This window comes from Pseudomonas maumuensis, assembly GCF_019139675.1.
Classification (GTDB): Bacteria; Pseudomonadota; Gammaproteobacteria; order Pseudomonadales; family Pseudomonadaceae; genus Aquipseudomonas; species Aquipseudomonas maumuensis.
In genome coordinates, this window is record NZ_CP077077.1 from 1241705 (window position 1) to 1297096 (window position 55392).

The 55392-nt window shown below is 64.8% G+C and carries 52 protein-coding genes and 1 pseudogene (1 of these 53 running past the window's edge); 31 read left to right on the plus strand and 22 right to left on the minus strand.

Translation table 11 applies throughout. From position 1 onward, the window contains the following. The 8 genes in view from gspF to KSS90_RS05780 are tightly spaced (at most 29 nt apart) and all read left to right on the plus strand, a layout consistent with a single transcriptional unit that may run on beyond the window. Positions 1 to 882, plus strand: partial view of a type II secretion system inner membrane protein GspF gene (gene gspF, locus KSS90_RS05745; protein WP_217868548.1) — the 3' portion only. 315 nt of this gene lie to the left of the window's left edge; 882 of the gene's 1197 nt are visible here — the last part of the coding sequence; its start codon lies beyond the left edge, outside the window; its stop codon occupies positions 880 to 882. 14 nt (positions 883 to 896) lie between these two features. Then, positions 897 to 1331, plus strand: a complete 435-nt coding sequence (gene gspG, locus KSS90_RS05750; RefSeq protein WP_217868549.1) for a type II secretion system major pseudopilin GspG — start codon at positions 897 to 899, stop codon at positions 1329 to 1331. Positions 1332 to 1344: 13 nt separating this feature from the next. Continuing rightward, complete coding sequence (gene gspH / locus KSS90_RS05755) at positions 1345 to 1788, plus strand: type II secretion system minor pseudopilin GspH (protein WP_217868550.1); 444 nt, start codon at positions 1345 to 1347, stop codon at positions 1786 to 1788. Continuing rightward, positions 1785 to 2153, plus strand: a complete 369-nt coding sequence (locus tag KSS90_RS05760; protein ID WP_217868551.1) for a type II secretion system protein — start codon at positions 1785 to 1787, stop codon at positions 2151 to 2153. Before gspH ends, KSS90_RS05760 begins: the two co-directional genes overlap by 4 nt. Then, a complete protein-coding gene (locus KSS90_RS05765) occupies positions 2150 to 2740 on the plus strand; it encodes a prepilin-type N-terminal cleavage/methylation domain-containing protein (RefSeq protein WP_217868552.1) in 591 nt (196 codons plus the stop codon). Before KSS90_RS05760 ends, KSS90_RS05765 begins: the two co-directional genes overlap by 4 nt. Continuing rightward, the gene (locus KSS90_RS05770) at positions 2737 to 3798 is read left to right on the plus strand and encodes a GspL/Epsl periplasmic domain-containing protein (protein WP_217868553.1); all 1062 of its coding nucleotides are present in this window, start codon (positions 2737 to 2739) and stop codon (positions 3796 to 3798) included. Before KSS90_RS05765 ends, KSS90_RS05770 begins: the two co-directional genes overlap by 4 nt. Continuing rightward, positions 3795 to 4181 (plus strand): type II secretion system protein GspM, encoded by a 387-nt coding sequence (gene gspM / locus KSS90_RS05775; protein WP_217868554.1) that lies wholly within the window; start codon positions 3795 to 3797, stop codon positions 4179 to 4181. The genes KSS90_RS05770 and gspM overlap by 4 nt, the downstream gene beginning before the upstream one ends. A 29-nt stretch (positions 4182 to 4210) precedes the next feature. Beyond that, a complete protein-coding gene (locus tag KSS90_RS05780; protein WP_225933138.1) occupies positions 4211 to 4837 on the plus strand; it encodes a type II secretion system protein N in 627 nt (208 codons plus the stop codon). Positions 4838 to 4849: 12 nt separating this feature from the next. Here the strand turns inward: KSS90_RS05780 and KSS90_RS05785 are convergent, their stop codons facing one another. The 4 genes from KSS90_RS05785 to KSS90_RS05800 all read right to left on the minus strand — a co-directional run bounded on the left by KSS90_RS05785 (position 4850) and on the right by KSS90_RS05800 (position 12002). Beyond that, the gene (locus tag KSS90_RS05785) at positions 4850 to 6559 is read right to left on the minus strand and encodes a ShlB/FhaC/HecB family hemolysin secretion/activation protein (RefSeq protein ID WP_217868556.1); all 1710 of its coding nucleotides are present in this window, start codon (positions 6557 to 6559) and stop codon (positions 4850 to 4852) included. A 57-nt stretch (positions 6560 to 6616) separates the two neighbouring features. Beyond that, entirely contained in the window at positions 6617 to 10639 is a 4023-nt protein-coding gene (locus tag KSS90_RS05790) for a hemagglutinin repeat-containing protein (RefSeq protein WP_217868557.1), read from the minus strand. A 224-nt stretch (positions 10640 to 10863) separates the two neighbouring features. Continuing rightward, positions 10864 to 11427, minus strand: coding sequence for a L,D-transpeptidase family protein (locus tag KSS90_RS05795; protein ID WP_217868558.1), 564 nt, complete (start codon positions 11425 to 11427; stop codon positions 10864 to 10866). A gap of 20 nt (positions 11428 to 11447) precedes the next feature. Further along, positions 11448 to 12002 (minus strand): NUDIX hydrolase, encoded by a 555-nt coding sequence (locus KSS90_RS05800; RefSeq protein ID WP_217868559.1) that lies wholly within the window; start codon positions 12000 to 12002, stop codon positions 11448 to 11450. A gap of 138 nt (positions 12003 to 12140) precedes the next feature. Between KSS90_RS05800 and KSS90_RS05805 the strand changes: the two genes are divergently transcribed. The 5 genes from KSS90_RS05805 to purT all read left to right on the plus strand — a co-directional run bounded on the left by KSS90_RS05805 (position 12141) and on the right by purT (position 15293). After that, a complete protein-coding gene (locus KSS90_RS05805; protein ID WP_217868560.1) occupies positions 12141 to 12740 on the plus strand; it encodes a CoA pyrophosphatase in 600 nt (199 codons plus the stop codon). Positions 12741 to 12785: 45 nt separating this feature from the next. Continuing rightward, entirely contained in the window at positions 12786 to 13310 is a 525-nt protein-coding gene (locus KSS90_RS05810) for a gamma carbonic anhydrase family protein (RefSeq protein ID WP_217868561.1), read from the plus strand. Further along, positions 13303 to 13497 (plus strand): DUF1289 domain-containing protein, encoded by a 195-nt coding sequence (locus tag KSS90_RS05815; protein WP_217868562.1) that lies wholly within the window; start codon positions 13303 to 13305, stop codon positions 13495 to 13497. The genes KSS90_RS05810 and KSS90_RS05815 overlap by 8 nt, the downstream gene beginning before the upstream one ends. Before the next feature lie 72 nt (positions 13498 to 13569). Beyond that, positions 13570 to 14037: a 7-cyano-7-deazaguanine/7-aminomethyl-7-deazaguanine transporter gene (locus tag KSS90_RS05820; protein WP_023629807.1), complete on the plus strand. Its 468-nt coding sequence runs from the start codon at positions 13570 to 13572 to the stop codon at positions 14035 to 14037. Positions 14038 to 14111: 74 nt separating this feature from the next. Then, complete coding sequence (gene purT, locus KSS90_RS05825) at positions 14112 to 15293, plus strand: formate-dependent phosphoribosylglycinamide formyltransferase (RefSeq protein WP_023629808.1); 1182 nt, start codon at positions 14112 to 14114, stop codon at positions 15291 to 15293. Positions 15294 to 15426: 133 nt separating this feature from the next. On the opposite strand, the gene KSS90_RS05830 is transcribed toward purT, so the two are convergent. The 3 genes from KSS90_RS05830 to KSS90_RS05840 form a co-directional block, all read right to left on the minus strand. Continuing rightward, positions 15427 to 16731 (minus strand): MFS transporter, encoded by a 1305-nt coding sequence (locus tag KSS90_RS05830; RefSeq protein ID WP_217868563.1) that lies wholly within the window; start codon positions 16729 to 16731, stop codon positions 15427 to 15429. Positions 16732 to 16971: 240 nt separating this feature from the next. After that, on the minus strand, positions 16972 to 18159 hold the full coding sequence (locus tag KSS90_RS05835) for a transporter associated domain-containing protein (RefSeq protein ID WP_217868564.1): 1188 nt from the start codon (positions 18157 to 18159) through the stop codon (positions 16972 to 16974). A 9-nt stretch (positions 18160 to 18168) separates the two neighbouring features. Further along, positions 18169 to 18978, minus strand: coding sequence for a cytochrome C assembly family protein (locus KSS90_RS05840; RefSeq protein WP_217868565.1), 810 nt, complete (start codon positions 18976 to 18978; stop codon positions 18169 to 18171). A gap of 256 nt (positions 18979 to 19234) precedes the next feature. On the opposite strand from KSS90_RS05840, the gene ffh reads away from it, so the two are divergent. The 6 genes and pseudogenes from ffh to KSS90_RS05870 all read left to right on the plus strand — a co-directional run. Further along, positions 19235 to 20611: a signal recognition particle protein gene (gene ffh, locus KSS90_RS05845; protein WP_023629809.1), complete on the plus strand. Its 1377-nt coding sequence runs from the start codon at positions 19235 to 19237 to the stop codon at positions 20609 to 20611. 232 nt (positions 20612 to 20843) lie between these two features. Then, a complete protein-coding gene (gene rpsP / locus KSS90_RS05850) occupies positions 20844 to 21095 on the plus strand; it encodes a 30S ribosomal protein S16 (protein WP_011535318.1) in 252 nt (83 codons plus the stop codon). Positions 21096 to 21100: 5 nt separating this feature from the next. After that, a complete protein-coding gene (rimM, locus tag KSS90_RS05855) occupies positions 21101 to 21637 on the plus strand; it encodes a ribosome maturation factor RimM (RefSeq protein WP_217868566.1) in 537 nt (178 codons plus the stop codon). 3 nt (positions 21638 to 21640) lie between these two features. Continuing rightward, complete coding sequence (trmD, locus tag KSS90_RS05860) at positions 21641 to 22393, plus strand: tRNA (guanosine(37)-N1)-methyltransferase TrmD (protein WP_023629811.1); 753 nt, start codon at positions 21641 to 21643, stop codon at positions 22391 to 22393. Between the two features lie 42 nt (positions 22394 to 22435). Then, the gene (rplS, locus tag KSS90_RS05865) at positions 22436 to 22786 is read left to right on the plus strand and encodes a 50S ribosomal protein L19 (protein ID WP_023629812.1); all 351 of its coding nucleotides are present in this window, start codon (positions 22436 to 22438) and stop codon (positions 22784 to 22786) included. A gap of 100 nt (positions 22787 to 22886) precedes the next feature. Continuing rightward, a pseudogene (locus tag KSS90_RS05870) lies at positions 22887 to 23307 on the plus strand (acyl-CoA thioesterase); the annotation flags it as partial. 110 nt (positions 23308 to 23417) lie between these two features. On the opposite strand, the gene KSS90_RS05875 reads toward KSS90_RS05870, so the two are convergent. Then, complete coding sequence (locus KSS90_RS05875) at positions 23418 to 25229, minus strand: cation:proton antiporter (protein ID WP_217868567.1); 1812 nt, start codon at positions 25227 to 25229, stop codon at positions 23418 to 23420. Positions 25230 to 25297: 68 nt separating this feature from the next. Between KSS90_RS05875 and xerD the strand changes: the two genes are divergently transcribed. The 6 genes from xerD to KSS90_RS05905 all read left to right on the plus strand — a co-directional run bounded on the left by xerD (position 25298) and on the right by KSS90_RS05905 (position 30884). Next, positions 25298 to 26194, plus strand: coding sequence for a site-specific tyrosine recombinase XerD (gene xerD, locus KSS90_RS05880; RefSeq protein ID WP_217868568.1), 897 nt, complete (start codon positions 25298 to 25300; stop codon positions 26192 to 26194). Between the two features lie 154 nt (positions 26195 to 26348). Further along, on the plus strand, positions 26349 to 27098 hold the full coding sequence (locus tag KSS90_RS05885) for a DsbC family protein (RefSeq protein WP_217868570.1): 750 nt from the start codon (positions 26349 to 26351) through the stop codon (positions 27096 to 27098). A gap of 82 nt (positions 27099 to 27180) precedes the next feature. Continuing rightward, positions 27181 to 28485 (plus strand): homoserine dehydrogenase, encoded by a 1305-nt coding sequence (locus KSS90_RS05890; protein ID WP_023630110.1) that lies wholly within the window; start codon positions 27181 to 27183, stop codon positions 28483 to 28485. A gap of 54 nt (positions 28486 to 28539) precedes the next feature. Next, the gene (thrC, locus tag KSS90_RS05895) at positions 28540 to 29949 is read left to right on the plus strand and encodes a threonine synthase (protein ID WP_217868571.1); all 1410 of its coding nucleotides are present in this window, start codon (positions 28540 to 28542) and stop codon (positions 29947 to 29949) included. 157 nt (positions 29950 to 30106) lie between these two features. Beyond that, positions 30107 to 30490, plus strand: a complete 384-nt coding sequence (locus KSS90_RS05900; RefSeq protein WP_217868572.1) for a response regulator — start codon at positions 30107 to 30109, stop codon at positions 30488 to 30490. A 112-nt stretch (positions 30491 to 30602) separates the two neighbouring features. Further along, on the plus strand, positions 30603 to 30884 hold the full coding sequence (locus KSS90_RS05905) for a DUF3509 domain-containing protein (RefSeq protein WP_217869744.1): 282 nt from the start codon (positions 30603 to 30605) through the stop codon (positions 30882 to 30884). Positions 30885 to 31068: 184 nt separating this feature from the next. On the opposite strand, the gene KSS90_RS05910 is transcribed toward KSS90_RS05905, so the two are convergent. Next, the gene (locus KSS90_RS05910) at positions 31069 to 31947 is read right to left on the minus strand and encodes a TIGR02285 family protein (protein ID WP_217868576.1); all 879 of its coding nucleotides are present in this window, start codon (positions 31945 to 31947) and stop codon (positions 31069 to 31071) included. Between the two features lie 10 nt (positions 31948 to 31957). Next, positions 31958 to 33157 carry a CaiB/BaiF CoA transferase family protein gene (locus KSS90_RS05915; RefSeq protein WP_217868577.1) on the minus strand — a complete coding sequence of 400 codons (1200 nt, stop codon included), beginning with the start codon at positions 33155 to 33157 and terminating at the stop codon, positions 31958 to 31960. A 141-nt stretch (positions 33158 to 33298) separates the two neighbouring features. Here KSS90_RS05915 and KSS90_RS05920 point away from each other — a divergent pair, with 141 nt between their 5' ends. Then, positions 33299 to 33841 (plus strand): YaeQ family protein, encoded by a 543-nt coding sequence (locus KSS90_RS05920; protein ID WP_046854377.1) that lies wholly within the window; start codon positions 33299 to 33301, stop codon positions 33839 to 33841. 30 nt (positions 33842 to 33871) lie between these two features. Then, entirely contained in the window at positions 33872 to 35581 is a 1710-nt protein-coding gene (gene recJ / locus KSS90_RS05925) for a single-stranded-DNA-specific exonuclease RecJ (protein ID WP_217868578.1), read from the plus strand. An 823-nt stretch (positions 35582 to 36404) separates the two neighbouring features. Here the strand turns inward: recJ and KSS90_RS05930 are convergent. Beyond that, entirely contained in the window at positions 36405 to 37046 is a 642-nt protein-coding gene (locus tag KSS90_RS05930; protein WP_217868579.1) for a TetR/AcrR family transcriptional regulator, read from the minus strand. Between the two features lie 172 nt (positions 37047 to 37218). On the opposite strand from KSS90_RS05930, the gene KSS90_RS05935 reads away from it, so the two are divergent. Together KSS90_RS05935 and KSS90_RS05940 are read left to right on the plus strand one after the other, a co-directional pair. Further along, entirely contained in the window at positions 37219 to 38319 is a 1101-nt protein-coding gene (locus tag KSS90_RS05935) for an efflux RND transporter periplasmic adaptor subunit (protein ID WP_217868582.1), read from the plus strand. A 6-nt stretch (positions 38320 to 38325) separates the two neighbouring features. Then, on the plus strand, positions 38326 to 41391 hold the full coding sequence (locus KSS90_RS05940; RefSeq protein ID WP_217868583.1) for an efflux RND transporter permease subunit: 3066 nt from the start codon (positions 38326 to 38328) through the stop codon (positions 41389 to 41391). 129 nt (positions 41392 to 41520) lie between these two features. Here KSS90_RS05940 and KSS90_RS05945 read toward each other — a convergent pair whose 3' ends face one another. The 3 genes from KSS90_RS05945 to plsB form a co-directional block, all read right to left on the minus strand. After that, positions 41521 to 42207 carry a DUF4197 domain-containing protein gene (locus KSS90_RS05945; RefSeq protein ID WP_217868584.1) on the minus strand — a complete coding sequence of 229 codons (687 nt, stop codon included), beginning with the start codon at positions 42205 to 42207 and terminating at the stop codon, positions 41521 to 41523. A gap of 32 nt (positions 42208 to 42239) precedes the next feature. Then, on the minus strand, positions 42240 to 42638 hold the full coding sequence (locus KSS90_RS05950; protein ID WP_217868585.1) for a YbaY family lipoprotein: 399 nt from the start codon (positions 42636 to 42638) through the stop codon (positions 42240 to 42242). Positions 42639 to 42770: 132 nt separating this feature from the next. Continuing rightward, positions 42771 to 45260, minus strand: a complete 2490-nt coding sequence (gene plsB / locus KSS90_RS05955) for a glycerol-3-phosphate 1-O-acyltransferase PlsB (protein ID WP_217868586.1) — start codon at positions 45258 to 45260, stop codon at positions 42771 to 42773. A gap of 228 nt (positions 45261 to 45488) precedes the next feature. Here plsB and KSS90_RS05960 point away from each other — a divergent pair, with 228 nt between their 5' ends. Next, positions 45489 to 45698, plus strand: a complete 210-nt coding sequence (locus tag KSS90_RS05960; protein ID WP_110992443.1) for a cold-shock protein — start codon at positions 45489 to 45491, stop codon at positions 45696 to 45698. A 64-nt stretch (positions 45699 to 45762) separates the two neighbouring features. Here KSS90_RS05960 and KSS90_RS05965 read toward each other — a convergent pair whose 3' ends face one another. The 4 genes from KSS90_RS05965 to KSS90_RS05980 all read right to left on the minus strand — a co-directional run bounded on the left by KSS90_RS05965 (position 45763) and on the right by KSS90_RS05980 (position 50890). Further along, positions 45763 to 46140 (minus strand): hypothetical protein, encoded by a 378-nt coding sequence (locus KSS90_RS05965; protein ID WP_217868588.1) that lies wholly within the window; start codon positions 46138 to 46140, stop codon positions 45763 to 45765. 17 nt (positions 46141 to 46157) lie between these two features. After that, entirely contained in the window at positions 46158 to 46970 is an 813-nt protein-coding gene (locus tag KSS90_RS05970) for a putative RNA methyltransferase (RefSeq protein WP_217868590.1), read from the minus strand. After that, the gene (dapE, locus tag KSS90_RS05975) at positions 46970 to 48121 is read right to left on the minus strand and encodes a succinyl-diaminopimelate desuccinylase (RefSeq protein WP_217868592.1); all 1152 of its coding nucleotides are present in this window, start codon (positions 48119 to 48121) and stop codon (positions 46970 to 46972) included. Before dapE ends, KSS90_RS05970 begins: the two co-directional genes overlap by 1 nt. Before the next feature lie 177 nt (positions 48122 to 48298). Further along, positions 48299 to 50890: a glycosyltransferase gene (locus tag KSS90_RS05980; RefSeq protein ID WP_217868594.1), complete on the minus strand. Its 2592-nt coding sequence runs from the start codon at positions 50888 to 50890 to the stop codon at positions 48299 to 48301. A 289-nt stretch (positions 50891 to 51179) separates the two neighbouring features. On the opposite strand from KSS90_RS05980, the gene tcdA reads away from it, so the two are divergent. Continuing rightward, positions 51180 to 51989 (plus strand): tRNA cyclic N6-threonylcarbamoyladenosine(37) synthase TcdA, encoded by an 810-nt coding sequence (tcdA, locus tag KSS90_RS05985; RefSeq protein WP_038706694.1) that lies wholly within the window; start codon positions 51180 to 51182, stop codon positions 51987 to 51989. 19 nt (positions 51990 to 52008) lie between these two features. Here the strand turns inward: tcdA and KSS90_RS05990 are convergent, their stop codons facing one another. From KSS90_RS05990 to KSS90_RS06005, 4 genes are all read right to left on the minus strand, one after another. After that, entirely contained in the window at positions 52009 to 52419 is a 411-nt protein-coding gene (locus KSS90_RS05990; protein WP_217868596.1) for a SufE family protein, read from the minus strand. Further along, positions 52416 to 53621 (minus strand): cysteine desulfurase, encoded by a 1206-nt coding sequence (locus tag KSS90_RS05995; protein ID WP_217868597.1) that lies wholly within the window; start codon positions 53619 to 53621, stop codon positions 52416 to 52418. Before KSS90_RS05995 ends, KSS90_RS05990 begins: the two co-directional genes overlap by 4 nt. An 80-nt stretch (positions 53622 to 53701) precedes the next feature. Then, positions 53702 to 54736 (minus strand): 2,3,4,5-tetrahydropyridine-2,6-dicarboxylate N-succinyltransferase, encoded by a 1035-nt coding sequence (dapD, locus tag KSS90_RS06000; RefSeq protein ID WP_110701871.1) that lies wholly within the window; start codon positions 54734 to 54736, stop codon positions 53702 to 53704. A 42-nt stretch (positions 54737 to 54778) separates the two neighbouring features. Beyond that, entirely contained in the window at positions 54779 to 55126 is a 348-nt protein-coding gene (locus KSS90_RS06005; RefSeq protein ID WP_046854389.1) for an ArsC family reductase, read from the minus strand. Positions 55127 to 55392 lie beyond the last annotated feature (266 nt).

The window sequence follows — 55392 nt, forward strand, 5'->3', positions numbered from 1 at the left end:
GAGGGCCTGGGGCTGGCGCGTAGCCTGGCGCGACAGGGCGCGCCGTTCACCGGTTTGTATTGCGCGCTGGTCGAGGCCGGCGAGCGCTCCGGGCGCCTGGGCCAGGTGCTGAGCCGTCTGGCCGACCACCTCGAACAGGTCCAGCGCCAGCGCCACAAGGCGCGCACCGCGTTGATCTACCCGGCGGTGCTGATGGGCGTGTCGCTGGCCGTGGTGGTCGGCCTGATGACCTTTGTGGTGCCCAAGCTCACCGAGCAGTTCGCCCATTCCGGGCAGAACCTGCCTTTGATCACGTCGCTACTGATCGGCTTGAGCCAGGGGCTGGTGCAGGCCGGCCCCTATCTGCTGGCACTGGCGATTCTGGCCGCGCTGTTGGGCGGCTGGCTGCTGCGCAAGCCGCACTGGTGCCTACGCCGCGACGACCTGCTGCTACGCCTGCCGCGTATCGGTGTACTGCTGCAAGTGCTGGAGAGCGCGCGCCTGGCGCGCAGCCTGGCGATCCTCTGCGGCAGCGGCGTGGCTCTGCTCGAAGCCTTGCAGGTGGCCACCGAGACGGTCGGCAACCGGCGCATCCGCAGCGCCATGGAGCAGGTACGCCAGCAAGTGCAGGGCGGCACCAGCCTGCACCGGGCGCTGGACAACGCCGGGGAATTTCCGCCGCTGCTGTTGAACATGGTCGGCAGCGGCGAGGCCAGCGGCACCCTGGCCGACATGCTCGAACGGGTGGCCGATGACCAGGAGCGCGGCTTCGCCCGCCAGGTGGACACCGCCATGGCGCTGTTCGAACCACTGATGATCCTGGTGATGGGCGCCGTGGTGCTGTTCATCGTGCTGGCGGTGCTGCTGCCGATCATGCAGCTCAACCAGGGATTGCAACTGTGACAAGGAGAACTTCGATGCAGCAACGACGTAACCGCCAGCGGGGCTTCACGCTGATGGAAATCATGGTGGTGATCTTCATCATCGGGCTGTTGATCGCCGTGGTCGCGCCCAGCGTGCTGGGCAACCAGGACAAGGCCATGAAGCAGAAAGTCATGGCCGACCTCGCGACCCTGGAACAGGCGCTGGACATGTACCGCCTGGACAACCTGCGCTTCCCCAGCACCGAACAGGGCCTGGCGGCGCTGGCGAAGAAGCCGACCCAGGAACCGCTGCCGCGCAGCTGGCGCAGTGACGGCTATATCCGCCGCCTGCCGGAAGACCCATGGGGCACCCCGTACCAGTACCGCATGCCCGGCGAGCATGGCCGGGTCGATGTGTATTCGCTGGGCGCCGATGGCGTGCCGGGCGGCGAAGGGCTCGATGCCGACCTGGGCAACTGGGCGCTTTAAGTTGATCAAGCCTATGGCCCACTCCCTCCAGCGCGGTTTCAGCCTGCTCGAACTGCTGGTGGTGCTGGCCATCGCCGCCTTGATGACCAGCCTGGCCGTGGCCTGGCTCGACAGCGGTAGAAGCAGCATCGACCAGGCGCTCGATCGCCTGGCCGCCGTCACCGTGGCCCAGGCCGACCTGGCGCGTCATGCCGGGCAGTTGCGCGGGCTGCGCTGGAACGGTCAACGCCCCGAGTTCGTCCGTCGGCAAGGCGAGCACTGGCAGGTGGAAACCGTGGCACTGGGTGATTGGCCCAAGGGCTTGCGGCCGGACTGGCCCGTCAGCCAGGCGCCAGCACTGTTGTTCACCCCCGATGGCTGGTCACGTCCGGGCACTGTGCGCTGGCGCTGGGCCGAGGGCGGTCAGCGCTGGGACTGGGACCGCGGCGGGCAGTTTCGCGTGAGCGCGATGCCATGAAGCGCCAGCAACGTGGCTTCACCCTGTTGGAGGTAAGTGTGGCCCTGGGCATCGCCGCCGTCCTCGCGGTGATCACCAGCCAGGTCCTGCGCCAGCGCCTGGCGGTGCAGGACACCGTGCAGCAGCATCGCCTGGGCCTGCTGTGCGCCCGTGAGCTGCAGGCACGTTTCGTGGTCGAGCAGTATTGGCCGGCGACCAACCAGGACAACGGCGTGCTGGTGGAGGGCGGGCAGGCCTGTCATTGGCAGTTGCAGTTGCGCCGCACCGGTGTGCGCGACCTGCGCCGTGGCGAACTGCTGTTGCATGCCGATCGCGACCAGCGCCTGCCGCTGGGGCAGTTCACCGTGTTCCTGGAGCGGCCATGAAACGGCGCCAGGCGGGCATGACCCTGATCGAACTGCTGGTGGCCCTGGCCCTCACGGCCTTGCTTGGGGTGATGCTGTCGGCGCTGGTCAACGGCTGGCTGAAGGTGCGCGAGCGGCTCGATGAACAGGTGAGCGAAACCGGCGTAGTGGATTTTTGCCTGGCCTTGGAGCGGCGCTTCGACAGCCCGGTGCTGCGCCGCCTGTACGAACAGCGTTTGCCGTTGGCGGCGCGCTGGCTCGACTGGCAGCCCGACCGCCAGCAACTGCTGTGGGTGGCCGCCGCCGCCTGGCCGCAGGCCGAAGGAGGATCGCGCTTGCAGCGCCAACGCCTGCGCTTCGAACCGCGTACACAACGCCTGCTGCTGGAAACTTCGGCCGACCTGTATGCCGCCGCGGCCCCGGTTTGGGTGCTACGCGAACGGCTGGAGCGGGTCAGCGCGATGAATGTTCTCTACCACCAGGCCGGCCGTTGGCTGACCTGGCCTTCCGATCAACCGGCGCACCCCGGCAGGGGCGTGCGCGTGGAGCTAGTGCGTGATGGAGCACCTTATACCTGTACCTTCGTTCTACCCTGGGGGCGCGCATGAAGCTTGAATGGCGCCGGCGGGCGCCGCCGCAACCCTGGCTGCTGCTGCGCCCCGGTGAGGTCTGGGAGTGGCTGTTGGTCAGCCAAGGCCGTCCATTGCGCCAGGGGCAGGGCGAACCTCCGGCGGGGCTCGGGGCGCGGGTTGCCCTGATCGTCCCCGGTGAGCATTGCAGTCATTTCCAGCTGCCCGCGCCGCCTGGGCTGAAACGAGAGGAATGGCCCTTGCTGCTCGAGGACCGCTTGCTGCAAGGCGGTGATGAGGCGCTGTGTGCCTGCATCGGCCGTCACGCTGGGCAGTTGCGCCTATTGGTGGTGGCGCGGGGCAGGCTCAACGAATGGCGCGGGCAGTGCGCCAGTTGGGGGCTGAGCGTGGAACGTTGCTGGGCCGAGTTCCAGTTGCTGCCCGACTGTGCAGCAGAAGCGACCTGGCATTGGCGCCGAGGAACGATGAGCCTGTACAAGGGCCAAGCCCACTGGCTGGCCTGGCCGCAGGGCCTTGGCACGCCTCCCGCGCTTGCCTGGTTGGCTGGCGAGGTCGAGGGCATCGACGGCGACTGGCCCGATGTGCTGGCCCCGCTCGATGGCTTGCCTGGCTTGTTCGAGGCCCGCCGGCCACGCCAAGGCCTGCCCCTGGCAAAAGGGCAGGCGCGCCTGGCAATGGCCTGCCTGGCGCTGGTGTTGGCGTGGGGCGGGCTGTGGAGCGCGCAACAGTGGCGCCAGGCCCAGCTCTATCGCGCCCAGGTGCAGGCCGTTACCGGTGTTCAGGCGACGCCTCGGCAGGCTGCGCGGGTGTTGACGCATCTGCAGGACGAGGCGCGTGAAGGCCAGGTGCGCCTGCGTCAGCTCGAGGCGTTGCAGGCGCAGGTCCATGGATGGTTGAACGATCATCCCGGTTGGCGCCTGCAAGTGGTGCGCTTCGATGGCCAGCGTTGGCACCTTGAACTGGCCGGTGAGGGTGCAGCCGCGCCCTGGCAGGAGATGGCCACGGCAGCCGGCGTGCAGGTCCAGGTGGAAGACGAAGCGCGCCGCGTGGTGTTCGACCTGGGGAGCGCCGCATGAGCCGTGAGTGGATGCGACAGCATCGGCTAGCGCTGGCCTGGGGTGTCGTCGCGCTGTTGCTGGTGTTGCTGGCGCTACGTGAGGGCGTGGCCTTCTGGCAGGAACAGCGGCAATGGCAGGCACTGGCCGAATCGCTCGCGGCACAGCCAGGCCAGCCTGCGCTGACTCTTGAAGCGTTGCACCAATCGGCCCAGGCCCGGCATATCGAATTGGCCGAGGTGCAGTCCGAGGATCAAGGCTGGCTGCTGCGCGGCAAGGTGGTCGATGCCCAAGCCCTGCAGGGCTGGTTGCAGAGCTTGCGCGATGACGGCGCGCAGCCGTTGCAATGGGGGCTGGAGCGAGATGCCGAGGGGCTGCGTTTTACCGTGCGGCTGCGGCCATGAGGCGGCGGGCGTACCTTTGGCTGGGCCTGGTGTTCTGTCTGACCCTGGTGGTCGAACTGCCGGCGCGCTGGCTGGTGGCAGGGTTGCGGTTGCCGGCGGAGGGGGTGAACGGCAGTGTGTGGCAAGGGCAGTTCGCCCGGCTGGGGCCGGTGGGGCCGGTGCAATGGACGTGGCGTCCCTGGCAGCGCGACCTGCAGGTGCGCCTCGGCTTTCAGGGGCAGGGCTGGCAAGGCCGCCTGAGTGGTTGGCCGTGGCGTTGGCAGGTCGACCTTCAGGCGCTAGGCGTGCAGCCCAGCGTCGTCGGAGGCTATCGCCTGGCCGGTCAATGGCAGGGAGATATCAAGCTGCAAGGCTCGGGGCAACGTTGTCTGGCCGCCGAGGGCAGGATCACGGTGGCCGACCTGGCCTTGAGCGCGCCCTGGTCCCTTGCTTTGGGGCAGGGGACGCTGCGGATGGACTGCGCTCAGGGATGGCGCTTGAACGCGGAGTTGGTGCGCCAAGGCCAGCACCGGATGGACCTGGAGGCCGACCTGGCGGCCCGGCGGGCGCAGGTCGATTTCGCGCTGCAGGCCGACGCCGCTTTGACGCCGGTGCTGCGCGGCCTGCAATGGCTGGGGCCCGAAGACACGGCCGGGCAGCGCCGGCTCGGTTGGTAGTGTAGTTGCCGGTCAGATGGAGAGGGACCACTGCGCGACCCAGAAGCCTTGCTCCAGTGACTTGCGCGGGCGGTCGCTGGCATGCAGTGCGCGTTGGTAGTCCAGGCGCAACGTGCTGTGCGGCAGATTCAGTTCGATGCCCGCCGAAGCGCCCACCAGGCGTTGAGGCTCGCTGGTACGTGCGTAGCGAGCCCAGCCCAGATCCACGCCCAGGGACGGGCGTAACGACACCGGCAGGGGCAGCGGCTGGCTGAAGGTATTGCGCCATGCCGCGGCGCTGGCGCCCGCGACATTGTGCTGGCGGAATCCGCGCACGGCCGAATGGTCGCTCAGTTGCATCTGTTCGACGGCGGGCAGCACATGGGCGCTGTATTGCAGGGCCAGCTCGCTTTGCCAGCGCCAAGGCCACTGGACGGGGCCCTGGCGCAGGTGCAGCAGGTTGGCGCGGTACTTGGTGAAATCCGGGCGAGGTGCCTGCTTGTGGGTGAATGGCCGATCGGCGCCGAACCAGTGAACCCCTTGGCTGACGCCTAGGGAGGCATGCCACAGACCACCTTCGAGCCAGAGCAGGTTCAGACCGGTTTCGAGCGTGGCCAGGGTCGGGCTCTGCAGGGCGAGCACGGCAGGGCCGAAGCGGTTGAGCAACTGCTTGCGGTCCACCCGGACGCTGGCGCTGAGCATTCCCTGCTGACCGCGCCAGAGCACACGCTCGGCGCCGAGGCTATAGAACTCGCTGCGGCCACTGCTGGCGTAGCGGGTGTTGGGGATCGGCGCTTGATAGCGCATCTGGCTGGCATTGAGGGTGAAGGTCCAGCGGCCATAGGGAATGCTGTAGTACAGGCTGGCGCCTTCGCTCTGTCCGGGGGCGTCGAACACCACCGAATTCAGCGACAGGCGCAAGTCGCCGTTCAGGCCCAGTGGGCTGTCCAGGCCAATGCCCAGGTTGAGGCGGTGGCGACCGGTCAGTTCACCGCCGCGGTTGTCGAGCAAGGCGTCGAGGTGGGCGCGGGAAGCGACCCGCCGCGGTTCGAGCACGACGCGGGTGCCGCCCTGCATCTCGCCCGGCAGCAAGGCCATTTGCAGGTCATAGGCGCGCAGTCGGTTGAGTTGATCCAGGCCTTGCTCGAGGTCCGGCAGGTGCAATGGGTGGCCGAGCATGCCCGGAAATGCGCCTTGCAGTGACAGGGGCAGGTCGGCGCCGGCCAGTTCGATCGATTCGATGAAGCCTTCGACGATGACGATATCCAGTGGCTCGCCATGCTGCGGAGCGCGGGCCACATAGGGACGGCTGGTAGGATATCCGGCCTCCACATAGCGCTGGGTCAGATGCTTGAGCAGGCGGTCGATTGCGACGACACCCATGCAAGAGGACGTCAGCGTACGCACGGTTGGCTCCAGGCGCTGGGTATCGAGGATGCGGTTGCCGGCCAGGCGCACACCGCTGATCGTCCAGCAGTGTTGCTCGGGTTCGACCCGCGCGGCGCCATGGTTACCGGCGCTTTCGGTGGGCCGCTCGCGTTGCCAGCGCTCAAGTCGCTGCTGCTGCTCCAGTTGTCGCATGGCCTGCTGCTGGTCGCGCAACTGCTGGCTGGCCGGGTCGACCCTGGCCAGGACCGAGGCCGATATCGCGAGGGTGACGCAGGCGAGTAGGATGCTGCAGATACGCCGCGCGGCCACGCGTGATGGGCGAGGGAAACGGGTAGTGAAAATCGGTGCGTTCATGAGGTCGGTCCGATGGGCGGGAAGCGCAGCGGCACGAAGGCCGCTGCCGGGTATACGTCAGCGCTGGCGGCTCTCCTTTATCTGCGAGACATACTCGTTGCTGCGGTCGTGGCCGGTGTTGCTGTACACCTTGTGATCGCTGCTCTGCTCAGCACTGCCGGTGAACAGGTTGGTGAGGTAGGCGTAGGCGGTGGTGGCCAGGCCGACTGCCGACAGATCGACATCGACCTTCACATCCTTGGCGTAATCGCGGCCGCTCAGGTTCTCGCGGGTAATTGCGCCGCTGCCCAGTTCGACCTGGCCATCGAGCGACTGCAGCGTGGCGCCGACCAGACGGGTATCCCCCCCGACCGCCAGGTCGATGCCTTGCGTACCCGAGAGCAGGGTCTGCTGGCCGACGGTGTCGTTGGTACGCCGGGAGTAATCCACCTTGACGGCTGGGGTGAAGTTCGCGGTGACCTTGTCCCAGAGCGCTCCGGCGATCTCCTTGATGTTGCCGCCGCCGATGACGGTTGCCAGCGAGGGCTGCTCTTGCGTAGCGGCCTCGGTCGGTTGCTTCTGGGCCAGGCTGGCGTCGATGCCGAGCGTCAGGCTGTCGACCTGGTCCTTACGGCTGGACACTCGCAAGTTGCCACCGACCTCGCCTTCGATCATGCCGGCTTCGAGCTGGGCGCCTTCGATACGGGTATCACCCTGGCTGCGCAGGTCGATCACGTCGGCGCGCAGCTGGCTGTCGCGCCAGGTGGTGTTGTCGCGTTTGTCCAGGTTCACTTTCACCTGTGCATTGATGCCGCCGATTTCCGTGGCCTTGACCTTCACGCCGCCGCCGAGGGTGACATCGAGGTTGTCGTGGCGTTCGGTGTTGCTCGCCGCCTCGACCAGCAGGCCACCGTTTTGGGCATCCAGGCCGATCCGTTGCGCATTGGCTTGTAGCCCCTGCACCTGTAGCGCGCCATCGTCGTGGGCGAGGCTGGTGAGTTGCAGCGTGCCCTTGCTGTCGAACTGCGCGCCAACGGCCGTGCTGGCCTGCTCATTGACCCAGCCGTAGGTGCCCTGGCCGCCCAGGCCGCCGCCGATGCCGCTGCCCTCGACGTCCAGCTTGCCACCCCAAGTCTTGCCCAGGCTCTGGCGGGTATCGCTGGCGGCGGTCACCTTCAGCATGCCGTCGCTGTGCAGGTTGATATCGCCGGTCGCCGCGCCACGGCTGCCGATGCGCGTGCCCTCCAGGTGCATGTCGCCGCCGCTGGCGAGCGTTACGCTGCCTTTGCCGTCGATCTGTGCCACCCGTGCCTGGCTGGTCTGCTTCTCCAGGCTGTGGTGCTTGATGTTGCCGTCCAGGCCGCCTCCGGGGCCGGTCAGGCCGGTGCCGCCGTTGACCGCCAGCCCTGCCTCCAGGGTGGTGGTCTGTTCTACGGTGCGATCATGGGCTGCCGCGAGTGTCAGGTCGGCATCGCTGCGCAGGCTGACCGCGCCGTCGCCGCCGTCGATGCGCACGCCCTCATAGTGGCCGTTGCGTTCGAGCTCCACCTGCACCCCCTGCTTGCCCTGCAGACTGCCGACTCGGGCGGTCGTCGTCTGCTTCAGCTGGGTCAGGGAATTGCCATGGCCGGCGAGTCTGGCGTTGATATCCGTGCCGCTGGTGGTACCCACACGCAGGCTGCCGCCACCGGTGATGTCGTGTTTCTCGCTGCTGCTCTGATCCTGCGCTGCCAGCATCTGGTGCTCGCCGGCCTCGATCCGCAGGTTACCCACGTTCGCCTTGTAGTCGCTCCCTTCATCCCTCAACTGATCGGCCCGAACGAAGATCTCACCGCCGCTGAAGCGACTGACCTGGGCGGTGCTGTCGCTGTCCTTGTGTACGCGCGACTTATGCTGCAGCGACAGTTCGACGCCCGCGTTGGGCTTTGGCGAGTCGGGGAGCGTGGCAGGCTCGTCATCGCTTTTCTTGCCACTGAACAGGCGCTGGATGCGATCGGTGACGTACTTGTAGTCGATACCGGCGCTGAGGCCGCCATCCCAGTTGCTGAGCGTGGTCTCGCGAACCTTGGTGTCGGCGGCTGCCCGGTTGTCGATGTGCTCGGCGTCCACCTTCAATGTGCGTCCAGCCTGCAGTTGCGCGGCGGTGGTGGTCAGGCGCGTGGTGTCGATATGCAGATCCCCGTTGGAGGTCAGCGTGCTGCGACGCACCTTGCTGTCACGTTCGAGCTGGGCGGCAGGGCCATGGTAGGCATCGATGCCCAAGGCGATGCGGTCGGCGCCGCCGGTGATGCTGAGCGCGGCGCCGGTGCGGGTATCGAGGGTGTGGCGAGTGGTGGTGTCGTAGGCGGCGGCAAGGTCGATTTCACTGGCGGCCAGCTTGATGTCCGATGTGCTTGCCTGCACGTCCGAGCCACTGACTGTCAGCTTGCGGCCACTGCGCAAGGTGACGCCGCCGGCGCTGACGCTGCTGGCGACTTGGCGTGTCGCCGCCGTCTGCTCGTCGCTGTGCAATTGCTCGTAGCCGATCTTGGCCGTGTACTGCTGCGAGTCCGGATCGTTCTTGCCGGCGCTGGCCACGAATTCACGGGTGCCGGTGCTACGTCGGGCGTGGTCGTTTTCCTCGGCGCTTTCGATTCTCAGGTCGCCCTTGGCATCGAGTTCCAGCTGCTTGCGGGCCTCGAGGCGGGCACCGGAGATCCGCATGTCGGCCCCGGCGCTGGCGACGAGGGTGGCGCCCTTTAGGGTACTGGCCTTGACCTGCTCGGTGTGTGACTGGCTATCGATGGTCGTGCGGTCGAGGTAGGCCTTGTGGGTGGACTGTTCGGCGATATCGAGGGTATCCACGCCCGCGCTGATCGTCAGGTCGCCGCCGCTGCGTAGTTGCAAGGCATTGTCCGCCTCCAGTTGCGCGGCCGTCAGCTGCAGATCGGTACCTGCCTCCAGGCTCAGGCTGTCTTCGGCCACGAGGCGGCTGCCCAACTGCTGGCGACGGGTTTGTGTGGTGACGCCGTCTTGGCTTTCGGTGGGGATGAACAACCATTGCTTCGCCCAATTGACCGGATCGTCCGTGACCTTTTCACGGGTGACGGTATCCAGGGTCAGCTTTTTGCCGGCATGCACCTCGATCTGCCTGGCCTTGCCAAGGGTATGGGTAAGCTGCAGGTCGCCGGCAGCGTTCAGGTCCAGCTTGCCGGTGTTGCTGACGAGGCTGGCTTGGCGCTTGTCACTGCCCTGTACCTTCAGGTCGCCCGCGGAATGGATGATCAAATCGCGATCCGCGCGCAGTTCCTTGTCGCCGACCTGCACGCCGGCACCTTCGGCGGTGCTGACGATGCGGATGCGCCCGGCCTGCATCGCGCCAAGCAGGTTGGCATCGATGGTGGCGGCGGCGGCGGGTAGATGTTCGAGCACCTCACGGCTGCCTGCGTCGACAAGGTTGCGGCCGACGGTCAGGTTCAACTGGCCCTTGGCCAACAGGTGCCCTGTGCTGTCGATACGCGGCGCGATGAGGTCCAGGGCGCCCCCGGCATTGCTCTGGCCGCGGCTCAGTACCTGCAGGGTGCCGCTGGCGTCGCGGCTGTCGAGGTGCTTGATCTGCCCGTCATGAACCTCCGCCTTGCCGACCAGGAAGCCGGCGCGGGTGGTATTGATGAAGCTGCCGCCATTGAGTGTGATGCCGTTGGGGTTGGCGAGCAGGTAATCGGCCTTCTGACCGAAAATTTCCTGGGCTCCTTCGATCCGTGAGGCGTTCTGGCCGACTACCTCGTTGAGGATGGTCGAGGCGGCGTGGCCCTGGAACTGCGAGTTGGCGCCCAACTGGCCGGCCAGCTGCGATTGTCCGGCCTGCAGGGCATTGTTCAGCACCAGGCCCGGCTTGCCGACGTTGTAGTCGAGGAACTGGTTGTGCGACAGACCACTGGCATCGGGCGCGACGATGTCGATGACCGGTACGCCATGGCCGTTGTCGACGATCGGGGTGCCGCCGGGGCCTGGTGTCGGAGTCAGGGCGCCTTGCGCCTGAGCCTGGGTGCTGCCCAGCAGCGCAAGGAAGACGGCCCAGCGCAGGATGTCTGGTCTGGTCTTGGAGACAGGGTTTTGCATGAGAACCTCGCAAGTGATGTACGAAATCGTGAAATCAGCTGCGGGAATTCTAAGAATGTCGGTGATGGCATTTATGTGGCTCAATGCCATTATGGTGCGGGGAATGAGGCGATGTTGCGCGTAGGAAAAGTGAGCGGCTATGTAGCGAAAGTCGTTGCTGGCGCTGAAAGAGAAAGGCCTGTTCTGCGTGAGCAGAACAGGCCTTTGCTGTCATCGAGGTGCGATCAGGGGCGGATTTCGATCAGCGTGCCATCCTTCACCATGCTCCACACCTCGCGCATGTCGTCGTTGCGCATGGCGATACAGCCCTCGGTCCAGTCCAAGGTATGGAAGTACCACTCGGGGTACTCCTCGTTGATCGGCGTGCCGTGGATCATGATCATGCTGCCAGCGGCAACGCCTTCGCTGCGAGCCTTGGCGGCATCGGTGATGTTGGGGTAGGAGATGTGCATGGCCAGGTTGTAACGGTCGCTGACCTTGCGCCAGTCCAGCCAGTACAGGCCTTCGGGGGTCTTCTTGTCGCCTTCGCGCTCCTTGGCCCCCTTGGGCTGCTTGCCCAGGGAGATGCGGTAGGTCTTGAGCGGCTCGCCACGGCTGATCAGTTGCAGACGGCGTTCGGACTTGATCACCAGCACCTTGTCGATCAGCCGTTCCTGCTGGGCGGCGCCAGGCGCGGGCTGGACCGGCGACGGCACGGCCGACGGCGTCTTGCGGATGATGGTCTCGGTGAAGGCGGCTTGCGACACCGAGGCGACACTGAGGCAGAGGAGGGCAAGCAGCCAGCGCATGAAACCGTATCCCTGAAAACTTAGGTGGTGGACGACGTGACGTTCATCGGCGGCAGGTATTCATGGCCTATCGGGTAGTGCTGCCTGATGCGGTCGCGATAATAGCATTCTAGTGTGCGTGCGACGGTGCGGAAAGCCAGCTCGCTCCAGGGGATTTCGTGTTCCTCGAACAAACGCACCTCCAGGCTCTCGACGCCCACGGCGAAGTCCAGATCGGTCAGTTCGGCGCGGAAGAACACGTGTACCTGATTGATGTGCGGCAGGTCGAACAACTGGTACAGGCTGGTTTCGCCGACCCGCGCGCATGCTTCCTCGACGGTTTCGCGACGGGCGGCGGCATCGAGGGTCTCGCCGTTTTCCATGAAGCCGGCGGGCAGCGTCCAGAACCCCCGGCGCGGCTCTATCGCTCGGCGGCACAGCAGCACCTGGGAGCCCCAGGTAGGTAGCACCCCGGCGACGATATTGGGGTTCTGGTAATGGATGGTCTGGCAATGGTCGCAGACATACCGTAGGCGGCTGTCGCCTTCGGGTATCCGCTGGGTGACCGGTAGGCCGCACGCGCTGCAGAATTTCATGCTTTCATTCATTCCAGTGAGGTCGGGCTATCTTGGCGCGCCCGGCCCGCTTACCGCAAGCGGCCTGCGGGCGGGGGCTTGGGTGCCTCGCGGCTTTGGTGCATCATGCAGGGCAGGCCTTGGACACGAGCGTGCGTAATGCTGGACGAGCTTCTTCGCCGAATGAGCAACCATACCCCCGCGTCACCGGAGACGGATCGCCGTTTCCCCGAAGCGGCGGTGCTGCTGCCCATTACCCGCAGCGAGGAGCCGGAGCTGGTGCTGACCCTGCGCGCCAAGGGCTTGTCCACCCACGGTGGTGAAGTCGCATTTCCCGGCGGCCGGCGCGACCCGGAGGACCCTGACCTGGTGTTCACGGCCCTGCGCGAAGCCGAGGAGGAAATCGGCCTGCCACCCGGCCTGGTTGAGGTGATCGGTCCGCTCAGCCCGCTGATCTCGCTGCATGGCCTGAAGGTGACGCCGTTCGTCGGTTTGATCCCGGACTATGTCGAGTATCGCGCCAACGATGCGGAGATCGCTGCGGTGTTCAGCGTGCCACTGGAATTTTTCCGCCAGGACCCGCGCGAGCACACCCACCGCATCGACTACCAGGGTCGCAGCTGGTACGTGCCCAGCTACCGTTATGGCGACTACAAAATCTGGGGGCTCTCGGCGATCATGATCGTCGAGCTGGTCAACCTGCTGTTCGACGCAGGCATCAGCCTGCACCAGCCACCCGAGCGTTTCATCGAGAACTGAGTGGGGCACACCCCGCCACCGGCGTTCAACCGTGAGGAGCGACACATGAAATACCGCCTGGGCGACCTGCGGGTCGAAGCCCATCCCGAGAGCTGGGCCGCACCCACTGCCACGCTGATCGGCAAGGTGCGCCTGCAGGCCCGGGCCAGCGTATGGTTCGGCGCGGTACTGCGCGGCGATAACGAGCTGATCGACATCGGCGAGGACAGCAATGTCCAGGACGGCACGGTGATGCATACCGACATGGGCTCGCCGCTGACCCTTGGTCGCGGGGTGACCGTCGGTCACAACGCCATGCTGCATGGCTGCACGGTCGGCGACTACAGCCTGGTCGGCATCAACGCGGTGATCCTCAACGGGGCGCGTATCGGCAAGCACTGCATCATCGGCGCCAACGCCCTGATCCCCGAGGGCAAGGAAATCCCCGATGGCTCGCTGGTGATGGGCTCGCCGGGCAAGGTGGTGCGCGAGTTGACCGAGCAGCAGAAACGCATGCTCGAGGCCAGCGCCGCTCATTATGTGCACAATGCCCAGCGCTATGCCCGTGACCTGGTGAGCGACGATGAGTGACGAGCGGCCCGTGGCCTCGCCCTGCGTCAATGTATGCGCGCTGGACGAGCAGGATATCTGTATTGGGTGCCAGCGCACGGTGGACGAGATCACCCGCTGGGGGCGGATGGACAACGCGCAGCGCCGGGAGGTGCTAAAGCGGTGTCATGAGCGAGCGCTGGCGGCGGGCCTGGTAATCGGCCTGTAGATCTCATCGCGGGCTTGTCCCGCGATAGGCCCACCGCTACTCTGTGCGGCTGGCTCCCCGAACTCACAGACCATGTTCTATCTCATCGCCTACATCAGCAGCGTGGTGCTGATCAACTTCGCCTTTTCCAGTGCGCCTCACCTGGACGTGATCTGGTCCGCCTGGGGCGGGTTGGTGTTCATCCTGCGCGACATGGTGCAGACCCGCTACGGCCATGGCGCATTACTGGCCATGCTGGTGGCGCTGGTGCTGTCCTATATCACCTCCGAGCCTGCCATCGCCCTGGCCAGCGCTACCGCGTTCTTCGTCTCCGAGCTGATCGACTGGCTGGTGTTCAGCGTTACCCGGCGCCCCCTGCGCGACCGCCTGTGGTTGAGTTCGGCGCTGAGCATCCCGGTGGACACCTTCATCTTCTTCGGCATGATCGGGGCGTTGACGCCCGCGGTGATCGGTACGGCGATGGCCTCCAAGTTCGCCGGGGTCACGGCGGTGTGGTTGATCATGGCTTGGCGGGCACGGCGCGCGGTGGCCACATCCTGATGTAGAATACCGGTCCATTTTTCAGCGGGCGGCAGCCAGCGTGGCGCGGCCCCGGACGCCTTCGAGGACCTGAAATGACCCGTATCGGAACCCCACTGTCGCCCACCGCGACCCGTGTACTGCTGTGCGGCTGCGGCGAGCTGGGTAAGGAAGTGGTGATCGAGCTGCAGCGCCTGGGCGTCGAGGTGATCGCCGTGGACCGCTACGCCAATGCGCCGGCGATGCAGGTCGCGCACCGCAGCCATGTGATCAACATGCTCGACGGCGTGGCCCTGCGCGCAGTGATCGAGGCGGAAAAGCCGCACTACATCGTTCCCGAGATCGAAGCCATCGCCACCGCCACGCTGGTCGAGCTGGAAAGCGAAGGTTTCAACGTCGTGCCCACCGCCCGCGCCACCCAGCTGACCATGAACCGCGAAGGCATTCGCCGCCTGGCTGCCGAAGAGCTGGACCTGCCGACCTCGCCGTACCATTTCGCCGACACCTTCGAGGATTACAGCAAGGCGGTGGCCGACCTGGGCTACCCGTGCGTGGTCAAGCCGGTGATGAGCTCGTCCGGCAAGGGCCAGAGCCTGCTGCGCGGTGCCGATGACCTGCAGAAAGCCTGGGACTACGCCCAGGAAGGCGGCCGTGCTGGCAAGGGGCGGGTGATCATCGAAGGTTTCATCGACTTCGAATACGAAATCACTCTGCTGACCGTACGCCATGTCGGTGGCACGACCTTCCTCGCGCCGGTCGGCCATCGCCAGGAGAAAGGCGACTACCAGGAGTCGTGGCAGCCCCAGGCCATGAGCCCGAAGGCATTGGCCGAGTCGCAGCGTGTAGCCCAGGCGGTCACTGACGCGTTGGGCGGCCGTGGGCTGTTCGGTGTGGAACTGTTCGTCAAGGGGGACCAGGTGTGGTTCAGCGAAGTGTCACCACGCCCGCACGACACCGGCCTGGTGACCCTGATTTCCCAGGACCTGTCGCAGTTCGCCCTGCACGCGCGGGCCATCCTCGGCCTGCCGATCCCGGTGGTGCGCCAGTTCGGCCCGTCGGCGTCGGCGGTGATCCTGCCTGAAGGCCAGTCGCAGCAGACCAGCTTCGCCAACCTGGGCGCGGCCCTGAGCGAACCGGATACCGCCATCCGCCTGTTCGGCAAGCCGGAGATCAATGGTACACGGCGCATGGGCGTGTGCCTGGCGCGTGACGAATCGGTCGAGGCGGCACGGGCCAAGGCGACCCGGGCTTCGCAGGCGGTCAAGGTCGAGTTCTGATTCCAGTGGGGCCGCTGCGCGGCCCTTTCGCCGGCAAGCCGGCTCCCACTCCGACCGCGCGGGCCTCAAGACTTGCGCCGTACTTGTGGGAGCCGGCTTGCCGGCGAAAGGGCTGCGAAGCAGCCCCACTCACTCAAAGCTCGGTATTACGGGTTTCCTTGAGACACAACACGGCAATCAGGCTGATCAGCGCCGCCGCCGACACATAGCCTCCCACCCAGCTCAATCCCCCCATGCTCACCAGCTTCTGGGCAAAGAACGGTGCCGCCGAGGCGCCGACGATGCCGCCCAGGTTGTAGGCCGCCGAAGCGCCGGTGTAGCGCACATGGGTCGGGAACAGCTCCGGCAGCAGCGCGCCCATCGGGGCGAAGGTCACCCCCATCAGGAACAGCTCGATGCTCAGGAACAATGCCACCCCGGTGGTCGAGCCCGAGGTCAGCAGCGGTTCCATGGCAAAGCCCGAGGCGATGGCCAGCAGCGCGCCGGCGATCAACACTGGCTTGCGCCCGTAACGGTCGCTCAACCAGGCCGACAGGGGCGTGGCCAGGGCCATGAACACCACGGCGAAGCACAGCAGGCCGAGGAAGGTTTCGCGGCTGTAGCCCAGTGTGGACACGCCATAGCTCAACGAGAACACCGTGGAGATGTAGAACAGCGCGTAGCACACCACCATCGCCGCAGCCCCCAGCAGGGTCGGCAGCCAGTACTGGGAAAACAGCTCGATCACCGGCATCTTGACCCGCTCCTGGCGGGCCACGGCCTTGGCGAACACCGGGCTTTCCTCGAGTTTCAGGCGTACATAGAGCCCGACCAGCACCAATGCGGCGCTGAGCAGGAACGGAATGCGCCAGCCCCATTCGCGGAACTGCTCGTCGCTGAGCACCAGGGCCAGGGTGAGGAACAGGCCGTTGGCGGCGAGGAAGCCGATCGACGGGCCCAACTGCGGGAACATGCCGAACCAGGCACGCTTGCCCTCAGGGGCGTTTTCGGTGGCCAGCAGTGCCGCACCGCCCCATTCGCCGCCCAGCCCCAGGCCCTGGCCGAAGCGCAGCACGCAGAGAATGATCGGTGCCCACACGCCGATGCTGTCATACCCGGGCAACACGCCGATCAGGGTGGTCGAGACGCCCATCAGCAGTAGCGAGGCGACCAGCGTCGACTTGCGCCCGATGCGGTCGCCGAAGTGGCCGAACAGCGCCGACCCCAGTGGCCGGGCGAGGAAGGCGATACCGAAGGTAAGGAAGGCCGCCAGCATTTGCGCGGTGCCGGAGCCGGACGGGAAGAACACCGGCCCGATCACCAATGCGGCGGCGGTGGCGTAGACGTAGAAATCGTAGAACTCGATGGCGGTGCCGATGAAGCTGGCGGTGGCCACCCGGGCAGGCGAGTTGACCGGGGCAGCCGAGGCAGGTTCGGCGTAGGTGCTGCTGGTAGTCATGCGAAGGTCCCTGACAGTCATGCTCCATGGGGCACGGCCCATGTGGCGGGCACACGGGAGCCGGAGCGTATTGTTGTTGGTCGCCGACTGACGATAGCCCAGGGGGTAGGCGGTGAGCGGTGGCTGTTCGGGGTGCTGAGCAGAACCGCGGGGCGTGTCAGTGGGGCGGACTGGTCGTCGGACGCCGGGTGCGGGTAGCGGGCGGGACGGCAGGGCTGGGTAAGCGTGACGCGAGTATAGCTATCGAGCCAGTGTCCAGACCAGTACCTTGCTCGCGCAATTATCCTCGGTTTCGAGGATTTCCAGCCGATATCTGCCAACTTTCAGGCAAACCGCGCTTTCCGGAATGCTCTCCAGTGCCTCGGTCACCAGGCCGTTCAGGGTTTTCGGCCCACCGTCGCAGGGCAGGTGCCAGCCCAGCGTGCGGTTGATCTCGCGCAGCGAGGCGGTCCCTTCGATGACGAAGCGGCCATCGGGCTGAGGGTGGACATGTGGGTTGTCCAGGCTCTGCTCGTCCTCGAACTCGCCAACGATCTCTTCGAGAATGTCTTCCAGGGTGACGATGCCAAGCACTTCGCCATATTCATCCACCACCACGCCCATGCGCCGTTGCTGCTTGTGGAAGTTCAGCAGTTGCATCTGCAGTGGTGTGCTTTCGGGCACGAAGTAGGGCTCGTAGCAGGCCGCCTGGAGCTTCTCCAGGGTAAGCTCTGCCCGCGGCAGCAGGTGGCTGATCAGCTTGGTGTTGAGGACGGCTTCGACCTGGTTGATGTCGTTGTGATAGACCGGCAGGCGCGTATGACGGCTGATGATCAGTTGCTCGATGATCTGCTCGATGGGGTCGTCGAGGTTGATGCCGTCTACTTCGTTGCGCGGTACCAGGATGTCGTTGACGGTGATCTTGTCCAGCGCCTGCAGGCCCTCCAGCAGGCCGTACTGGTTGCTCTCGGCTGGTTCGTCTTCGTCGAATGCGTCGCCCTGCTGCGGGTGCAGTGCCACCGCGGTGGGTTGCACGCGGAACGGGCGCAGGATCACTTTGGCGCAGCCGTCGAGCAGGCAGCCCAGCGGCTGCAGCAGCGCCAGCGGCAATTTCAGCAGGTTGCCGCCCAGGTCCAGGAAGGCTTGCGGGTTGCGGCGCGCCAGACGGCGCGGCAGGTAGTCGGCGAGTACCAGCAAGGTGAAGCTGGCGCCAAGGCCGGCTAGCCAGAAACCGTGTTCACCGCTGTAGCGCTGGCCAATCAGGCAGGCCAGGCCCAGTACCAGCAACTTGCCGAGGCTGGCGCCGAGCACCAGGCCCTGGGCGGGCAGGGTCGGAGCGCCGTGGCCATTGAGCTGCTGGCGGGCGCAGTCTACCGCGGTGAACAGCGCCGACCACAGCAGGGCCAGTGCGATGATGCCGAGCAGCGGGGCGTACGGCAGAGTGTCCATGGGCGGCCGTCAGATGTGCAGGATGAATTCGCGGACCAGCTTGCTGCCGAAGTAGGCCAGCATCAGCAGGCAGAAGCCAGCCAGGGTCCAGCGGATCGCCTTGTGACCGCGCCAGCCGAGGCGGGTGCGGCCCCACAGCAGCACGCTGAAGACGATCCAGGCGACACAGGCCAGCAGCGTCTTGTGTACCAGGTGCTGGGCGAACAGGTTGTCGAGGAACAGCCAGCCGGAGATCAGCGACAGCGACAGCAGCCCCCACCCGGCCCAGAGGAAGCCGAACAGCAGGCTTTCCATGGTCTGCAGCGGCGGGAAGTTGCGAATCAGCCCGGACGGATGCTTGTGTTTGAGCTGGTGGTCCTGCAGCAACAGCAGCAGGGCCTGGAACACGGCGATGGTGAACAGGCCGTAGGCCAGGATCGACAAGAGGATATGGGCGAGGATGCCTGGCTCCTCGTTGATCAGCGGCACCGTGCCGGGTGGCGCGAACTGGGCCAGCAGCGCGGTCACCGCGCCGAGCGGGAACAGCAGCACCAGCAGGTTTTCCACGGGAATGCTCAGACAGGCGAGCAGGGTCAGGCCGATTACCGCCACGGCGATCAGGCTGGCGGCGCTGAAGAAGTCGAGGCTCAGGCCCAGGGGTGTGATCAGCTGGAAGAACAGGGCGCCGCCCTGGGCGACGACCGCCAGGGTGCCAAGCAGGCCAAGCAGCCGTTTGTCGGCACGGGCGCCACGGGCCAGGCCGGTGGCCTGGTAGAAGGTCGCGGCCAGATAAAGGAAGGCGGCGATCAGGTTGGGGATGAGGCTGGGTGAAGAGAACATAAGTCCTGGCGTGCAAGCCCTAAAGGGACGGAGTTTGGCATAGAACGCGGTAGGCAAGGAAGACTGCTTATCAATCGCGGGGCGTGTCTCACTCGCCATCTTGTGGGGGCTGGCCCGCGATTGGCCGGTGGTCCTGAGCAAGGTGTGCGCGCAAGACAGTCTCGGCTATAATCGCCGCCTTGTTGTGCCCAGCGCGTGTGCATTTCCACCTGGGCGCCTGAAAAACCTCGGCTTCACTGGGCCTGAAAGGATCACCATGTTCGAAAACCTGACCGACCGCCTGTCACAGACGCTGCGCCATGTCACCGGCAAGGCCAAGCTGACCGAAGACAACATCAAGGACACGCTGCGCGAAGTGCGCATGGCCCTGCTCGAGGCCGACGTCGCCCTGCCGGTGGTCAAGGATTTCGTCAACAGCATCAAGGAGCGTGCGGTCGGCACCGAAGTGTCGCGTAGCCTGACTCCGGGCCAGGCGTTCGTGAAGATCGTCCAGGCCGAGCTGGAAAGCCTGATGGGGGCGGCCAACGAAGAGCTGACCCTCAACGCCGCCCCGCCGGCCGTGGTGCTGATGGCCGGTCTGCAAGGTGCTGGTAAGACCACCACCGCCGGCAAGCTGGCGCGTCACCTGAAAGAGCGCAAGAAGAAGAGCGTGATGGTGGTGTCGGCCGACGTCTACCGTCCGGCGGCGATCAAGCAGCTCGAGACGCTGGCCAATGATATCGGCGTGACCTTCTTCCCGTCCGACATCAGCCAGAAGCCGGTGGCCATCGCCGAAGCGGCGATCCGCGAAGCCAAGCTCAAGTTCATCGACGTGGTGATCGTCGATACCGCGGGTCGTCTGCATGTCGACGCCGACATGATGGACGAGATCAAGGCCCTGCACGCCGCGGTCAAGCCGATCGAAACCCTGTTCGTGGTCGACGCCATGACCGGCCAGGATGCCGCCAACACGGCCAAGGCCTTTGGCGATGCGTTGCCGCTGACCGGCGTGGTGCTGACCAAGGTCGACGGTGACGCCCGTGGCGGTGCCGCCCTGTCGGTGCGCGCCATTACCGGCAAGCCGATCAAGTTCATCGGCATGGGCGAGAAGACCGAAGCCCTCGAGCCGTTCCACCCCGACCGGATCGCTTCGCGCATCCTCGGCATGGGTGACGTGCTCAGCCTGATCGAGCAGGCCGAGCAGAACATCGACAAGGAAAAGGCCGACAAACTGGCCAAGAAGTTGAAGAAGGGCAAGGGCTTCGACCTCGAAGACTTCCGCGATCAACTGCAACAGATGAAGAACATGGGCGGCCTTGGTGGCCTCATGGACAAACTGCCGAGCATCGGTGGCGTCAACCTGTCGCAGATGGGCAACGCCCAGGGCGCGGCCGAGAAGCAGTTCAAGCAGATGGAAGCGATCATCAATTCCATGACCCCTGCCGAGCGCCGCGACCCTGACCTGATCAGCGGTTCGCGCAAGCGCCGCATCGCCCTCGGTTCCGGCACCCAGGTGCAGGACATCGGTCGGCTGATCAAGCAGCACAAGCAGATGCAGAAGATGATGAAGAAATTCTCCGCCAAGGGTGGCATGGCCAAGATGATGCGTGGCCTTGGTGGGATGCTGCCGGGTGGCGGCATGCCCAAGATGTAATTGAATTCGGGCGGCGGTCTTTATATGAAGACCGCCGCCCAGCCCCCGCTTCGGCGGGAACAGTGCCGCCAAATGGCGGCTTAACCGGCAGATCTGAACGGTGGGTCAAGCGCTCGCCGAAAAAGGCATTTGCAAATGTCCGTGTATTCCCCGAGAATATGCGGCCTTTTGGGCACCCGTGTGCCCATTGGGCATTCAGTTTTGCAGCACCGACTATAGGAACGATGTTCACATGGTAACCATTCGTCTGGCCCGTGGCGGCTCGAAAAAGCGCCCATTCTACCACCTGACCGTGACCAACTCGCGTAACGCCCGTGACGGCCGTTTCGTTGAGCGCGTTGGCTTCTTCAACCCGATCGCATCGGGCGCCGAAGTCAAGCTGTCGGTCAACCAAGAGCGCGTCACCTACTGGCTGAGCCAGGGCGCACAGCCGTCTGAGCGTGTTGCTCAGCTGCTGAAGGAAGCTGCCAAGGCTGCAGCCTGAGCAGTATGAACGCGACGCCAGAAAAGGCTGATGACCTCATCGTCGTTGGCAAGATTTTTTCGGTTCACGGCGTTCGCGGCGAGGTGAAGGTGTATTCCTTTACCGATCCGATTGAAAACCTGTTGGATTATCCGCGCTGGACGCTTCGGCACGAAGGCAAGGTAAAGCAGGTCGAGCTGGTCAGCGGTCGTGGCTCCCAAAAGGGCCTGGTCGTGAAATTGAAAGGCCTCGAGGATCGTGACGAAGCCCGTCTTCTGAGCGGTTACGAAATCTGCATTGCGCGGAGCCTTTTGCCCAACCTGGCAGCCGACGAGTACTACTGGTACCAGTTGGAAGGCCTGAAGGTCATCAATCAGGACGAACAGCTGTTCGGCACGATCGATCACCTGTTGGAGACCGGTGCGAACGATGTAATGGTGGTCAAGCCTTGCACAGGCAGCCTGGATGATCGCGAGCGTCTGTTGCCCTATACGGAGCAATGCGTGCTGGCAGTCGACCTGCAGGCCGGTGTGATGCGAGTCGAATGGGACGCGGATTTCTAGACGATGGGTAGTCTTCGCGTAGAAGTCATCACGTTGTTCCCCGAGATGTTCTCGGCCATCACGGAGTACGGCATTACCAGCCGTGCGGTGAAACAGGGGTTGCTGCAAGTGACCTGCTGGAACCCGCGGGACTACACCACAGATCGCCACCACACCGTGGATGATCGGCCGTTTGGCGGTGGTCCGGGCATGGTGATGAAGATCAAGCCTCTGGAAGACGCCCTGGTTAGCGCCAGGCAGGCGACTGGAGCTGCGGCAAAGGTGATCTACCTTTCGCCACAAGGCCGCAAGCTGACCCAGCAGGCGGTCAAAGGCTTGGCCGAACAGGAATCGTTGATCCTGATCGCCGGCCGTTATGAAGGCATCGACGAGCGCTTTATCGAGGCTCATGTCGATGAGGAGTGGTCGATTGGCGACTATGTGCTTTCCGGTGGCGAGCTGCCGGCCATGGTACTGATCGATGCGGTTACGCGGCTGCTGCCCGGAGCTTTAGGGCATGTGGACTCGGCGGAGGAAGATTCTTTCACCGACGGTCTGCTGGATTGCCCGCATTACACCCGACCCGAGGTGTATGCGGATCAGCGCGTTCCCGACGTGTTGCTAAGTGGCAACCATGCACATATCCGGCGTTGGCGGATGAAGCAGTCCCTTGGTAGGACCTTCGAACGACGCGCCGATCTTCTGGAAAGTCGCTCGCTTTCTGGAGAAGAGAAGAAGCTGCTCGAGGAATACCTCCGCGAGCGGGACGATAGTTAACGTATCGATGGTGGATCAAGTTATCCATCTTAGGAGCACAGCATGACCAACAAGATCATCCAGCAGCTCGAAGCCGAGCAGATGAGCAAAGAGATCCCGACCTTCGCACCAGGCGACACCATCGTCGTCCAGGTTAAAGTGAAGGAAGGCGACCGCTCGCGTCTGCAGGCGTTCGAAGGCGTCGTTATCGCCAAGCGTAACCGCGGTCTGAACAGCGCCTTCACCGTGCGCAAGATCTCCAGCGGCGTTGGCGTAGAGCGTACCTTCCAGACCTACAGCCCGCAGATCGATAGCCTGGCCGTGAAACGTCGTGGTGACGTGCGTAAAGCCAAGCTGTACTACCTGCGTGACCTGTCCGGTAAAGCAGCTCGCATCAAGGAAAAACTGTCCTGAGTGCAGTTTGCCCGGTGGCCGAGGCCGCCTAGCGAGAAAAAAGCAGCCTTCGGGCTGCTTTTTTGCGTCTTGAATCTTGCCTTTGCGATGTGACTCCGAGATGACAACCCGAGACCAGGAAATCCAGCGCCGCACCGAACTGTCGGTGACCCGCGTGACCAAGGCGGTGTTCCCCAACACCACCAACCACCACAACACCCTGTTCGGTGGCACGGCGCTGGCGTGGATGGACGAAGTGTCGTTCATCGCCGCCACCCGTTTCTGCCGGCTGCCGCTGGTGACCGTGTCCACCGACCGCATCGATTTCAAGCACCCGATTCCGGCAGGCTCGATCGTCGAGCTGGTGGGGACGGTGATCAAGGTCGGCAACACCAGCCTGCAGGTGCAGGTGGATGTGTTCGTCGAGAACATGTACCTCGATGGTCGCGAACGGGCGATCCATGGCGTGTTCAGCTTCGTCGCCATCGACGAGGACAAGCGCCCGGTGCCGGTGCTGCCGTTGGCCTGATAGCCAAAGCGCTGGTTTGACGCGTCCCTGTAGGAGCGGCTTCAGCCGCGATCACCCGCAAAGCGGGTGCCAGGCACCGCGACGCATTCATCGCGGCTAAAGCCGCTCCTACAGGTCAATTTGCTACTGGCTGCTCAGTAAGCCCGGCTCCACCAGCGCCACCAGTGTCCACCCAGGCTGCGGCTTGAGCGGATTGTCCGGGCTGGCCACATGTACCCAGCCTTGCCCGTCCCGTGCGAACAGCAGCGTCGCCCGTGGGCCATGCAACTGCTGGTAGTCGCCCCAGCCGAAGGCCTCGGTCAGCGTGGTGCTGTACAGCTCGGCGCCCTGGTGCAGCAGTTTGGCCAGCTGCCCATAGGTCATCGCGCTCGACCCGAGCAACTGCCCACGATGCTCCTCGCTGGCCCGGTGCTTGTCGCTGCGCTGTTTCTCCAGGCCGCTGGCCAGCACGAACAGCCGCGCCTGGCCGAAGTCATGGCGAAAGCGCGCGCAGGCCAGGGCATTGAGCTCACCGGCCGGTGACAGCCCCAGCAGGTGGCCGAGCCCGACCAGGTCGAGGTGAGCGTCGGCGTGCTGCGACGCGGGGTTGCCGAAGTAGGTCGGCAGGTTGTCCATGCGTGCGGCGCGGATGTTCTCCCAGCTCGAATCGGTCAGCAGAACCCGGCAGCCCAGTTGTTGCAGCGCTTTGGCGATGACACGTGCGGGCGGATTGGCGCCGACAAGGAGAAACCCGCTCGGTGCCGGCTCCGCCACCTTCAGCAGGCGCGCCAAGGGTCGTGCGGTGGCGCTTTGCAGGACCACGGTGCCGATGATCACGGCAAAGGTCAGTGGCACCAGTAGCAGTGCGCCCTCATGTCCGGCCTGGTCCAGGCGAATGGCGAAGATGGCCGAAACCGCCGCGGCGACGATGCCCCGCGGCGCGATCCAGGCCAGCAGCGCGCGTTCCCGCCAGTTCAGCGGCGATCCCAGGGTCGACAGCAACACGTTCAGCGGTCGCGCCAGCAATTGAATCACCAGCAGCAGCGCCAGCACCGCTGGGCCCAAGGCGAGCAGGGCCTGCAGGTCGAGCCGCGCCGCCAGAAGGATGAACAGGCCGGAGATCAGCAGCACGCTGAGGTTCTCCTTGAAGTGCAGGATCTGCCGCACATCCACGCCGGGCATGTTGGCCAGCCACATGCCCATGACCGTCACCGCCAACAGGCCCGACTCGTGGACGATCTGGTTGGCGGCGATGAAGATGCCCAGCACCGCGGCCAGCGACGCCAGGTTGTGCAGATACTCCGGCAGCCATTGCTCGCGCATTATCTGCCCGAGCAGCCAGCCGCCGGCGACGCCGAGCGCGCTGCCGCAGAAAATCACCCCGGCGAAGGTCGCCAGGCTGTGGCTCAGGCCTTCGCCGGCGGCGCTGGCGATGATGAAGCTGTAGACCACCACCGCCAGCAGCGCGCCGATCGGGTCGATGACGATGCCTTCCCAGCGCAGGATATTGGCGATCGTCGCCTTCGGCCGCACCACCCGCAGCATGGGGACGATCACCGTGGGGCCGGTGATCAGGGTCAAGGTGCCGAACAGGATCGCCAGGGGCCAGTCGAAGCCCAGCAGCCAGTGGGTGGCCAGGGCGATCACCAGCCAGGTGCTCAGCGCGCCGACGGTGACCAGGCGGTGCACCACGCTGCCGATCTCGCGCCATTGCGACAGGTGCAGGGTGAGGCTGCCTTCGAACAGGATCAGCGCCACTGCCAGCGACACCAGCGGCATCAGCAACGGGCCGAACAATGCTTGCGGTTGCAGCCAGCCCAGCACCGGCCCGGCGAGGATGCCGCACAGCAGCAGGAACAGGATCGCCGGCAGTTTCAGGCGCCAGGCCAGCCATTGGCAGAGCAGGGCGGCCGCGCCGATGCCACCGACACTCAAAAGAATCTGCTGTTCGCTCATGCGGGCTCCCTCTGCATGCCATGTTGTGAAAGACTAAGCGTCATTTCGTCGTTTGCCACCGAGTTTTCATGCCTGCACTGGACCACCCGCTGATCGACCAGTTCCTCGATGCCTTGTGGCTGGAAAAGGGGCTTTCCGACAACACCCGCGCCTCCTATCGCAGTGACCTGGCCTTGTTCAACGGCTGGCTGCAGGAAAAGCACGTGCTGTTGCCCGATGCCGGTCGCGAACTGATCCTCGATCACCTGGCCTGGCGCTTCGACCAAGGCTACAAGCCTCGTTCCACCGCGCGTTTCCTGTCCGGCGTGCGCGGCTTTTTCCGTTACTTGCTGCGCGAGCGGCTGATCGGCGTCGATCCGACCTTGCAGGTGGACATGCCGCAATTGGGCCGGCCACTGCCCAAGTCGCTGTCGGAGGCCGATGTCGAAGCCTTGCTGCAGGCGCCGGATCGCGATGAAGCGATCGGCCAGCGCGACCGCGCCATGCTCGAAGTGCTGTATGCCTGCGGTTTGCGGGTGACCGAGCTGGTCAGCCTGACCCTGGACCAGGTCAACCTGCGCCAGGGCGTGCTGCGGGTCATGGGCAAGGGCAGCAAGGAGCGCCTGGTGCCGATGGGCGAGGAGGCGGTGGTGTGGATCGAGCGCTACCTGCGCGATGGTCGCGCCGAGCTGCTGGGCGGGCGCCCCAGCGACGTGCTGTTTCCCAGCCAGCGTGGCGAGCAGATGACCCGCCAGACCTTCTGGCACCGCATCAAGCACCACGCGCGTGTGGCCGGCATCGACAAACCGCTGTCCCCGCACACGCTGCGCCACGCCTTTGCCACCCACCTGCTCAACCATGGCGCCGACCTGCGTGTGGTGCAGATGCTGCTGGGGCACAGCGACCTGTCCACTACGCAGATCTACACCCACGTCGCCAAGGCTCGGCTGCAACAGCTGCACGCCGAACACCATCCCCGTGGATGAATGCTTTTCATGTTCCGCCAACCGGTGCCTGAGTACCCCTACTGCGCCAGTCTGTTGTGGTAGGCTTGGACGGTTTGTTGCACGGGCCGACCGTTCGCCACCCGCCAGGGCTGGGCGACGCTCCCACGGCCCCGTCCGCCTTCAGGAGTACCCCATGCGCGTGACCCATATTTTCGCCGCCGCCGCCCTGGCGCTGGCCAGTACCTTTGCCGTTGCCGCGGCTACCGATGCCAATGCCGGTGCCGAGCAGGCGATCCGCAAGTCGTTGCAGAACCTCCAGCTGGAGGTACCGATCGAAAGCGTGGCCAGCAGCCCGCTCAATGGCCTGTACGAGGTCAAGCTGCAAGGCGGCCGCGTGCTGTACGCCAGCGCCGACGGCCAGTTCGTCATGCAGGGCTACCTGTTCCAGATCCAGGACGGCAAGCCGGTCAACCTCACCGAGAAGACCGAGCGCCAGGGCATCGCCAAGTTGATCAACGGCATTCCGGCCGGCGAGATGGTGGTCTACCCGGCCAAGGGCGAGACCAAGTCGCACATCACCGTGTTCACCGACACCACCTGCCCGTACTGCCACAAGCTGCACGCCGAAGTGCCGGAGCTCAACCGCCGCGGTATCGAAGTGCGCTATGTCGCCTTCCCGCGCCAGGGCCTGGGTTCGCCGGGCGACGAGCAGTTGCAGGCGGTCTGGTGCTCCAGTGATCGCCGCGCGGCGCTGGACAAGATGGTCGATGGCAAGGAAATCAAGGCTGCCAAGTGCGCCAACCCGGTCAGCAAGCAGTTCCAGCTGGGCCAGTCGATTGGTGTAAATGGCACGCCGGCAATCGTTCTACAGAATGGCCAGGTGATTCCGGGCTACCAGCCGGCGCCGCAAGTGGCCAAACTGGCCCTGGCCGAGAGCAAGTAACCAATTCAGTACGCCGTCGTCATGGGGTGACGGCATGTTTCACGGTCGGCGCAGGTGCCGGCCGTTCTATGGGGAGTTCACAGTGAAACCGGTCAAAGTAGGCATCTGTGGGTTGGGGACCGTCGGTGGCGGAACCTTCAATGTACTTCAGCGCAACGCCGAGGAGATCGCCCGCCGTGCCGGGCGCGGTATTGAAGTGGCACAGATTGCCATGCGCTCGCAGAACCCGAACTGCCAGATTACCGGTACCCCCATTACCGCTGATGTGTTCGAAGTCGCGAGCAACCCTGAGATCGATATCGTCATCGAGCTGATCGGCGGCTACACCATCGCCCGCGACCTGGTGCTCAAGGCCATTGAAAACGGCAAGCATGTGGTCACCGCCAACAAGGCGCTGATCGCCGTGCATGGCAACGAGATCTTCGCCAAGGCTCGCGAGAAGGGCGTCATCGTCGCCTTCGAAGCTGCCGTGGCCGGTGGCATCCCGGTGATCAAGGCGATCCGCGAGGGCCTGTCGGCAAACCGCATCAACTGGCTGGCCGGGATCATCAACGGCACCGGCAACTTCATCCTCACCGAAATGCGCGACAAGGGCCGTGCCTTCCCCGATGTGCTGGCCGAAGCGCAGGCGCTGGGCTACGCCGAGGCCGATCCGACCTTCGACGTCGAAGGCATCGACGCCGCGCACAAGCTGACCATCCTGGCTTCCATCGCCTTCGGTATCCCGCTGCAGTTCGACAAGGCCTACACCGAGGGCATCACCCAGCTGACCACCGCCGACGTGAACTACGCCGAGGCCCTGGGCTACCGCATCAAGCACCTGGGCGTGGCCCGTCGCACCGCCGACGGCATCGAGCTGCGTGTGCATCCGACGCTGATCCCCAACGATCGCCTGATCGCCAACGTCAATGGCGTGATGAACGCGGTGATGGTCAATGGCGACGCCGCCGGTTCCACCTTGTACTACGGCGCCGGTGCCGGCATGGAGCCGACCGCCTCGTCGGTGGTCGCCGACCTGGTCGACGTGGTTCGCGCCATGACCTCCGACCCGGAGAACCGTGTACCGCACCTGGCCTTCCAGCCGGATGCACTGTCGGCCCACCCGATCCTGCCGATCGAAGCCTGCGAAAGCGCCTACTACCTGCGCATCCAGGCCAAGGACCACCCGGGCGTGCTGGCCCAGGTCGCCAGCATTCTTTCGGAGCGCGGTATCAACATCGAGTCGATCATGCAGAAGGAAGCCGAGGAACAGGACGGCCTGGTACCGATGATTCTGCTGACCCACCGTGTGGTCGAGCAGCGCATCGACGACGCCATCGTCGCCCTGGAAGCGCTCCAGGACGTGGTCGGCAAGGTCGTGCGCATCCGCGTCGAACAGCTCAATTAATTCCGGCGGCGGGCCGCGACGACGGCCCGCGCCCAGCATCGAAGGTTTGCACCCATGCGCTATATCAGTACCCGCGGCCAGGCTCCGGCCCTGAACTTCGAAGACGTCCTGCTGGCTGGTCTGGCCAGCGACGGCGGCCTGTACGTTCCCGAGAACCTGCCACGCTTCACCCAGGAAGAGATCGCCTCCTGGGCTGGCCTGCCGTATCACGAGCTGGCCTTCCGGGTGATGCGCCCGTTTGTCGAGGGCAGCATCGCCGACGCCGACTTCAAGAAAATCCTCGAAGAGACCTACGGTAACTTCGCCCACGCCGCGGTCGCTCCGCTGCGCCAGCTCGACGGCAACGAGTGGGTGATGGAGCTGTTCCACGGCCCGACCCTGGCCTTCAAGGACTTCGCCCTGCAACTGCTCGGCCGTCTGCTCGACCACGTGCTGGTCAAGCGCGGCGAGCGCGTGGTGATCGTCGGTGCCACCAGCGGTGACACCGGCTCGGCCGCCATCGAAGGCTGCCGTCGTTGCGACAACGTCGACATTTTCATCCTGCACCCGCACCAGCGCGTGTCGGAAGTGCAGCGCCGGCAGATGACCACCATCCTCGGCGACAACATCCACAACATCGCCATCGAAGGCAACTTCGACGACTGCCAGGAGATGGTCAAGGCCAGCTTCGCCGACCAGTCCTTCCTCAAGGGCACCCGCCTGGTGGCGGTCAACTCGATCAACTGGGCGCGGATCATGGCCCAGATCGTCTACTACTTCCACGCCGCGCTGCAGCTCGGCGGCCCGGCGCGTTCGGTGGCGTTCTCGGTGCCGACCGGCAACTTCGGCGACATCTTCGCCGGTTACCTGGCGCGCAACATGGGCCTGCCGATCAGCCAGCTGGTGGTGGCGACCAACCGCAACGACATCCTGCACCGCTTCATGAGCGGCAACCAGTACGTCAAGGATGCCCTGCACCCGACCCTGTCGCCGTCGATGGACATCATGGTCTCGTCCAACTTCGAGCGCCTGCTGTTCGACCTGCACGGCCGCAACGGCGCCGCGGTTGCCCAGCTGATGGACACCTTCAAGCAAGGTGGTGGCTTCAGCGTCGAGCAGGACCGCTGGACCGAAGCGCGCAAGCTGTTCGATTCGCTGGCCGTCACCGATGAGCAGACCTGCGAGACCATCGCCGAGGTGTTCAAGGCCACCGGTGAAGTCCTCGACCCGCACACCGCGATCGGCGTCAAGGCTGCCCGTGAGTGTCGCCGCAGCCTGGATACGCCGATGGTAGTGCTGGGCACCGCGCACCCGGTCAAGTTCCCTGAGGCGGTGGAGAAGGCCGGTGTCGCCAAGGCCCTGGAGCTGCCGGCGCACCTGAGTGACCTGTTCAGCCGTGACGAGCGCTGCACCGTGCTGGCCAACGATCTGAAGGCCGTGCAGGCCTTTGTCAGCCAGCATGGCAATCGCGGCAAGCCGCTGTAAGTCGAACTCGGTGTGTCAGAAAAGCCCGTCCTAGACGGGCTTTTTTATGCATACAACACGGGTTTTGGTCTTTCAGACTTTTCCCATGGGGTTCGATGCATCTCCCTACTAAAGTGGTGGCTCTATTCGACAACGCACACCGCACCAGGGGGGGCTCATGCATCAGCTCAATGTTCTTATCCACCAGGCTCGGCCTTATCATCAGATGCTGTTGCATCAGGCCTTCAATGCCCAAGGGGTGTACAACGTCCGGCTCACCGACGATGTGCCGGCGGCCACGGCCCGCTTGGCCCAGGGGCAGCAGCCTGTGGATGTGCTGGTGCTCGACCAAGGCATGCCAAGGCGGCATGCCCGACGTCTGTTCAAGTACTTGGTGCAGGCCTCCTGCGCGGGTGGGTTGCTGTTCGTCGGCTGTGTCGATGCGGGAGGCCTCGACCTGGCACTCGAAGCCCGCAAGCATGGCTTGAACGTCTTGGCGGAGTTGTCCTGGCCAATGTCGATGGTGAGTCTGGAGCAGGCATTGGGTCGTCTGATGTCGTAGGGACGCATCGAAACTGTCATGTTCGCCGCGCATGCTCGTGATGGTGGGCCAGGGCGAACTTTCCGTCGGCCCCGATGGTCAGTTTCCTTACCCTAGCCAGCGAGTGATCCGGATGGAAAGAATCTGCAGACTGCTCAACGATGCCCTGACCCCTTACCAGGCCGAGCTTGGACCGACCGATAACCGTGGCCGCCGTCACCTGAGTGTTCATGATGAACAGGGTTTGCCGATTTTGCGGCGTATGGTCTGTGAACGAGAGCTGGTGGAGCTGCAGTTGCTAATCGATCTGGTCGATGGCCTGCACCGTGACTTGCAAATTGCCGAAGGTCGCCTGCAACCCTGTGTGATCGCCGCCTTGCAGCATCAGAAGCAAATGCAGGGAACCTTTGCCTGACCGGCCCGTCAGACTCAGCAAGGGCAGCCTGACGGTGCTTTGCTCCGGTGCCATCCAGGCTGTCACTGGAAGTCCCAAGGACTTTCGCTTGACCCCGGTCGTCTTCCCCAGCGGCCGGGGTTTCTTTTTGCCTTGAACTTACCTGCGTCCTTGGAGGCACCGTCGCTGATCTGTACGGGTCGGTTCAGCGCGCTGGCGCTTCGCCCTGCTCGAAGAAGTGCCGGGCCTGGCCCAGATAATCCTCCTGCAGCTCCGGATCCAGCCAGCGGGCATACAGGCCTGGCAAGGTATCGCGGCGCAGCATCGGCAGCAGTTGGTCGATATGCGCGATCGCCTCGCGCCCCAGGGCGGTGTCCGAGCAGCCCACATGGAGGAACTGGTAGCGGTTGACCCCACGGATGGGATAGAAGCGGTAATCGTCCAGTGAGCCATTCTGCTGCTGGATCAGGTAGCGCACTTCTGGCCAGTAGCCGAGCACCAGTTGCAGGCGCCCCAATTGCTGCATTTGCAGCAGGCTGGCGGTGGCATCGTTGCCGTAGTGGCGGCTGAAGGCGCTGTCAGGCAACTGCTTCAGGACATCATCGACCTGCACGCTGTAGCTGCGCTCTGCGACGATGCCCAGCTTGAGCTGGGTCTGGGCCAGCAACCGCTGAAGATCCACCTGTTGCCCGTCCAGATACGGCTCCAACAGCGCCTGGTCGTGCTTGCGCACCACCAGGCCACTGCTCAGTACCCCCAGCGATGGCTGGGAAAAATGCACGTACCTGGCGCGTTCGGGCGTCCAGAGCAGGGTCGGGTCGCAGGTGAAACTGGCCTCCTGGAGCATTTGGAGGCCTCGGGCGCGATTGACCCGGACGATCTGGTGGTCGTACTCGGGCATCTGCGCGATCAGCATGGGCAACAGTTGGTCGATCACGCCCTGGCCTTTGGCCGGCCCTTCGAAGATGGTGAACGGTGGCAGGTCGCGGACCAGCCACAGCAGGCGCTCCCGGGCCTCGGCCGATTGTGCCGCGAGCGCGGTGAGCAGCAGGCAGAGCAGCAGGGGCAGGTGGCGGATGCGCATGGGCCGCGGATCAAACCGTACCGGCCGCGCGTAGGCGGGCAATGGCGGCTGCGTCGTAGCCCAGGCTGGCCAGTAGCGGGGCCGTGTGCTCGCCCAAGGCCGGCCCTACCCATTCGGCGGAGCCGGGGGTGTCGGACAGCTTGGGTACGATGCCCGGCATCTTGAACGGCTTGCCATCCGGCAGGCGGGCCTGGAGGAACATCTCGCGGGCGAGGAATTGCGGATCGCCCAGCATGTCCTCGGCGGAGTAGATCCGGCTGGCGGGCACCTCGGCGTCGTTGAGCGCCTGCATCACTTTGTCCAGCGGCAGGCCGTTGGCCCAGCGGTCGATGACGCCGTACAGCTCGTCGCGGCGGGCGTCGCGGCCATCATTGGTCGCCAGGGCGGCATCATTGGCCAGGTCGTCACGGCCGATGGCCTGCATGAAGCGCTTGAAGATCGCATCGCCATTGGCGCCGATCTGTACGTGCCGGCCATCGGCGGTGGTGTGGATGCATGAGGGGGTGATGCCCGGCATGATGTTGCCGGTGCGCTCGCGGATGAAACCGAACACGTCGAATTCCGGCACCATGCTTTCCATCATGGCGAAGATCGCTTCGTACAGCGCCACATCCACCACTTGGCCGTCGCCACCGTTGACTTCGCGATGACGTAGGGCCATCAGCGCGCCGATCACGCCCCACAGGGCGGCAATCGAGTCGCCGATGGAAATCCCCGTGCGCACTGGTGGGCGATCCTCGAAGCCGGTGATGTAGCGCAGCCCGCCCATGGATTCGCCAACCGCGCCGAAGCCCGGCTGGTCCTTCATCGGCCCGGTCTGGCCGAAGCCCGACAGGCGCACCATCACCAGGCGCGGGTTGAGGGCGTGCAGCACATCCCAGCCCAAGCCGAGCTTCTCCAGCACGCCGGGGCGGAAGTTCTCGATCAGGATGTCGGCCTCGGCCAGCAGGCGCTTGAGCACCTCGCGGCCTTCTGGATGCTTGAGGTTGAGGGTCAGGGACTGCTTGTTGCGCGCTTGGACGAACCACCACAGTGACGTGCCCTCGTACAGCTTGCGCCATTTGCGCAGCGGATCGCCGCCATCGGGCGATTCGACCTTGATCACCTCGGCACCGAACTCGGCACAGATCCGCGAGGCGAACGGGCCGGCGATCAAGGTACCGAGCTCGATGACTTTCAAGCCTGCGAGGGGTTTGCTGGGCGTTGTCATGGGGCATCCGTGGCGGCTGGGCGTGAGCGCAGGTTGTATCACAGCTCGGCGGCGGCAGGTATATCGACGTTGTCTGATCCGACGCCGGCGCCTGGGATCAGTTAGACTGTGCGACTTTCTCTCGCAAGAAGCCTATTGCCCATGGCCCAGCCGTCCACCACCTACAAGTTCGAACTGAATCTGACCGACCTCGACCGCGGCGTGTACGAGAACGTCCGCCAGACCATCGCCCGCCACCCTTCGGAAACCGAAGAGCGCATGGCCGTGCGCCTGCTGGGCTATGCCCTCTGGTACAACGAGCAACTGTCCTTCGGCCGTGGCCTGTCGGACGTCGATGAGGCGGCCCTGTGGGAAAAAAGCCTGGACGATCGCATCCTGCACTGGATCGAAGTCGGCCAGCCCGACGCCGACCGCCTGACCTGGTGCTCGCGGCGTACCGAGCGCACCAGCCTGCTGGCCTACGGCAGCCTCCGTGTGTGGGAGACCAAGGTGCTCGGCGCGGTCAAGGGCCTGAAGAACCTGAGCATTGCCGCCGTGCCGCAGGAAGTGCTGGAAACCCTCGCCACCGACATGCCGCGTACCATCAAGTGGGACGTGATGATCAGCGAAGGCACGGTGTTCGTCACCGACGACCGTGGCCAGCACGAAGTGCAGTTGCAATGGCTGCTTGGCGAGCGCGGCTGACCTGAAACAAAGCGGAATTGCGAAGACCCCATGCGTATCGAACCACGTCCCCTGCCGTCGCCCCTGCCTTTGCTGGGCAACCTGCCACCCTTGCTGACCCGTCTGTATGCCGCCCGTGGCGTAGCGTCCGAGGTCGAGCTGGACAAGAGCCTGGCGCGTCTGCTGCCTTACCAGCAACTCAAGGGTATCGACGCGGCGGTGGAGCTGCTGGTCGAGGCGCTCGATCAGCGCCAGCGCATTCTCATCGTCGGCGATTTCGATGCCGACGGTGCCACTGCCAGCACGGTCGGCGTGCTGGGCTTGCGCTTGCTGGGCGCGGCCCATGTCGACTACCTGGTGCCCAACCGCTTCGAGTATGGCTATGGCCTGACCCCGGAGATCGTCGCGGTCGCGCTCGAGCGCCAGCCGCAATTGCTGATCACCGTGGACAACGGTATCTCCAGCGTCGATGGCGTGGCCGCGGCCAAGGCCGCCGGGCTCAAGGTGCTGGTCACCGACCATCACCTGCCGGGCGAGCAACTGCCGGCCGCCGACGCCATCGTCAATCCCAACCAGCCCGGTTGCGCGTTCCCGAGCAAGTCACTGGCCGGTGTCGGCGTGATCTTCTACGTGCTGATGGCCCTGCGTGCGCGGTTGCGCAGTCTGGGGCGCTACGAAACGCAGGCGCAGCCGAACATCGGCGAGTTGCTTGACCTGGTGGCGCTGGGCAGCGTCGCTGACGTGGTGCCGCTGGATGCCAACAACCGCATCCTGGTGCATCAGGGGCTGGAGCGGATCCGCGCCGGCCGCGCCCGCCCGGGGCTCAAGGCCATCCTCGAAGTGGCGCGGCGCGACCACAAGCGCATCACCTCCACTGACCTTGGTTTCATCCTCGGCCCTCGACTCAATGCCGCCGGGCGCCTGGACGACATGAGCCTGGGCATCGAATGCCTGTTGTGCGAAGACGCGGCGCTGGCGCTGGACATGGCCCAGCAGCTGGATGGCCTGAACCAGGACCGCAAGTCCATCGAGCAGGGCATGCAGCGCGAGGCTCTGGCCCAGCTCAAGGATCTGCCGGTCGAGTCCATGCCTTATGGCTTGTGCCTGTTCGACGCCGACTGGCACCAGGGGGTGATCGGCATCCTCGCTTCGCGCCTGAAAGAGCGTTACCACCGCCCGACCATTGCCTTTGCCGATGCGGGCGAAGGGGTGCTGAAGGGCTCGGCGCGTTCGGTGCCGGGGTTCCATATCCGTGATGCGCTGGACGCCGTTGCGGCGCGGCATCCGAGCTTGATCAGCAAGTTCGGTGGGCATGCCATGGCGGCAGGGCTGTCCTTGCCGGCCGAGAATTTCCCCGCGTTTGCCGAGGCGTTCGACGACGAGGTACGGCGCCAGCTGCGTGAGGAAGACCTGACTGGGCGGTTGTTGTCGGATGGCACGTTGGCGGTGGAGGAGTTTCACCTGGACCTGGCGCGGGCGTTGCGCAATGCCGGGCCTTGGGGGCAGCACTTTCCCGAGCCGTTGTTCCACGGGGTGTTCCAGCTGGTCGAGCAGCGGGTCGTCGGGGAGCGGCATCTGAAAGTGGTGCTCAAGAGCGAGTGTGGGGCAGTGCGGTTGGATGGGATTGCCTTTGGGATTGACCGGGAGGTCTGGCCGAATCCTACTGTGCGGTGGGTGGAGTTGGCTTACAAGTTGGATGTGAATGAGTTTCGGGGGAATGAGAGTGTGCAGTTGATGATTGCGCATATGGAAGCGCGGTGATCTTTTTTTGAGGTTTTGGTTGTTTTGAAGTTGTATGCGCATTCATTTGCGATGTCGACGCTTATTCACCTTTCCGCCCTTACGGCGGCTTACTTTGGTCTTGGCCAAAGTAAGCAAAGCCGTTGCGCTCCATTCATCCGGCCCTCCGCTTCGCTCCGGGTCCCCTCACTCCGGCCTTGCTCCCGGGAGGACCGCGCTGAACGCCCCATCCTGGGGCGCAGCGCTTGACGGGCATCCATGCCCGTCACCTCCCTCCGCAAGACCTGCGTTCGGCCTCCTGAAGTCGCGAAGTTACGGGCGGCGCCTGCACTAACGCAGCTAGTCGCTAGTTGCCATTGTGGGAACTTTAGATCACCACCGCGGGTCAAGCCCGCTCCCACGATAGTTTAACTATCATTCAGCGTGGGAGCGGGCTTGACCGGCGATGGTGTAATGAAGAACAACACTTTATCCACTAATAAACCAAAATATCTGCTCTTGATCTTGCTTCTAAGTGCGCGATAGTTCAGGCGACACAAGTTGCGACTTCAGGAGGCCGAGTGGAGTTCTTGCGTAGTGGGGCGACGGCCATGGATGGCCGTCGAGCGCTGCGCCCCAGGATGGGGCGTTCAGCGCGGTACCCACGGGAGCAAGAACGGAGCGAGGGAACCCCGGAGCGAAGCGTAGGGGCCGTATGAACGGAGCCGAACGGTTTTGCCTACTTTTGTCAAGACAAAAGTAGGTCGCCGTAAAGGCGAAAGGGTGACTAAATGTCGACATCTTCTACGAATACGCTCACAAAAACCAAAACAATCGCCCCGAACGCGACCCAGAACCCGAACCCTTACCCCCGAAACGCCCGAATAAAAACCCCCACAGCCTCCCGCACATGCGCCTCAGCCTCATCCCCCTCCAGCGCCGGCGAGCACCCCAGCAGCAACCGATAATCCGGCGCCCCCTTCACCAGGCAGAAGAAATGCTCCGCCGCCTGCAACGGGTTGTCGATCCGCAACAACCCCCGCTGGTCGACACACCGCAGCAACGCCTCCATCCCGCTCATCACCCGCTTGGGCCCCGCCGCGTAGAAGTACTGGCCAAACCCAGGATCCTGGCTGCCCAGGGCAAAAATCAGGCGGCTCAGCTTGACGGCCTCATCGCTGCTGATCAAAGCCTGGAAGCCACGAGCAATGTTCAGCAGCACGTCTTCCACCGCCGCGCCTTCGGGGTACTCGAACATCAGGTCAGGTAACTGGTTCTGACAGGTAGCCATGACCGCCGCGCCGAACAGCGTCTGCTTGTCGGTGAAGTGGCTGTAGACGGTGAGCTTCGAAACACCTGCCGCCGCAGCGACCGCATCCATGCTGGTGTTGGCATAGCCAAGGCTGAGGAACAGGTGCTTGGCGGCTTCGAGGATGGCCTCGCGCTTGGCCAGATCCTTGGGCCGACCGGGGCCGATGGGTGCGTCGTTGGACATGAGGGACCGCATTCTCTGTGAAAGGGGCACATCTTACCGGGTCCGGGGGCGGTCGGCTGCAGCGTACGTCGCACCACTAAATATCGATTTTCTCTGAAGCGCCTGCTTCCCCGACCCGATTCGCTGACTTAATATACTCGCCAGTATAAATATTCGATGCGCCCTCTGCCAAAGGTCATTCATCATGTTGCGTCGTGCGTTGTCCCTCGCCCTGCCGGCCGTTGCCGTGCTGCTGCTCACCGCCTGCGGCCAGGAGGCCGCGCCACCCGCCGCGCCGCGTCCGGCACTGGTGGTCCAACCCCAGCCGGCCGGGGCATCCGCCGACAGTTACCCGGGCGAGGTGCGGGCGCGTTTCGAGCCTGAACTGGCGTTCCGTATCGGAGGCAAGGTCAGCAAACGCCTGGTGGAGGAGGGGCAGCGGGTCAAGGCCGAGCAGCCGCTGGCCGAACTCGACCCGCAGGACGTGCGCCTGCAACTGGAGGCCAACCGCGCCCAGTTGGCGGCGGCCGAGGCCAACCTGGCGCTGGTGCGTGCCGAGCGCGACCGCTATCAGAAGCTGCTGGATCGGCAGATGGTCAGCCATTCCCAGTTCGACAATGCCGAGAACCTCTACCGCGCCGGCATGGCCCGCCTGAAGCAGGCCAAGGCCGAGTACGAGGTGGCGGGCAACCAGGCCGAGTACGCCGTGTTGCGCGCCCCCCAGGCTGGCGTGATCGCCAAGCGCCAGGTCGAGGTGGGCCAGGTGGTGGCGGCAGGGCAGACCGTGTTCACGCTTGCCGCCGATGGTGAGCGCGAAGTGGCCATCGGCCTGCCGGAGCAACAGTTCGCCCGCTTTGCCGTCGGGCAGACGGTCAGCGTGGAGCTGTGGTCGCACCCGAACCAGCGTTTCGAAGGGCGGATCCGCGAGCTTTCCCCGGCAGCGGACCCACGTTCGCGCACCTTTGCCGCGCGCATCGCCTTTACCTCCAACGCCACCCCGGCCGAATTGGGCCAGAGCGCGCGGGTGTTCATCGACCACGCCGAACGCTCGCCGCTGGCGGTGCCGCTGTCGGCGGTGACCGCCGAAGCGGGGCAGGCCTATGTCTGGCGGGTTGGCAAGGACAACCGCCTGGAGCGCGCCACCGTGCGCCTCGGTGCCTATGGCGCGGACAGCGTGCCGGTTCTCGAAGGTCTGCAGGCTGGTGACTGGGTGGTTGCCGCCGGTGGCCACGTGCTGCGCGAGGGGCAACAGGTGCGGCCTGTGGACCGCAGCAACCGCGAAGTGAACCTGGCGGCCAAGGAGTAAGTCCCGATGGGTTTCAACCTTTCCGCCTGGGCGCTGCGCAATCGCCAGATCGTGTTGTTCTTGATGATCCTGCTGGCAGCGATCGGCGCCATGTCCTACACCAAGCTGGGGCAGAGCGAGGATCCTCCGTTCACCTTCAAGGCTATGGTCATCCGTACCTTGTGGCCGGGTGCGACCGCCGAGGAGGTGTCGCGCCAGGTCACCGAGCGCATCGAGAAGAAACTCATGGAGACCGGTGAGTACGAGAAGATCGTCTCGTTCTCTCGCCCCGGCGAGTCCCAGGTCACCTTCATGGCCCGCGACTCGATGCATTCGGCGGACATCCCCGAGCTGTGGTACCAGATCCGCAAGAAAGTTGCGGACATCAAGCACACCCTGCCGCCTGAAGCGCAGGGGGCGTTCTTCAACGACGAGTTCGGCACCACCTTCGGCAATATCTACGCCCTGACCGGCGCCGGCTTCGACTACGCCGTGCTCAAGGACTACGCCGACCGTATCCAGATCCAGCTGCAGCGGGTCAAGGACGTGGGCAAGGTGGAACTGATCGGCCTGCAGGACGAGAAAATCTGGATCGAACTGTCCAACGTCAAGCTGGCCACCCTTGGGGTGCCGCTCGCCGCCGTGCAGCAGGCGCTGCGCGAACAGAACGCGGTAAGTACCGCGGGCTTCTTCGAAACCCCCAGTGAGCGCCTGCAACTGAGGGTCAGTGGGCGCTTCGACAGCGTCGAGCAGATTCGCCAGTTCCCTATCCGCATCGGTGATCGCACCTTCCGCATCGGCGACGTCGCCGAGGTGCAACGCGGCTTCAACGATCCGCCCGCGCCGCGTATGCGCTTCATGGGTGAAGACGCCATCGGGCTGGCGGTGTCGATGAAGGACGGCGGTGACATCCTGGTGCTCGGCAAGGCCTTGGAAGGCGAGTTCGCCCGGCTGGCGCAGAGCCTGCCGGCAGGCATGGAACTGCGCAAGGTGTCCGACCAGCCGGCGGCGGTGAAAGCCGGGGTTGGCGAGTTCGTCCAGGTGCTGGTCGAGGCCCTGGCCATCGTCCTGCTGGTGAGCTTCTTCTCCCTGGGCCTGCGCACTGGCCTGGTGGTGGCACTGGCGATCCCGCTGGTGCTGGCCATGACCTTCGCTGCCATGCACTACTTCGGCATCGGCCTGCACAAGATCTCGCTGGGGGCGTTGGTGCTGGCCCTGGGCCTGCTGGTGGATGACGCGATCATCGCGGTGGAAATGATGGCGATCAAGATGGAGCAGGGCTACGACCGGCTCAAAGCGGCGAGCTACGCTTGGACCAGCACGGCGTTCCCGATGCTCACCGGTACCCTGATCACCGCGGCGGGCTTCCTGCCGATCGCCACGGCGGCCTCGAGCACTGGGGAATACACCCGTTCGATCTTCCAGGTGGTGACCATTGCCTTGCTGACCTCCTGGGTCGCCGCAGTGGTGTTCGTGCCCTACCTGGGCGAGCGTCTGCTGCCGGACCTGGCCAAGCTCCACGCCGCCCGCCACGGCGCCGATGGGCGTGCTCCCGACCCTTACGCCACACCGTTCTATCAGCGCGTCAGGCGCGTGGTGGAGTGGTGTGTGCGGCGGCGCAAGACGGTGATCGTGCTGACCATTGCCGCGTTCGTCGGCAGCATCCTGTTGTTCCGCTTCGTGCCGCAGCAGTTCTTCCCGGCCTCCGGGCGTCCGGAGCTGATGGTCGACCTGAAACTGGCCGAAGGCGCTTCGCTGAACAACACGACCGAGCGCGTCAAGCAGTTGGAGGCCTTGCTCAAGCAGCAGGATGGTATCGCCAACTACGTCGCCTACGTCGGCACCGGCTCGCCACGCTTCTACCTGCCGCTGGACCAGCAACTGCCGGCGGCGAGCTTTGCCCAGTTCGTGGTGCTGGCCAAGTCGCTGGAGGACCGTGAGCGTCTGCGTAGCTGGCTGATCGGCACCCTGGACCAGCAGTTCCCCGACTTGCGCTCGCGGGTCACGCGTCTTGAGAACGGCCCGCCCGTGGGCTATCCGGTGCAGTTCCGCGTCACCGGCGAGCACATCGAGAAGGTCCGCGCCCTGGCCCGCGAGGTGGCGGCTAAGGTGCGCGAAAACCCCCATGTGGTCAACGTCCACCTGGATTGGGAGGAGCCGAGCAAGGCGGTGTACCTGGACATCGACCAGGATCGAGCCCGGGCCTTGGGGGTGAGTACCGCGCACTTGTCGAGTTTCTTGCAGAGTTCGCTGACCGGCAGCACTGTCAGCCAGTACCGCGAGGACAACGAGCTGATCGAGATTCTCCTGCGCGGTACGCCAGAGGAGCGACGCGAGCTGGGCAACCTGGGCAGCCTGGCGGTGCCCACCGACAACGGCCAGAGCGTGGCCCTGTCGCAGGTGGCGACCCTGGAGTACGGCTTCGAGGAAGGCATCATCTGGCACCGTGGCCGCCTGCCCACGGTCACCGTGCGCGCCGACATCTACGACAAGGAGCAGCCGGCGACCCTGGTCAAGCAGATCCAGCCGACGCTGGCGCAGATCAAGGACGAGCTGCCAGATGGCTACCTGCTGGAGGTGGGGGGCACGGTGGAGGATTCCGAGCGTGGCCAGCGTTCGGTGAACGCCGGCATGCCGCTGTTCATCGTGGTGGTGCTGAGCCTGCTGATGATCCAGCTGCGCAGTTTCTCGCGGATGTTCATGGTGTTTCTCACCGCGCCCCTCGGGCTGATCGGCGTGACCCTGTTCCTGCTGGTATTCCGCCAGCCGTTCGGGTTCGTCGCCATGCTCGGCACCATCGCCCTGGCCGGCATGATCATGCGCAACTCGGTGATTCTGGTGGATCAGATCGAACAGGACATCGCCGCGGGGATGGAGCGTTGGCAGGCGATCATCGAGGCCACGGTGCGGCGTTTCCGGCCGATCGTGCTGACCGCGCTGGCGGCGGTGCTGGCGATGATTCCGTTGTCCCGCAGCGTGTTCTACGGGCCGATGGCGGTGGCCATCATGGGCGGCTTGATCGTCGCCACGGTGCTGACCCTGCTGTTCCTGCCGGCGCTGTATGCGGCGTGGTTCAGGGTCAAGAAAAACTGAGGAACGAGCGGGAGGGCTTTGCCCTCCTATCGCCGGCAAGCCGGCTCCCACACGATTGCGCGGTACCTGTGGGAGCTGGCTTGCCAGCGATAGGGCTGCACAGCAGCCCCACTGGTTTTCAGCTCAACATCACAGCGCGCCAAAGACCTTCTTGGCCAGGCTGGTAGCCGCACCGGCCGGGTTCTGGCGAATGCTCTCTTCCTGCTTGCCGATCATTTCGAACAAGCCGTCCAGCGCCTTCTCGGTCACATAGTTCTCGATATTGGCGTCGTCCTTGATCAGGCCCAAGCCCTTGGCCTGGCCGGCGAAGCTGTTGTATTGCTGGGCCAGGCCGACCTTGTCGGTGGCTTGCTTGACGATCGGCAGGAACTTGGCGCGGATCTGCTCGCGGCTGCTCTTGTTCAGGTACTGGGTGGCCGAGTCCTGGCCGCCGCTGAGGATGCCTTTGGCATCGCTCACGGTCATCTTCTTCACCGCGTCCACCAGGATCGCCTGGGCTTGCGGCACGGCAGCCTCGGCGGCCTTGTTCATGCTGGTTTCCAGGGCATCGACCTGGTCGCCCTTACCTAACATCTTCATGGCCTTGGCCGCTTTGCCGAGGTTGCCCGGCAGCTCGATACGCACGTCCGGGTTGTTGCTGAAGCCGCCTGGGGTGCTCAGTTGCTTGACGGCGATCTGCGCGCCTTGGGTGAGGGCGTCCTTCAGGCCGCCGGAGGCGTCGCTCTGGGACAGGTCGCCAAGCGACAGGGCCAGGGCACTGGCCGACAGCAGCAGGCCGGCGCACAGGGTGGTGAAGCGCAGGGAGGTGCGGAGCATGGGGATTTCCTTATGGGCAGAATGGAGCGGGTTCAGCGTACCGGGTCGACCTTGATGCGCAACGGCTGCGGGTCGCTACCGTCGAGCAGGACGCCGTGGTGTTCGGTGTTGATGAACAGCAGCTTGCCGTTCAGTTCGATGCGCGCGCTGAGTGCATAGCGGTGGCCGGGCTTGATCTGGGTCGGGTCGTAGTCGAGGTGGAACGGCAGCGGCACGTTGCCTTTGACCGGGCCAGCCTGGCGGGCCAGGGTCACGGCTGGGGCATCCATCAGCGATACGTCCTGCAGTTCGACACTGAACGTTGCGGCCGGTGGCAGGGCCATGCGCTGCAGGTAGAAGACTTCGCCCTCCAGGCTGGCTTGGGGCGATGACGTGTTGCTGGAGCAGGCTGCGAGCAGGGTGGCGCAACACAGCATCAAGAACTTTTTCATGGGGTCTCCGATGTACGTGAGGCTGGCTTGTGGCCAGCCTCAGGGACTTTAGCGGATTTTGTGGGTGTGGGCTTGCCCTGAGAGGCTGTCAGCCAGGCAATCGTCAGCGCGGGGCAAGCCCACTCCAACGCTTCACTCAGCGAGTCCAGTCTCCGCTGTATCTTCCCGATGCAGCGCCACCTGACGGATCGATAGGCGCAGCTCCGCCGACAGCACGCGCTTGGCCACACCTTCGGCCAATTCGGCGAGCTTGTCGTGGTAGCCCAGCTTGCCGCTGGCGTCCGGTCGCAACACGCCTTCGCGCACCAGCGTCTGGATGAAGTGGCGGAACAGGGTCTTGTCGAAGAACTCAGGCGCATTCAGGCCGTGCAGGATAGACAGGCGCTGGGCCATCATCACGCACAGCTCTTCCAGTTCCTCGGCATTCAGCGTGTGCTGGCCGCTGTTGAGCAGCAGCGATGTGGCCATGTAGAAGCGCTGCAGGGTCTGGGTGATGGTGCGGGCCAGCAGCGTCAGCAGCACGAACTGCCGCGAGCTGGGGGCCGGACGCATGTAGATGTCCTGCTCCTTGCGCAGCAGCCCTTGTTCGACCAGTGCCGCCAGCCATTGGTCGATCACCTCGTCCAGTTGCTCGGGCGTCCAGCGCAGGAACAGTTCGGCCTGCAGGTACGGATACAGCGCCCGCACGTACTGGCCCAACAGTTCGCGGCTCATGCGCGAGCTGCTGAGGAAGAAGCTCGCCAGCAGCCCCGGCAAGGCGAAGATGTGCAGCACGTTGTTGCGGTAGTAGGTCATCAGTACCGCGTTGGCTTCGTCCAGGTAGAGGATGCGGCCCAGCGCGTCCTTCTGCTCGGCCAGCAGGTCCATGCCCAGGACGTGGTCGATGAGTGCCTTGCCATCACCTTCGGGTAGGGTGGTGTGCGGTGAGTACGGCACTTGGCGCATCAGGGCCAGGTACAGATCGAGCACGCGGGTAAGGGCACGTTCGTCCAGCGCCAGGCGGCTGGTCGACAGCAGAGCCAGGGCCACCAGGTTGACCGGGTTGATCGCCGCGGCCTCGTTGAGGTGGCGGGCGACCGTCTCGCCCAGGCGGGTGGTGGTCTCGTTGAGCCAGTCCGGACGGAACTGCGGGGCCAGCGCCTGTTCACGCCAGCCGGGTTGCTGTTGGTCGAGGAAGCTGTTCAGGCGAATCGGCTCGCCAAAGTTGACGTACACCTGGCCGAAACGCTGCTTGAGGGCGCCGATGACCTTGAAGATGTCGAAGATCGACTCCTTCTTCTTGCTCGCTCCCCGTAGCTCGCCCAAGTAGGTGCGGCCTTCGAGTACCCGCTCGTAGCCGATGTACACCGGCACGAAGACGATCGGCGTGCGCGAGGAGCGCAGGAAGCTGCGCAGGGTGATCGCCAGCATGCCGGTGCGCGGCTGCAGCATGCGCCCGGTGCGCGAGCGCCCGCCTTCGACGAAGTACTCAACCGGGAAGCCCTTGGTGAACAGGGTGTGCAGGTATTCGTTGAACACGGCGGTGTACAGCGGGTTGCCCTTGAAGGTGCGGCGCATGAAGAACGCCCCACCGCGGCGCAGCAGGCCACCGATCACCGGCATGTTGAGGTTGATGCCGGCGGCGATGTGCGGTGGCGTCAGGCCGTTGCGGAACAGCAGGTAGGACAGCAGCAGGTAGTCGATGTGGCTGCGGTGGCAGGGCACATAGATCACCTCGTGGCCGGGGGCGATGCCCTGCACCTGCTCGATGTGGTTGACCTTGATGCCGTCGTAAATCTTGTTCCAGAACCAGCTCAGCACCACTTCGAGGAAGCGGATCGCGGTGTAGGTGTAGTCCGAGGCGATCTCGTTGCCATAGTGCAGCGCCTTGGCCTCGGCCTTGGCGTAGGGGATCTTCTCGCGGTCGGCCTCGTCGCTGATGGCCTGGCGCACCAGAGGGTCATGCACCAGCCCTTTGACCAGGTTGCGACGGTGCGAGATGTCCGGCCCGATGACCGCGGTCTTCAGGTTGCGAAAATGCACGCGCATCATGCGCTGGGCCATGCGCACGGTGCGCTCGTGGCCCTTGTTGTGCTGCACCAGCTCGCGCAGGTGGATCGGCGCGGAGAACTGCACCCGGGTCTTGCGTCCGAGGATCAGCACGCTGAGCAACCGGCGCAGACGGCCGGTGACCGCCCAGCTGTCGGCGAACAGCAGCTTCCATGGGCTCGACTCGCTGGCCGGGGTCTGGCCCCAGAACACGCTGACCGGAATGATCTGCGCGTCTTCCTCGGCATGTTGGTTGATCGCCGCGACCAGGCGCTCGAGCGTCGGTGGCGCGCCGCGTTTGTCCTGGCGACCGAGCCAGTCCGGATCGGGGGTCAGGTAGAAGAACGCCGCCGGCTCCTGCAAGGGCCCGACGGTGACCGGCAGCACCGGGCGTGGCAGCCCTGCTTTGGTGCATTCGTGGTCGACCACGGCCAGGTCGGTGAGCGACGGCGAGGAGAGGGCATAGAACACCGGCCGGCTGCGGTCGAGCTTGAGCGTCAGCGAGGACTGGTTGATGGTTTCGGAGCGCACCCACAGGTAGAGAACGCGACGCAGGGCGCCGAAGATGAGGCGGCGCAGGGGAGAACGGGTCATGGGGTGTGCCCTGGGTGGAAGTTGCAGTGTTTTTTCAGCGCGTTAGTCTGCCGTATCTGCGTAAGTTCAGCAAAATTCCGCCAAAAATGACCCTGTCATGAATTTTTTTTGTTCCCTGTCATATACTCGGCCTGCCGCTTGCAGGATATTCGCGCAAGCTGCGTCGGCGCGGGCGGTGAGCCTGTGCCAGCAAGGCGATCTTCAAAATAAAAATCCGGAGTAGTTCAGATGTCGTCTCGTGAGACTGGGAATGTGAAGTGGTTCAACGATGCCAAGGGTTATGGCTTCATTCAGCGCGACGGTGGTGCGGATGTGTTCGTCCACTATCGGGCTATCCGCGGTGAGGGGCATCGCACCCTGGTCGAGGGGCAGCAGGTGGAGTACGCACTGGTGCAGGGCCAGAAAGGCCTGCAGGCAGAGGATGTAGTCGGGCTCTGAGCCTTCCGGCTGCACGCTCAAGCTGCAAGTTGTCCGTGGAACTTGCAGCCTGATGCGAACGGCCTCAGCTGGTACGCCAGGTGATTTCCTCTTCACCGTCGGCGCTGATGCGGATCCAGCGATCGGCATCTTCTTCCCCGTCTTCTTCCGCCCAGCTACCTGGCGCGCAACGCACTTCGACGTTGAGCGCGGCGAATGCCGCACGGGCGCAGGCGATGTCGTCGGCCCAGGGTGTCTGGTCGCTTTCCAGGTACAGGCTGTTCCATTTCCCCACAGCTTTCGGTAACCAGGTGACTGGGATGTTACCGGCCGTGCATTTATAGGTCTGGCCTTTCTGCTTCCATTCGCTGCACGGGCCCAGGGCCTGGGCCAGCCAGTCGGCGATCTGCTTGTGATCGACCTCGGCGTCCTTGAGGTAGATCTCGATATCGGGTTGACGCATGGGAGGCTCCAGTGTGCTCAGTCTTGGCGCACGAAATAGTCATAACGCATGGAAACGGTGACCACGAAGGGTTCGGGCTGGTCGATCACTTGTGCGCGCTTCTCGGCGCTGGCCCGCCAGCCGTGTGGGGTCATCGCCAGCAGGTCGGCGCGGGCCTTGGCCTCGACCAGGCTCAGGCGGAACTCGAGGATCTCGCCGTGGGCGTGGACCATGCCTTCAGGGACCAGGGCCAGGTGCTTGTCGTCGGCGTACGGGCGCACTTCATCGTAGAGCACCTCGCGCAGCTCCATCAGGTGGCCGCTGGTCGGGCCGACCCGCATCAGGCCGCCGCCCGGGGCGAGCAGGCGCCTGGCCTCCTGCCAGTCGAGCGGGCTGAACACGCTGGCGATGAAGCCGCAGCTGGCATCGGCCATGGGCACGCGGGCCATGCTGGCCACCATCCAGGTCACCTCGGGTACACGGCGGCAGGCACGCTTGACCGCTTCGCGGGAGATGTCCAGGGCGTAACCGTCGGCCGCCGGCAGCGCTTGGGCAATCTGCGCGGTGTAGTAGCCTTCGCCACAACCGATGTCCAGCCAGGCCTGCGGCTGGCGCTCCGCCGCCAGTTCCGCCAGGCGGCGTGCCACCGGGGCGTAATGCCCGGCGTCGAGGAAGTCGCGACGGGCTTCGACCATGGCCTGGTTGTCGCCCGGGTCGCGGCTGTTCTTGTGCTGCACCGGCAGCAGGTTCAGATAGCCCTGGCGGGCGCGGTCGAAGCGGTGGCCGGCGGGGCAGGCCACGCCATTGTCGAGCCGCGCCAGGGGCGCCTGGCAGAGAGGGCAGGCGAGCATCAGGCGAGCAACCGCACCAGGGTCTGGTAGTAGATCTCGGTCAGCAGTTCGAGATCGCTGGCCAGGATGCGCTCGTCCACCTGGTGGATGGTGGCGTTGACCGGGCCGAGTTCGACCACTTGGGTGCCCATGGTGGCGATGAAGCGGCCATCGGAGGTGCCACCACTGGTCGATGGTCGGGTCTCGCGGCCAGTGACCGCCTTGATGCTCGACGACACCGCATCGAGCAACTCGCCCGGCTCGGTGAGGAACGGCAGGCCCGACAGCGCCCAGTCGATGCTCCATTCCAGCTGGTGCTTGTCGAGGATCGTTGCGACGCGTTGCTGCAGGCCCTCGACCGTCGATTCGGTGGAGAAGCGGAAGTTGAACAGCGCCGTCAGTTCGCCAGGGACCACGTTGGTGGCGCCAGTGCCAGAGTTGAGGTTGGAGATCTGGAAGCTGGTCGGGGGGAAGAACGCATTGCCTTCGTCCCAGTGCTCGGCGGCCAGCTCGGCCAGGGCCGGCGCGGCCAGGTGGATCGGGTTACGCGCCAGGTGCGGGTAGGCGACGTGGCCTTGCTTGCCACGCACGGTGAGCTTGGCGCCGAGCGAGCCGCGACGGCCGTTCTTGACCACGTCGCCGAGCAGAGTGGTGCTGGACGGTTCGCCGACGATGCACCAGTCCAGGCGCTCGTTGCGCGCCTTTAGGCGCTCGACCACGGCCTTGGTGCCATGGTGCGCCGGGCCTTCCTCGTCGCTGGTGATCAGGAAGGCGACCTTGCCACGATGGTTCGGGTAGTCGTGGACGAAGCGTTCGCTGGCCACCACCATCGACGCCAGGCTGCCCTTCATGTCTGCAGCGCCGCGGCCGCAGAGCATGCCGTCGGCATCGATCAGCGCCTCGAACGGTTCGTGCTGCCACTGCTGCACCGGGCCGGTGGGCACCACGTCGGTGTGGCCGGCGAAGCACAGTACCGGGCCGTCCTGGGTGCCATGGCTGGCCCAGAAGTTGTCGACGTCTTCGATGCGCATCGGCTCGAGCTGGAAGCCGACGGCGCCCAGGCGGTTCATCATCTGGGTCTGGCAGTCGGCATCGACCGGGGTGACCGACGGGCGGCGGATCAGGTCGCAGGCCAGTTGCAGGGTAGGCGAAAGCTCGGCTGGGGCCGTCATTGCAAGACTCCGGGGGCAAGGCAGGGCGGGAAATCTGAGGGGCGTTATCTTATATCAAACACAGGTTGTCGGCACGGCCCAATCGCCGGCAAGCCGGCTCCCACAGGTACCGCGCAGCCCTTGCGGCTGTGGGAGCCGGCTTGCCGGCGATTGGGGCGCAAAGCGCCCCCGGCGATCTCAAGCCTGCTGCGCCTCGGCAGCCTTCTGCGCAGGCTTGGGCAACGACGACAGCAGCGCCATCACCAATGCCGCCAGGTACGGCAACGACTGTACCAGCAGCATCGCCACCCAGAAGCGCATGTCCGAACTCGGCAGCCCCTGCACCAGGTAGATCCCCAGCGCCGCGCCCCACAGCATCAGCATGATGAACAGCTCTTCGCGGGCCTCGGCAATCGCCACCAGCAGACCATGGCTGTCGGCATTCTTCGGCGTGCGGAAGAACGGCATGCTGCTGGTGAAGAAACCGTACAGCACCGCCTTGGCGATGGTGTGCGACAGCGCCAGCCCCGCCAGGGCTGCGGCGAAGGCGTCCTTCAGGTCGACCCCCACCGCGCGGCGATAGAGGAACAGGATCTTGCCGACCTTGAAGAAGAACAGCGCCAGCGGCGGAATGGCGAACATCATCAGCGGCGGGTCGACCCGATGCGGCACGATGATCATCGCCGCCGACCACAGCAGGGCGCCGACGGTGAAGAAGATGTTCATGCCATCGGCGATCCATGGCAGCCAGCCGGCCAGGAAGTGGTAGCGCTGGCCACGGGTCAGCTCGCTGCCCTTGCCGCGCAGCAGGGCGCCGGCGTGGTGCTTGATGATCTGGATGGCGCCGTAGGCCCAGCGGAAGCGTTGCTTCTTGAAGTCGATGAAGGTGTCGGGCATCAGGCCCTTGCCGTAGCTGTTGTGGGCGTAGGCCGCCGACAGGCCTTTCTCGAACACCCGCAGGCCCAGCTCGGCGTCCTCGCAGATGCACCACTCGGCCCAGCCGAGCTCCTCGAGCACGCTGCGCCTGGTCATGGTCATGGTGCCGTGCTGGATGATCGCGTCACGGTCGTTGCGGGTGACCATGCCGATATGGAAGAAGCCCTTGTACTCGCTGTAGCACAGCTTCTTGAAGGCGCTCTCGTGCTGGTCGCGGTAGTCCTGCGGCGACTGCACCACGGCGATCTTCGGGTCGGCGAAGTGCGGCACCATGTGTTTTAGCCAGTTGCGGTCGACGCAGTAGTCCGAGTCGATCACCGCGATCACCTCGGCGTCCTTGGCGGTGTGCGGGAGCAGGTAGTTCAGGGCGCCGCCCTTGAAGCCGGCCAAGGGCGCGACGTGGAAGAACTTGAAGCGCTCGCCGAGCTTCTCGCAGTGCGCCTTGAGCGGTTCCCAAACGGCCGGATCCTTGGTGTTGTTGTCGATCACCAGCACTTCGTAGTCCGGGTAGTCCAGCGCGGCGAGGGCGTCGAGGGTCTGCTTGACCATCTCCGGCGGCTCGTTGTAGCACGGCACATGCACGGAGACCTTGGGCCGATAGGCGCTATCGCCCTGCACGGGCAGGAACTCGCGTCGGCGCTTGTGGATCCACACCGCCTCGGCCAGTTCGTGGGCCTCGGTCAGCAGCACGATGAATACCCCGAGGGCGCCGAGCGCCAGCAGCACACCGACCGTCAGGCTGAACCAGGTGCTGTACTGCTGGCTGTAGTCGTAGGCGATCCACACCAGCACCGACCCGCACAGGAAGGTGATGAAGGTGAGGAAGGTGCGCCCGCGCTGGCGCAGGGCCGAGCCGTCGATCAGCAGGATGGCCAGGGCGATCATCGCCAGCACCACCGAGGCCACGGCCAGGGCGCGCCATTGCGGGATCGCCACGATCGGCCCCTCGAAGTTGAATTTCTGCTGGCGCTCGGCGTTGTACACGCCCCAGTAAGCGCCCACCGAACCTTCGTCGCTGGCTTTCCACGGCTGGTCGTAGGCCTCGATGACGAAGTAGTTGTAGCCACGGCGGTTGAGGGTGTTGACCAGGGTGCGCAGGTAGATGGCCTGGTCGGCCTGGGTGGCGTCGGCGCCGCCGCGCATGCGGCCATTGCTCGGCCAGCCGACCTCCGAGAGCAGCAGCGGTTTGCGCGGGAACTGCTTGCGCAGCTCGCGGGCACGGTCGAGGACGAACTGCACCGAGTCCTTCATGGGCACGAATTCCCAATAGGGCAGGATGTGCGCGGCGATCAGGTCGACGTGTTTCGCCAGCTCCGGGTGCTCCTTCCAGATGTGCCACTGTTCGCTGGTGGTCACCGGCACCTTCACCGCGGCGCGTACCCGGTCCAGGTAGCCGATCAGCTGTTCGGCGGTGACTTCCTCGCGAAACAACGCTTCGTTACCGACCACCACCCGCACCACGCTGCGCGAGGTATTGGCCAGGCCGATGGCCTTTTCGATCTCGCGTTCGTTGCGTTCCTGATCGTTGCTGATCCAGATGCCCAGGGTCACGCGCAGGCCGAGCTCTTCGGCCAGGCGCGGTACCTCGGCCTGGGTGCCTTCGACGGTGTAGATGCGCACGTTGTCGGTCAGTTTGTTCAGTTGCTCGAGGTCCTGGCGGATCTCGTCCTCGCTGGGGTACTGGCCTTTCTGCGGGCTCTGCCCCAGGCGGAAGGGCGAATAGGAGAAACCGGAAATCTGTTCCGGCCAGGCGGGGGCGGAGACCGGGCGGTTGATCAAGGCCCAGAACCCGGTGAACAGCGCGGCGATGGCCAGGACCACCACCAGGTTGAGACCGAATTTACGTGATGACATAGGTGTTCGAGGTTCCGAAGAGGGGAGCGAGGTTCGCTGTCGCAGGCCGTGGGTCGTACAAGTGCCGGAGAAGGTAATCCGTTGGATTATCGGCAAGTGATGTAGTTCTGAGGCCGCTCGCTTGTCGTCCAGATATATTTGCTTGATAGGACATTAAAGCAGGCTAGGTAGGTTTTGTTCCAACCCCCGGGCCGCTCTGCCACGCCCTTGCGGCGTGTTCACGCGCTGTGCTCCCCCCACAGCGCATGCCTTGGCATATAATGCGCGCCGGTTTTTTCGAGGTACCCACATGAGCACAGAAGATCCACGCTTCGCCGGCGTTGCCCGGCTCTACGGCGACGACGGCTTGCAGCGCCTGCGTCAGGCCCATGTGGCCATCGTCGGCATCGGCGGGGTCGGCTCATGGGCGGCCGAGGCCCTGGCGCGCAGCGGCGTGGGCGAGATCAGTCTGTTCGACCTCGACGATGTCTGCGTGAGCAACACCAACCGTCAGGCCCACGCCCTTGAAGGGCAGGTGGGCCGCCTCAAGGTGGAGGTAATGGCCGAGCGTCTGCGGGCGATCAACCCGGCCTGCACGGTGCATGCAGTGGCCGATTTCGTCACCCGCGAGACCATGGCCGAGTACATCACCGAGCAGATGGACTGCGTGATCGACTGCATCGACAGCGTGATGGCCAAGGCCGCGCTGATCGCCTGGTGCCGCCGACGCAAGATCGCCATTGTCACCACCGGCGGCGCCGGCGGGCAGATCGACCCGACCCAGATCCAGGTCGGCGACCTCAACAAGACCTTCAACGATCCGCTGGCTTCACGGGTGCGCTCGACCTTGCGCCGCGACTACAACTTCTCGCGCAACACCAGTCGCAACTATGGCGTGCCGTGCGTGTTCTCCAGCGAACAGCTGCGCTATCCCAAGGGGGATGGCAGTGTGTGCCTGCAGAAGAGCTTCGTCGGGGAAGGCGTGCGCCTGGACTGCGCTGGTGGATTCGGTGCGGTGATGATGGTGACCGCGACCTTCGGCATGGTCGCGGCGAGCAAGGCCGTTGAAAAGCTTGTGGCCGGGGCGCGACGACCTTCGGAGCGGGTCAAGGCTGATTAGGTTAGCGCGGTGCAGTGATTCAGGCCTGGGTGGCGAGTTCGGCCATCCTCAGTAGCACCGCATGCAGCCCATTGCTGCGCGACGGTGATAACTGCCGCTCCAGCCCCAGTTGGGTAAACCAGGCGCTCAGGTCGAGCGCTGCCAACTGATCGCTGGCCAAGCCTTGTACCCGCACAAAAAGAAGTGCCAGCAACCCCCGCAGCATCCGCGCATCGCTGCCGGCCTTGAACCGCCACTGGCCGTCATCCTGCACCGCCACCAGCCACACCAGGCTCTCGCAGCCATGCACCCGGTTTGCTTCGGTCTTTTCGCTGTCGCCCAGTGGCTCCAAGCGGTCACCCCACTGCATCAGCAACCGCGCCCGCTGCTCCCAGCCACGCGCCTGTTCGAAAGCTTCCAGCGCTTGGCTGGCCTCTGGCGAAAGGTTCATCGCAACAGCTCCAGGCCTTTGTCGAGCGCCTCGAAGAAGCGCTGCAGGTCGTCGCTGTCGGAATACAGCCCCAGCGATACGCGGATCGCGCCATCGAGCCCCAGGTGCCTGAGCAGTGGCATGGCGCAATGGTGCCCGGCGCGCACGGCGATGCCCTGTTCGGTCAGCAGGTGGGCGATATCGGCGTTGTGCATGCCATCGATGACGAAACTGGCCAAAGCCGCCTCGGGTGAGCCGAGCAGGCGAACCCCCTCGCGATCGGCCAGGCCTCGTACCAGGTGCTGGTGCAGGCTGGTTTCATGGGCGGCCACGGCATGTACGTCGAGGCTGGCCAGGTAGTCCAGGGTGGCGCCCAGGCCGATCACCCCGGCAATCGGCGGGGTGCCGGCTTCGAAACCCAGTGGCGCGGGGCGGAAGCTGGCGCTCTGGTAGTCCGCCATCTGCACCATTTCTCCGCCGTATTGCCAGTGACGCAGCAACGCCAGCGCATCCTGACGGCCGTAAAGTACGCCCACCCCGTCGGGACCATAGAGCTTGTGGCTGGAGAACACATAGAAGTCGCACGCCAGTTGCTGCACGTCATGCCGGCCGTGGACCACGCCCTGGGCGCCATCGACGACACTCAATGCGCCTTGGGCACGGGCATGTGCCAGCAACGGCGCCAGCGGTTGCCAGGTGCCCAGTACGTTGGACAGTTGGCTGATGGCGAGTAGGCGGGTGCGTGGGCCGATCAGTTGCAGGGCCTGTTCCAGGTCGACATGCCCCTGGTCGGTGACCGGCAGGACCACCAGGCGCAGGTTGCGGCGATGCGCCAACTGTTGCCAGGGCAGCAGATTGGCATGGTGCTCCAGGGCGCTGACGGCAATTTCGTCTCCGGCCTCGAAGCGGTGCTCCAGGCCATAGGCCAACAGGTTTAGAGCCGAAGTGGCGCCATGGGTGAAGACGATCTGCCGCGAGTCGGCAGCATTGAGCCAGGCGGCGAGCTTGTCGCGGGTGCCCTCGAAAGCCTGAGTCGCCAGGGCTCCGGGCAGGTGCTGGGCGCGGTGTACGTTGGCTGCGCCATGGCCGTAGTAGTGGCTTAGCGCATCGAGCAGGGCCTGGGGTTTCTGCGTGGTGGCGGCGCTGTCCAGGTAGGTCTGGTGCTGCCGTTGCAGGGCGGCGATGGCCGGGAAATCGGTACGCCAGGGGGAGGGCTGGAACATGTTCGCGGGGCCTGGAATGAAAAATCGGGTCTGCCCGTAGGAGCAGACCCGATCTTATCACCTCAAACCCAGGCAGAGCCTCAGTTGTGAGCGTGCAGTGCCTCGTTCAGTTCGATGGCCGACTTGTGGGTCTTGCATTCCACGGCGCCATTGAGCGAGTTGCGGCGGAACAGCAAGTCGGTCTGGCCGGCCAGATCGCGCGCCTTGACCACCTTGACCAGCTGGTTGTTCTCGTCCAGCAGGTTCACCTTGGTGCCGGCGGTGATGTACAGGCCGGCTTCGACGGTGTTGCGGTCGCCCAGGGGGATGCCGATACCGGCGTTGGCGCCGATCAGGCAGCCTTCGCCAACCTTGATGACGATGTTGCCACCGCCGGACAGGGTGCCCATGGTCGAGCAGCCGCCGCCGAGGTCCGAGCCCTTGCCGACGAACACGCCAGCGGAGACGCGGCCTTCGATCATGCCCGGGCCTTCGGTGCCGGCGTTAAAGTTGACGAAGCCTTCGTGCATGATGGTGGTGCCTTCGCCAATGTAGGCGCCCAGGCGCACACGGGCGGTGTCGGCGATGCGCACGCCGGCTGGCACCACGTAGTCGGTCATCTTCGGGAACTTGTCCACCGAGAACACTTCCAGCAGCTCGCCTTTCAGGCGTGCTTCCAGTTGCCGCTCGGCAAGCTCTGCCAGGTCGACCGCGCCCTGGTTGGTCCAGGCGACGTTTGGCAGCAGCGGGAAGATGCCGGCCAGCGACACACCGTGCGGCTTGACCAGGCGGTGCGACAGCAGGTGCAGCTTGAGGTAGGCCTCGGGGGTGGAGGCCAGGGCGCCGTCTTCTGCCAGCAGGGTGGCGACCAGCGGCTTGTGGCTTTCGGCCAGGCGGGTCAGCAGGGCGGCCTGGGCGGCATCGACGCCCTTGAGCGCGTCGGCCAGCTGGGCGGCCTGGGCGGTGCTGAAGGCGATGGCCTGGTTGCCACCCTCATAACCGAGGACCGGTGCAATGGCCGCGACCAGTTCGGCGGACGGCTTGAGCACAGGCTGTGCGTAGAAGACTTCCAGCCAGGCGCCCTGGCGGTTCTGGGTGCCGACACCGAAGGCCAGGCTGAACAGCGATTGAGACATGCGATTACCTCATGCGAAAAGGGGATGGAGCGTAATGCGTGATCAGGCCAGCGCCGCCGCGTACAGGTCGGGCTTGAAGCCGACCAGCGTGCGTTCGCCGAGGTCGAGCACCGGGCGCTTGATCATCGACGGTTGGGCGACCATCAGTTCGACGGCCTTGGCCTGGTCGAGGTCGGCCTTGCTGGCGTCGTCGAGCTTGCGGAAAGTGGTCCCGGCGCGGTTCAGCACGACTTCCCAGCCATGCTCGTCGCACCAGCGGTTCAGGCTGTCGCGGTCGATGCCTTGGGTCTTGTAGTCGTGGAAGTCGTAGCCAATGGCCTTTTCTTCAAGCCAGGTACGGGCCTTTTTCATGGTGTCGCAGGCTTTGATGCCGTAGAGAGTGTAAGCCATTGAAATGCCTGGGGCTGCCGGCCGTGGCCTGGCGTCCCCGATACTCCTTGAAGATTGGGTGGCAGCGATTATGCGGTATCGATGGGGTTGGCGCCACGGCTGCGGGCCCGAAGGTATAGGGGGATGTATGTCACATCGTCTCAAGTAGCATTGTGTTACATATTCGCCGGTGGGTTGCGACTAACGTGCAGCGGTCCACGATAGAAGGTCCTCGCTAACATATTGTTTCAATGGCGATGTTTCGCCTTGCTGTCGTTTCTCCGATC

Excerpts from the sequence above, each read along its gene's own strand:
- gspG (WP_217868549.1), top strand. The coding sequence starts at position 897 with ATGCAGCAACGACGTAACCGCCAGCGGGGCTTCACGCTGATGGAAATC.
- gspH (WP_217868550.1), top strand. The coding sequence starts at position 1,345 with ATGGCCCACTCCCTCCAGCGCGGTTTCAGCCTGCTCGAACTGCTGGTG.
- KSS90_RS05760 (WP_217868551.1), top strand. The coding sequence starts at position 1,785 with ATGAAGCGCCAGCAACGTGGCTTCACCCTGTTGGAGGTAAGTGTGGCC.
- KSS90_RS05765 (WP_217868552.1), top strand. The coding sequence starts at position 2,150 with ATGAAACGGCGCCAGGCGGGCATGACCCTGATCGAACTGCTGGTGGCC.
- KSS90_RS05770 (WP_217868553.1), top strand. The coding sequence starts at position 2,737 with ATGAAGCTTGAATGGCGCCGGCGGGCGCCGCCGCAACCCTGGCTGCTG.
- gspM (WP_217868554.1), top strand. The coding sequence starts at position 3,795 with ATGAGCCGTGAGTGGATGCGACAGCATCGGCTAGCGCTGGCCTGGGGT.
- KSS90_RS05785 (WP_217868556.1), bottom strand. The coding sequence starts at position 6,559 with ATGAACGCACCGATTTTCACTACCCGTTTCCCTCGCCCATCACGCGTG.
- KSS90_RS05790 (WP_217868557.1), bottom strand. The coding sequence starts at position 10,639 with ATGCAAAACCCTGTCTCCAAGACCAGACCAGACATCCTGCGCTGGGCC.
- KSS90_RS05795 (WP_217868558.1), bottom strand. The coding sequence starts at position 11,427 with ATGCGCTGGCTGCTTGCCCTCCTCTGCCTCAGTGTCGCCTCGGTGTCG.
- KSS90_RS05800 (WP_217868559.1), bottom strand. The coding sequence starts at position 12,002 with ATGAAATTCTGCAGCGCGTGCGGCCTACCGGTCACCCAGCGGATACCC.
- KSS90_RS05805 (WP_217868560.1), top strand. The coding sequence starts at position 12,141 with ATGCTGGACGAGCTTCTTCGCCGAATGAGCAACCATACCCCCGCGTCA.
- KSS90_RS05810 (WP_217868561.1), top strand. The coding sequence starts at position 12,786 with ATGAAATACCGCCTGGGCGACCTGCGGGTCGAAGCCCATCCCGAGAGC.
- KSS90_RS05815 (WP_217868562.1), top strand. The coding sequence starts at position 13,303 with ATGAGTGACGAGCGGCCCGTGGCCTCGCCCTGCGTCAATGTATGCGCG.
- KSS90_RS05820 (WP_023629807.1), top strand. The coding sequence starts at position 13,570 with ATGTTCTATCTCATCGCCTACATCAGCAGCGTGGTGCTGATCAACTTC.
- purT (WP_023629808.1), top strand. The coding sequence starts at position 14,112 with ATGACCCGTATCGGAACCCCACTGTCGCCCACCGCGACCCGTGTACTG.
- KSS90_RS05830 (WP_217868563.1), bottom strand. The coding sequence starts at position 16,731 with ATGACTACCAGCAGCACCTACGCCGAACCTGCCTCGGCTGCCCCGGTC.
- KSS90_RS05835 (WP_217868564.1), bottom strand. The coding sequence starts at position 18,159 with ATGGACACTCTGCCGTACGCCCCGCTGCTCGGCATCATCGCACTGGCC.
- KSS90_RS05840 (WP_217868565.1), bottom strand. The coding sequence starts at position 18,978 with ATGTTCTCTTCACCCAGCCTCATCCCCAACCTGATCGCCGCCTTCCTT.
- ffh (WP_023629809.1), top strand. The coding sequence starts at position 19,235 with ATGTTCGAAAACCTGACCGACCGCCTGTCACAGACGCTGCGCCATGTC.
- rpsP (WP_011535318.1), top strand. The coding sequence starts at position 20,844 with ATGGTAACCATTCGTCTGGCCCGTGGCGGCTCGAAAAAGCGCCCATTC.
- rimM (WP_217868566.1), top strand. The coding sequence starts at position 21,101 with ATGAACGCGACGCCAGAAAAGGCTGATGACCTCATCGTCGTTGGCAAG.
- trmD (WP_023629811.1), top strand. The coding sequence starts at position 21,641 with ATGGGTAGTCTTCGCGTAGAAGTCATCACGTTGTTCCCCGAGATGTTC.
- rplS (WP_023629812.1), top strand. The coding sequence starts at position 22,436 with ATGACCAACAAGATCATCCAGCAGCTCGAAGCCGAGCAGATGAGCAAA.
- KSS90_RS05875 (WP_217868567.1), bottom strand. The coding sequence starts at position 25,229 with ATGAGCGAACAGCAGATTCTTTTGAGTGTCGGTGGCATCGGCGCGGCC.
- xerD (WP_217868568.1), top strand. The coding sequence starts at position 25,298 with ATGCCTGCACTGGACCACCCGCTGATCGACCAGTTCCTCGATGCCTTG.
- KSS90_RS05885 (WP_217868570.1), top strand. The coding sequence starts at position 26,349 with ATGCGCGTGACCCATATTTTCGCCGCCGCCGCCCTGGCGCTGGCCAGT.
- thrC (WP_217868571.1), top strand. The coding sequence starts at position 28,540 with ATGCGCTATATCAGTACCCGCGGCCAGGCTCCGGCCCTGAACTTCGAA.
- KSS90_RS05900 (WP_217868572.1), top strand. The coding sequence starts at position 30,107 with ATGCATCAGCTCAATGTTCTTATCCACCAGGCTCGGCCTTATCATCAG.
- KSS90_RS05905 (WP_217869744.1), top strand. The coding sequence starts at position 30,603 with ATGGAAAGAATCTGCAGACTGCTCAACGATGCCCTGACCCCTTACCAG.
- KSS90_RS05910 (WP_217868576.1), bottom strand. The coding sequence starts at position 31,947 with ATGCGCATCCGCCACCTGCCCCTGCTGCTCTGCCTGCTGCTCACCGCG.
- KSS90_RS05915 (WP_217868577.1), bottom strand. The coding sequence starts at position 33,157 with ATGACAACGCCCAGCAAACCCCTCGCAGGCTTGAAAGTCATCGAGCTC.
- KSS90_RS05920 (WP_046854377.1), top strand. The coding sequence starts at position 33,299 with ATGGCCCAGCCGTCCACCACCTACAAGTTCGAACTGAATCTGACCGAC.
- recJ (WP_217868578.1), top strand. The coding sequence starts at position 33,872 with ATGCGTATCGAACCACGTCCCCTGCCGTCGCCCCTGCCTTTGCTGGGC.
- KSS90_RS05930 (WP_217868579.1), bottom strand. The coding sequence starts at position 37,046 with ATGCGGTCCCTCATGTCCAACGACGCACCCATCGGCCCCGGTCGGCCC.
- KSS90_RS05935 (WP_217868582.1), top strand. The coding sequence starts at position 37,219 with ATGTTGCGTCGTGCGTTGTCCCTCGCCCTGCCGGCCGTTGCCGTGCTG.
- KSS90_RS05940 (WP_217868583.1), top strand. The coding sequence starts at position 38,326 with ATGGGTTTCAACCTTTCCGCCTGGGCGCTGCGCAATCGCCAGATCGTG.
- KSS90_RS05945 (WP_217868584.1), bottom strand. The coding sequence starts at position 42,207 with ATGCTCCGCACCTCCCTGCGCTTCACCACCCTGTGCGCCGGCCTGCTG.
- KSS90_RS05950 (WP_217868585.1), bottom strand. The coding sequence starts at position 42,638 with ATGAAAAAGTTCTTGATGCTGTGTTGCGCCACCCTGCTCGCAGCCTGC.
- plsB (WP_217868586.1), bottom strand. The coding sequence starts at position 45,260 with ATGACCCGTTCTCCCCTGCGCCGCCTCATCTTCGGCGCCCTGCGTCGC.
- KSS90_RS05960 (WP_110992443.1), top strand. The coding sequence starts at position 45,489 with ATGTCGTCTCGTGAGACTGGGAATGTGAAGTGGTTCAACGATGCCAAG.
- KSS90_RS05965 (WP_217868588.1), bottom strand. The coding sequence starts at position 46,140 with ATGCGTCAACCCGATATCGAGATCTACCTCAAGGACGCCGAGGTCGAT.
- KSS90_RS05970 (WP_217868590.1), bottom strand. The coding sequence starts at position 46,970 with ATGCTCGCCTGCCCTCTCTGCCAGGCGCCCCTGGCGCGGCTCGACAAT.
- dapE (WP_217868592.1), bottom strand. The coding sequence starts at position 48,121 with ATGACGGCCCCAGCCGAGCTTTCGCCTACCCTGCAACTGGCCTGCGAC.
- KSS90_RS05980 (WP_217868594.1), bottom strand. The coding sequence starts at position 50,890 with ATGTCATCACGTAAATTCGGTCTCAACCTGGTGGTGGTCCTGGCCATC.
- tcdA (WP_038706694.1), top strand. The coding sequence starts at position 51,180 with ATGAGCACAGAAGATCCACGCTTCGCCGGCGTTGCCCGGCTCTACGGC.
- KSS90_RS05990 (WP_217868596.1), bottom strand. The coding sequence starts at position 52,419 with ATGAACCTTTCGCCAGAGGCCAGCCAAGCGCTGGAAGCTTTCGAACAG.
- KSS90_RS05995 (WP_217868597.1), bottom strand. The coding sequence starts at position 53,621 with ATGTTCCAGCCCTCCCCCTGGCGTACCGATTTCCCGGCCATCGCCGCC.
- dapD (WP_110701871.1), bottom strand. The coding sequence starts at position 54,736 with ATGTCTCAATCGCTGTTCAGCCTGGCCTTCGGTGTCGGCACCCAGAAC.
- KSS90_RS06005 (WP_046854389.1), bottom strand. The coding sequence starts at position 55,126 with ATGGCTTACACTCTCTACGGCATCAAAGCCTGCGACACCATGAAAAAG.